The sequence below is a fragment of the Pseudomonas sp. RC2C2 genome (assembly GCF_018390435.1).
GTDB lineage: Bacteria > Pseudomonadota > Gammaproteobacteria > Pseudomonadales > Pseudomonadaceae > Aquipseudomonas > Aquipseudomonas donghuensis.
This window is the reverse complement of sequence record NZ_JAHBAX010000002.1, coordinates 1-57,671: the sequence shown is the minus strand read 5'-3', so window position 1 is coordinate 57,671 and position 57,671 is coordinate 1. Positions and strand designations below refer to the sequence as shown.

Genomic DNA, 57,671 nt, shown 5'->3' with positions numbered 1-57,671 from the left:
CCTGTACGACCGCGCCGATGTGCAAAAGCCCTTCGTGCGCCACAGTGGCGAGCTGGCCGAAACCACCCTGCTGATCGAAGGCATCAGCTGCGCGGCCTGTGGCTGGCTGATCGAGAAACACCTGCGCAACCTGCCGGCGGTGGCCGAGGCGCGGCTGAACCTGTCCAACCACCGCCTGCAGGTCAGCTGGGCCGACAGCCAGTTGCCGCTGTCCAAGCTGCTCGCCGAGTTACGCCATATCGGCTACGCCGCTCACCCCTACCAGGCCGATCGCGCCGCCGAACAACTGGCCAGTGAAAACCGCACCGCGCTGCGCCAGCTGGGCGTCGCCGGGTTGTTGTGGTTCCAGGCGATGATGGCGACCATGGCCACCTGGCCGGAATTCAACATCGACCTGAGCCCCGAGCTGCACACCATCCTGCGCTGGGTAGCGATGTTCCTCACCACGCCGATCGTGTTCTACAGCTGCGCGCCGTTCTTTCGGGGTGCCGCCCGCGACTTGCGCACCCGCCACCTGACCATGGACGTCTCGGTATCGCTGGCCATCGGCCTGGCCTACGGCGCCGGGATCTGGACCGCAATCACCGGCAGTGGCGAGCTGTACTTCGACGCCGTGGGCATGTTTGCCCTGTTCCTGCTGGCCGGGCGCTACCTTGAACGCCGCGCCCGCGAACGCACGGCCGCCGCCACCGCGCAACTGGTCAACCTGCTGCCGGCCTCGTGCCTGCGCCTGGGCGCGGCCGGGCAGAGCGAGCGGATCCTGCTCAGCGAGCTGCGCCTGAAGGACTGCGTGCTGATCCAGCCCGGTCATGTGATCCCCGCCGACGGGCGTATTGTCAGCGGCCAGTCGAGCATCGACGAATCGCTGCTGACCGGCGAATACCTGCCACAACCGCGCAGCGCCGGCGACGCGGTCACCGCCGGCACCCTGAACGTCGAAAGCGCGCTGACCGTCGAGGTCCAGGCCCTGGGCCAGGACACCCGCCTGTCGGCCATCGTCCGCCTGCTGGAGCGGGCGCAGTCGGAAAAACCGCGCCTGGCGGAAATCGCCGACCGCGCCTCGCAATGGTTTTTGCTGTTCACTCTGATCGCCTCGGCCGCCATCGGCCTGCTGTGGTGGCAGCTCGACCCATCGCGGGCGTTCTGGATCGTCCTGGCCATGCTGGTCGCCACCTGCCCCTGCGCCCTGTCGCTGGCCACCCCGACCGCGCTGACCGCCGCCACCGGCACCCTGCACAAGCTCGGCCTGCTGCTGACCCGCGGCCATGTGCTGGAAGGCCTGAACCAGATCGACACGGTGATCTTCGACAAGACCGGCACCCTCACCGAAGGCCGCCTGACCCTGCGGGCGATTCGCCCCTTGAGCGATACCGATGCCAACCGCTGCCTGATGCTCGCCGCGGCCCTCGAGAACCGCTCCGAGCACCCCATCGCCCGCGCGTTTGGCCGCGCCAGCCAGGCCGCCGACGAGGTCCAGGCAATGCCTGGCCTCGGCCTGGAAGGCAAGGTTGGCCAACAGCAACTGCGCATCGGCGAAGCGGGTTTCGTCTGCGCCCTCAGTGGCACCACCGCTCCGGCGATGCCGGACGAAGCCGGGCAATGGTTGCTGCTCGGTGACCAGCGAGGCCCGCTGGCCTGGTTCGTCCTCGACGACCGCCTGCGCAGCGACGCCGCCGACCTGCTGGCCGCCTGCCGTGCCCGTGGCTGGCACACCCTGCTGTTGTCCGGCGACAGCTCGCCGATGGTCCACAGCGTGGCCGCCGAACTGCAGATCGACCAGGCCATCGGCGGCCTGCGCCCGGACGACAAGCTGGACAAACTCAAAGCCCTGCAGCAGCAAGGGCGCAAGGTGCTGATGCTCGGCGACGGGGTCAACGATGTGCCCGTGCTGGCCGCCGCCGATATCAGTATCGCCATGGGCTCGGCCACCGACCTGGCGAAAACCAGCGCCGACGCCGTGCTGCTGTCCAACCGCCTGGACGCCCTGGTCCAGGCCTTCAGCCTGGCCCGCCGCACCCGGCGGATCATTATCGAGAACCTGCTGTGGGCCACGGCGTATAATGGCGTCATGCTGCCGTTTGCCGCGCTGGGCTGGATCACGCCAATCTGGGCGGCGGTCGGCATGTCGGTCAGTTCGCTGATCGTGGTCCTCAATGCCCTGCGCCTGACCCGCGCCAGCGGCTTGCCGGCCAGCCATGCGCCAGCCACTGCCACGCATCCCGCGACGGCCTGACCAGGAGCCTCCATGCCCGCGCTTTACATCATGATCCCGGCCGCCCTGCTGATCGTCGCCATCGCCATCTACATCTTCTTCTGGGCGGTGGACAGCGGCCAGTACGATGACCTCGACGGCCCGGCCCACAGCATCCTGTTCGACGACCAGGACCCGCAGCACCAGGCCGCGATGGACGAGGCCGACGGCAAGAAACCCGACGACGGTACGCCGCCTCGTGACTGAACTTCTACCCCTGCTCAGCTCGGCTCTGATCCTCGGCCTGCTCGGCGGCGGTCACTGCCTGGGCATGTGCGGCGGCCTGATGGGCGCGCTGACCCTGGCCATTCCCAAGGAACAACGCAGCCGTCGTTTTCGCCTGCTGCTGGCCTACAACCTGGGGCGCATCCTCAGTTACGCCCTGGCCGGCCTGTTGCTGGGCCTGGCTGGCTGGGCCGTGGCCAACAGCCCGGTGGCGACGGCCATGCGCGTCCTGGCCGCACTGTTGCTGATCAGCATGGGCCTGTACCTGGCCGGCTGGTGGAGCGGCTTGACCCGCATCGAAGGCCTGGGTCGGGGCTTGTGGCGGCATATCCAGCCCGTGGCCAACCGCCTGCTACCGGTCTCCAGCCTGCCACGCGCGCTACTGCTTGGCGCCCTGTGGGGCTGGCTGCCATGCGGGCTGGTATACAGCACCCTGCTCTGGGCGGCGAGCCAGGGCAATGCCGCCGACAGCGCGCTGCTGATGCTGGCCTTCGGCCTTGGCACCTGGCCAGTACTGCTTGCCACCGGTCTTGCCGCCGAACGCACCAGCGCCCTGCTGCGCCAGCGCGGTGTGCGCATCGCCGGCGGTGTGCTGGTGATGCTGTTTGGCCTGTGGACCCTGCCAGGGCCGCACCAGCACTGGCTGATGGGCCACTGAAGCGGCGTTGATACAAATCAACACGGGTTTGCCCCGCGCTCCCTAGACTCCGGACACTGCTGCTTTTTCTGGGGACTGCCCGCATGCTCGACGTTCTTCGTTGGGACTCCGACCTGATTCGCCGCTACGACCTGGCCGGCCCACGCTACACCTCCTACCCGACCGCGGTGCAATTGCACAGCGAAGTCGGCTCCTTCGACCTGCTGCACGCCCTGCGTGACAGCCGTCGCGCCGTACGCCCGCTGTCGATCTATGTGCATGTGCCGTTCTGCGCCAACATCTGCTACTACTGTGCCTGCAACAAGGTCATCACCAAGGACCGTGGCCGCGCCGCGCCCTACCTGCAACGCCTGGAACAAGAAATCCAGCTGATCGCCTGCCACCTGGACCCCAAGCAGACCGTCGAGCAACTGCACTTTGGCGGCGGTACCCCGACCTTCCTCAGCCACGTCGAGCTGCGCCAGTTGATGGCCCACCTGCGCCAGCATTTCAACCTGCTGGAGGACGACTCTGGCGACTACGGCATCGAGATCGACCCGCGCGAGGCCGACTGGTCGACCATGGGCCTGCTCCGCGAACTGGGTTTCAACCGCGTCAGCCTCGGCGTGCAAGACCTTGACCCGCTGGTGCAACGGGCGATCAACCGCCTGCAGAGCCTGGAGCAGACCCGGGCGATCATCGAAGCGGCGCGCACCCTGCAGTTTCGCTCGATCAACCTCGATCTGATCTACGGCCTGCCCAAGCAGACCCCGGAAGGTTTTGCCCGTACCGTCGAAGAAGTGATCAAGCTGCAACCGGACCGCCTTTCGGTGTTCAACTACGCCCACTTGCCGGAGCGCTTCATGCCCCAGCGGCGTATCGACAGCGCCGATTTGCCGGCCCCGGCGGCAAAGCTGGAAATGCTCCACAACACCATCGAGCAACTGACCGCCGCTGGTTACGTGTACATCGGCATGGACCACTTCGCCCTGCCCGATGACGAACTGGCGATTGCCCAGGAAGAGTCGACCCTGCAGCGCAACTTCCAGGGCTACACCACCCACGGGCATTGCGACCTGATTGGCCTGGGGGTCTCGGCCATCAGCCAGATCGGCGACTTGTACTGCCAGAACAGCAGCGACCTCAACACCTACCAGGACACTTTGTCCACCGCTCAACTGGCCACCAGCCGCGGCTTGATCTGCAGCGAAGATGACCGCCTGCGCCGGGCGGTGATCCAGCAATTGATCTGCCATTTCGAACTGGACTTCGCGACCATCGAGCGGGATTTCACCATCGACTTTCGCGGCTACTTCAACGACCAGTGGCCCGCCCTGCAGGCCATGCACGAGGATGGCCTGATCGAACTGGGCAACGACAGCATCAAGGTGCTGCCCGCCGGACGGCTGCTGGTGCGCTCGGTGTGCATGGTGTTCGATGCCTACCTGGACCTGCATAACCGCCAACGTTTCTCCCGGGTTATCTGAGGTTTTTTGTCGCACTCCTATCCTGCCTGGCCTCGGCACAATCGTCCAAGCTGGCCGAAACACCCTAGCCTGGGTTACCCTTACGGCTTATGTGTGCTTTCCCACAAGGATTGAAGAAATGTCCGAGCCAGTCAAACTGCGCCCCCACAACCAGGCCCATTGCAAGGATTGCAGCCTGGCGCCTCTGTGCCTGCCCTTGTCGCTGAACTTGGAAGACATGGATGCACTGGATGAAATCGTCAAACGCGGGCGTCCGCTGAAAAAAGGCGAGTTTCTGTTCCGCCAGGGCGACAATTTCGGCTCGGTCTACGCGGTGCGCTCCGGCGCCCTGAAAACCTTCAGCCTGAGCGACAGTGGCGAAGAGCAGATCACTGGCTTCCACCTGCCCAGCGAACTGGTCGGCCTGTCGGGCATGGACACCGAAGCCTACCCGGTCTCGGCCCAGGCCCAGGAAACCACGTCGGTCTGCGAAATCCCCTTCGAACGCCTGGATGAGCTGTCGGTGCAACTGCCACAGTTGCGCCGTCAGTTGATGCGGGTGATGAGCCGCGAAATCCGCGACGACCAGCAGATGATGCTGTTGCTGTCGAAAAAGACCGCCGACGAGCGCATCGCCACCTTCCTGGTCAACCTCTCGGCGCGCTTCCGTGCCCGTGGCTACTCGGCCAACCAGTTCCGCCTGAGCATGTCGCGCAACGAGATCGGCAACTACCTGGGCCTGGCGGTCGAGACCGTCTCGCGGGTGTTCACGCGCTTCCAGCAAAACGGCCTGATCCAGGCCGAAGGCAAGGAAATCCATATCCTCGACCCGATCCAGCTGTGCGCCCTGGCCGGTGGCTCGCTGGAAAGCTGACCCTGCGGATAACGGGTATACTGGCGGGCATTGTTTTTCAGGATACCCGCCTCATGCCCAGCGCCGCCTTCGACCTCAAAGCCCTGATCCGTCCGGTACCGGACTTCCCCAAGCCTGGCGTGATCTTTCGCGACATCACCCCGCTGTTCCAGTCGCCGCGGGGCCTGCGCCATGTCGCCGATGCCTTTATCGAACGCTACGTCGAAACCGACTTCAGCCATATCGGCGCCATGGATGCGCGGGGCTTTCTGATCGGCTCGATCATCGCCCACCAGTTGAACAAGCCACTGATCCTGTTTCGCAAGCAAGGCAAGCTGCCAGCCGATGTGCTCGCCGAGGGCTATCAGACCGAGTACGGTGAAGCCTTCCTCGAAGTGCACGCCGACAGCCTCTGTGAAGGCGATTCGGTACTGATTTTCGATGACCTGATCGCCACCGGCGGCACCTTGCTGGCCGCTACCAGCCTGGTACGGCGCATGGGGGCGCAGGTGTTCGAGGCAGCAGCAATCATCGACCTGCCGGAGCTGGGCGGCTCCCAGCGCCTGAACGACGCGGGTGTGCCGACCTTCTGCCTGACCGAGTTCTCGCTGAGCGAGTATTGACAGCATCGCGGGGCAAGCCCGCCCCCACAGGCTAAAGTTCTGTGGGAGCGCGCTTGCCCCGCGCGTAAAGACCCAGGGTTACAGCGAGATCGGTTTGCGCCCGGCGAACGAATGCGCCAGGGTGCCGCCATCGACCAGCTCCAGCTCACCGCCCAAGGGCACGCCGTGAGCAATGCGTGAAGCGACCAGGCCTTTGTCGGCCAGCAACTGGGCGATGTAATGCGCGGTCGCTTCGCCTTCCACCGTTGGGTTGGTGGCCAGGATCACCTCGGCAAAGGTGCCCTGCTCCTCGATCCGCGCCATCAGTTGTGGAATACCGATGGCTTCCGGGCCCAGGCCATCCAGCGGCGACAGATGCCCCTTGAGCACGAAGTAGCGGCCGCGATAGCCGGTTTGCTCAACGGCATAGACGTCCATCGGCCCTTCCACCACGCACAGCAGCGTGTCGTCCCGGCGCGTGTCGGAACACTGCGGGCACAGTTCCTGCTCGGTCAGGGTCCGGCACTGGCGGCAATGCCCCACCCCTTCCATGGCCTGGTTCAAGGCCTGGGCCAGCCGGGTACCCCCACTGCGATCACGCTCAAGTAGCTGCAAGGCCATGCGCTGGGCGGTTTTCTGGCCGACACCAGGCAAGATGCGCAATGCGTCGATCAGCTGTCGGATAAGTGGGCTGAAACTCATGGGAAAAGGCCTTGATGCAAGTGAAGGCGGTTTATACCTGCCAGACTGGCCAACGTCAAATCTTACAGACATTTAGATTAGCATCGTAAGAAGATAATATTTCTATTTCTTCAGCAGGAACATTCCCTACATAACATACAGCAATTGGCACACCCTCTAACACCTGCAGAAGCACACCCCATCTAAAGTCCCCCAATCGTACAGCATCCGGCTAAATCCCCCCATTGCCACCACCCTCCTTCCTACATCCAGCCAATCAAATAAACCGCATAATTTCCCGGCGTTCAAAAACAAGTAAATATGCCTCTACAACAACTCATTTACTTATTAACGCACAACCTTTATCAATCTAATTGGAAAACAAATGAACAAACGTACTTTGGGCTTTGCACTGTCTTTACCGCTGCTGGCCGGTATCAGTCTCCATGCCCAGGCAACTGATGGACAGATCGAATTCACCGGCAGTATCTCGGGCACCACCTGCACCATCAACGGCGGCCCTGGCGGCCAGAACTTCACCGTCCCCATGAGCCCGGCGCACACCAGCGAGTTCTCAGGGGCCGGCAGCATTGCCCAACCTCGCACCTTCGAGATCTCCCTGACCAACTGTGCCGCCGGTAGCAGCGGACAGGTAGACATCGAATTCCTGGGGGGCGCCCTGGTGCAGAACGGCCGCCTGAACATGGATGCCGGCCCTGCCAGCGCAACCAACGTGCAGTACCAACTGCTCAACCAACAAGGCGGACCGATCATTATCGGCGGGCCAACCGGTGCGCAGAACACCATCCCTGTGGCTCTGGAAGACGGCTCAGCAACCCTGCGCTACACCAGCCAGTACTACGCCACCGCTGCAACGGTCACACCGGGTGCCGCCAACTCCCGCGTTCAGTACCTGATCAATCTCCCGTAATGAACCGGCAGGCGCGCTCAGCGCGCCTGCTACCCCTAATCAGGCCGGATGTCGCTTTCATGACTCGCTTTTCCCCCTCCCTGCTGGCAGCCCTCGCGCTACTGGCGGCCAGCGTGCCCGCGCATGCCAGCGTTGTAATTACCGGTACCCGCATCATCTTTGCGGCTCAAGAGCGCGAAGCCACCGTCAACCTTGTCAACAATGGCAAAGACCCCAGCCTGGTCCAGGTCTGGGTAGACGATGGCGATACTCGTGCCGCGCCCGAGACCATCCAGGTGCCGTTTACCGTGACGCCAGTGCTGGCCCGTGTCGAACCTGCACAAGGGCAAAGTATTCGCCTGCTGCATACCGGCAGTCCAATGGCCAGTGATCGAGAGTCTCTGTTCTGGTTCAACATGCTTGAGGTCCCGCCAAAAACCAAGGACAGCAATGTCCTGCAACTGGCCTTCCGTACCCGTATCAAGCTGCTGTACCGCCCGCAGGGCCTGCCGGGCAAGGCCGAGGACGCACCGGCCCTGGTGACCTGGCACCGAGCGCCTGGACAAGACGGCAAGCCTGAGACGCTGGTTGGCCGCAACCCGTCGGCCTACTACGTCAATCTCGGTGAAATAAAAATTGAATATAACGGCAAGTCGACTTCACTGGGCACGGGCTACATTGCGCCTTATTCGCTGGGACATTTTATATCCTCGTCACCTGTCAACCCGCGCTCAACGGTCAACTTCACCAGTATCAATGACTACGGCGCCGGGAATAACCATAACCAACTATTGAGCTCTAGGCCTGCCAGTACTCCATCCCCTTAGCCCACTTTCCCTCCTCGACACTCCGGGCGTTCTCGAAGTTTTCGTGCGTGCCCAAGTTTAATATTGGCACCCCTGAAAATGACTTTAATATCATTACACTTTCGCTCGCCCCGAAAACAATCAGCCTCAACAATAAGCCGATTATCTGTTGGTCTGTCCGGTTTGTTGTCATGGCACGTTTCGGTCATGGCCGACACCGCCTTATCCGCGCAGGTTGAATTTGAACCGGCATTCCTGGGCAACGGCAGCAACCTGCCCGTGGACCTGTCGCGCTTCGAGCGGCGCAACGTCGCAAGCCCTGGAATCTACAATGTGGACGTTGTGGTCAACGACGAGTGGCACGGGCGCTTCAACCTCAGCTTCAGGGCCCGGCCCGGTAACGAAGAAGCCCTGGCCTGTTTCGACAATGCCCTGCTAGAGCGTCTCGGCCTGGATAGCAGCAAGTTTTACCCGCAAGCGCAACAGCAACTTTCTGCCGCCCAGGCCTGCATACCCATCGACGGAGCACTGGACGATGCCAGCAGCCGCCTGGACTTTGCCAACCAGCGCCTGTACTTGTCGGTGCCGCAAATCGCGGTCAAACGCAGCGCCCGCGAAACGGTTGACCCGTCACAATGGGACAGCGGCATAACAGCGGGTTTTCTCGACTACAACCTCAACACCTACAGCACCCAGCATCGCAGCCAGGGCAATTTTCGCCAGACCTACCTGGGGCTCGGTGCCGGGCTCAATATCGGGCCGTGGCGCCTGCGCCATGATGGTTCGCTGAACTGGAGCGACCAAGGCCAGCAGCGCTACCAGAGCATTGCCAGCTATGCCCAGCGTGATATCACCCCCTGGCGCTCGCAACTGACACTTGGTGAAAGCTACACCTCGGGCGGGCTGTTCGATTCATTGAGCTACACCGGCATACGCCTGGCCAGCGACGACCGCATGCTGCCCGCCTCGCTGCGCGGCTATGCACCAGTGGCGCGCGGTATCGCCAGCAGTAACGCACGAGTACTGATCCGCCAACGCGGTGTAACCCTGCACGAAACCACCGTCGCACCGGGCGCATTCGAAATCGATGACTTGTATGCAACCGGCTACGGCGGCGACCTGGAGGTCACAGTGACCGAGGCGGACGGCCGCGAACATAGTTTCTCCGTGCCTTACGCCGCCGTTCCGTTGTCCTTGCGCGCCGGTGCCAGCCGCTACAGTGCAACGCTGGGCACCTTGCGCAACCAGCAACTGAACAGCAACCCGGTGTTCGTCGAAGGCACCTGGCAATATGGCCTGAACAACCTGGTCAGCACCTACAGCGGTATGACCCTGGCATCCGGGTATGGCTCAGCCTTGCTCGGTGGTAGCCTGAACACTGAGCTGGGTGCGTTCGGCGCCGACCTTACCCAGGCCCGTACCCACCTGCCCGGGCTCGGCAGTCAGCAAGGCCAGAGCCTGCGCCTGAGCTACGCAAAGACCCTGAGCGAAACCGACACGCAGATCGCCCTGGCCACCTACCGCTACTCCACCCGCGGCTTCTATGGCCTGGAAGACGCCCAGCTCAGCCGCCAGTTCCTGCGCGATGCCGGCGATCAGCGCTACCAGCGCCATCGCAGCCGCACCACCCTGTCACTAGCCCAACCGTTGGCACTAAATTACGGCCAACTGCACCTGAGCGCCTCGGCGTCGAGCTACTGGGACCATGCCGGCAGTGATCTGAGCTACTCGATCGGCTATAGCAATCACTACAAGACCCTGGGCTACACCCTCAGCAGTACTCGGGAACGTGACCGCTTCGGGCGCGCCGGCAACACCCTCTATTTGAGCCTGTCCCTACCTCTGGGCAGCGAGCGTGTGCGCAGCCTCAGCAGCAGTATTTCCAGGGACAGCAACGGCAACAGCCGGGCCCAGGCCACCCTTACGGGCGCCACCAGTGACGATCAGCACCTGAGCTACGGCATCACCGCCAGCCAGGACCGCCATCATGGCCAGAACAACCATACACTCAGCAGCAACCTACTCTACCGCGGCTCGGCCGCCGAGCTCAGCGGTTCACTCAGCCAGGGACGGCACACTTCGCAAGCCTCGCTTGGCCTGCGCGGCGCCATCGTCGCCCATGCTGACGGTTTAACCTTGTCGCAACCCTTGAGTGAAACCTTCGGCCTGATTCACGCCAAAGACGCCGATGGCGCACGAGTCACCTCCGGCACCGCGCTGAAAGTCGACAGCAGTGGCTATGCCGTAGTACCAAACCTTACGCCTTACCGGCGCAACACGGTTGCCATCGACCCCAAGGGGCTGTCGACCGACGTCGAGCTGCAATCGAGCAGCCAGCAGACCGTGCCACGGGCCGGCGCCATTCCACTGCTGGTATTCCAGACCCGCTCCGGGCGTTCGGCCGTTATTCACGCCCGCCAGGTCGATGGCCAGCCATTGCCGTTTGGCGCAGCGGTGCTGGATACCGACGGCAATGAATTGGGTGCCGTCGGACAAGGCAGCCAACTGTTCGCCCGCGGCCTTCAGGATGAAGGTGAAATCATCGTGCGCTGGGACAACGGCTCGACAGGCAATTGCCGGATTACCTATGCCCTGCCCGCCGCCGCGAAAAAAACTGCGGGCGCCGCGCCGCAAAACATTCAGTCCGTTTGCCTTGCAACGCCAGCCCACCCTTGAACCGTCGAGACCTGCCCATGCTTTGTTCTTTACCCGCGCGCATCGCCGGCGCGACAGGATTGCTGCTGCTGGCCCATAGCGGCATCAGTACCGCCAGTTGTGTACATATCGGCTCCAGCCCTTCCCAAGCCTACATCACCATAAACTCGCAGCTGACGGTGTCTGCAATAGATCCGGTAGGCAAGGTGATTTATGACAGCGGCACCCGATACGCGACACGCATGGCCTACCGTTGCTCTGCCGCCCATGGGCAGCGAGCCGGTTTTACCGAGGTTTTCACCCACATCGGCGAAGGCATTCATCGAACCAATCTGGAGGGTATCGGTATCAAGATCACGGGCTCCGAAGCCGGCGCCAGTCGTTTTTATAGCTGGCCGGTCCCCACTATCACGCATCCGGCCGGCACTACCGATGTCACCCCTTGGTACAGACTGCAGTTGATCAAGACCGGACCGGTGAACAGCGGGCTCCTGTTTTTCCCGCAGACAATCATTAGCCACACCTTTGAGCCGCATACCCCGGCCAACACCGCCAGGCTGACGATGGTGCAAACCAGAGTCGAGGTTGTCTCAGCCGACCCCACCTGCGCCGTCGACCCGGGTTCGAAAACGATCCCCGTCAACCTGCTGGATCATCCATCAAGATTCTTTGACGCCGTGGGCAAGGTCACCGCACCCCAGCCGCTCGAGATCCGTCTCAACTGTGTCGGCGGCAGCAGTGGCAGCCGCCTCAACGTCAGCTATACCATCACCGACGCCAGCAACCCGGGCAACCAGTCCTCAACCATCAGCCTGGCCAGTCACGCTACTGCGCGTGGTATCGGTATTCGCCTGCTGCGTAACGACAACACCCCAATCGTGCTGGGCACCCGGCAACCAGGCGGTACCGTGGGTTCAGGCCCGGTGACGCACCGGATCCCCTTGCGCGCACAGTACGTACAGACCACCGCCCAGGTAACCCCCGGCTCTGCTCCAGGCCGGGCGACGTTCCTGATGAGTTACGACTGAGCACAAAAAAGCCAGGCAATAGCCTGGCTTTTTTAACCGTGCAACGACTTCAGAACGGCATCTTGAAACCTGGCGGCAACTGCATGCCGGCGGTCATGCCGCCCATTTTTTCCTGGCTGTTGGCTTCGACCTTGCGCACGGCGTCGTTGACGGCGGCGGCGATCAGGTCTTCAAGCACTTCCTTGTCTTCCTGCATCAGGCTGTCGTCCAGGCTGATGCGCTTGACGTCGTGACGACCGGTCATCACCACGCTGACCAGGCCGGCACCGGATTGGCCGGTCACTTCGGCGTTGGCCAGTTCTTCCTGCATCTTGGCCATTTTTTCCTGCATCTGCTGAGCCTGCTTCATCAGGCCGGCCATGCCACCTTTCATCATGGGGATCACCTCAAGTATTACGTTACGGGGTGCGGCGAGGGCCTGGCCCGGGCCGCTGGTGTTATTGCGTTACTCGCCCTGGGCAACCGGAGCGTCGACAGGTTCAATAGTATCGTGCCTGACCATGGCGCCGAACTGCTGGATCATCTGCTGGATCAGCGGATCATCCTGGATCGAGGCCTCTGCCTGGCCCTGGCGTTCGGCGCGCTTGCGGGCTGCGGCCTGGGCCGGGGTTTCCTGCTCAGGGCGAATCAGCTCGATGGTCAGTTTGAGCGTACGGCCCAGGTGCTGGTTCAACGCATCGTTCAGGCGCCGCTGTTGCGTGCTGTTGAACAGGGCGCTGTGGGCCGGGTCCAGGTGCAGCAGCCAATCGTCGCCTTCGGCACTGATCAGCGTACAGTTGGCGGCGATATTGCCGGTCATCCCGGAAATCGGCAACTGCGGGAACAATTCCAGCCATTTCAGCGCCAGGCCCGTGGCCGGCTGCGCGGCGGGCAATGGCTCGGCAGGCGGCGCATCAACTTCGTGAGCATGCTCGATGGCCAGCTCGTCCAGGTAACTGTAGCTGGCCGGGTCCATTTCCGGCTCGTAATAGTCTTCGTCCAGCGGCGGCTCGTCGTCGCGGTCCATGCCGGCCGGGCTGTAGCCGATGCCATCGTCGGGCGGCGGCACGTGCTGCGGCGCGACCTGCTGAGCCGGCGCAGGCGCGGGCGGCGGCTCTACGGCAACCGGCGCGGGCTCGACCTCAGGCTCAGAAGCGACGGGATCGTTCCAGGGCAGGTCGACAACCGGCTCAGGTAGCTGGGCCTCGACCGGCTCGGGTACAGGCTCTGGCTCTGGCTCCGCAACAGGCTCAGGCTCAGTAACCACGGGCGCAGCTGCCACGGCCGGCGCAGCCTGGGGGGCTGCTGCCACCGCGCTTGCAGAATCAGCTGTGGCCTGGCTGATCCCCACCGGCTTTAGCACCGGCTTCGGCGCATCGTCGGTATCGGCGGGACGGAACGCCAGCATGCGCAGCAGGACCATCTCGAAACCACCACGCGGATCCGGTGCCAATGGCAGATCGCGTCGACCGATCAGCCCCATCTGGTAATAGAACTGCACGTCTTCGGCCGGCAATGCCCGAGCCAGGGCCAGGACCCGGTCGCGATCGCCCTGGCCATTATCGACCGCCTCCGGCAACGCTTGGGCAATGGCCACGCGGTGCAGCACGTTGAGCATCTCGGCCAGCACGCCATTCCAGTCCGGCCCCTGTTCCGCCAGGTGCCGAACGGCTTCGAGCAAGGCCCGCGCGTCGCCTTCCAGCAAGGCCTGAAGCACGCCGTACACCTGACCGTGGTCGAGGGTGCCGAGCATTGCCCGCACATCGGCTGCCAGGACCTTGCCTTCGCCAAAGGCGATGGCCTGGTCGGTCAGGCTCATGGCGTCGCGCATCGAGCCGTCGGCCGCGCGGCCGAGCAGCCACAGGGCATCGTCTTCAAAGGGTACGTTTTCGGCGCCGAGCACATGGCTCAAGTGCTCGACCACCCGCTCGGGGGTCATGTTCTTCAGCGAGAACTGCAGGCAGCGCGACAGGATGGTCGCCGGCAGCTTCTGCGGGTCGGTGGTGGCAAGGATGAACTTGACGTAGGGTGGTGGCTCTTCCAACGTTTTCAGCAAGGCGTTGAACGAGTGGCTGGAGAGCATGTGCACTTCGTCGATCAGGTAAACCTTGAAGCGTCCGCGGCTTGGCGCGTACTGCACATTGTCGAGCAGTTCGCGGGTGTCTTCGACCTTGGTGCGGCTGGCGGCGTCGATCTCGATCAGGTCGACAAAGCGCCCTTCGTCGATTTCCCGGCACACCGAACAGGTACCACAGGGCGTGGAGGTGATACCGGTTTCGCAGTTAAGGCACTTGGCGATGATCCGCGCGATGGTGGTCTTGCCCACGCCGCGGGTGCCGGTGAACAGGTAGGCATGGTGCAGGCGCTGGTTGTCCAGCGCATTGATCAAGGCCTTGAGCACATGGGTCTGGCCGACCATTTCGCGGAACGAGCGCGGACGCCATTTACGTGCAAGAACCTGATAACTCATCGAAAACCGTCGCGACTGCAAGCTGAAGACCGCTAATCGTAGCGGAGCGGGGGCAAAATTGCACCCCGCCGATCTCGGCTAAGCTGTCAGGCGGGCATCAGGGAGGATGCGGTGTGTGGAGAATACTGAGTGCGTTGCTGCTGGCAAGCACCGCCAGCCAGGCGGCCGACCCCGTACTGCGCTTTTCGGTGGCCGAAAGCTGGGCCATGCCACTGATACGCGTTGAACAGCAACAACCGGTCGAAGGTATTTTGCACGACCTGATGCTGGCCGTGGCCCGAGACGTCGGGCATCGCGCGCAGTTTCATGTATTACCGCGCCTGCGCTTGCAGCACGCCATGGAGAACGGCGATATCGATGTACGCTGCTATGTTGCCCAGTCCTGGCTCACTATCCCCGGGAATACCTACCTCTGGAGTTTGCCGCTGCTCCAGCAACGCGACTTGCTGGTCGGCCAGCCCGGCGAGATGCAGCCGCTGCTACCCAAGCAACTGGCACCGCAAGCCATTGGCACCGTGCTCGGCTACACCTACTCAACCATCGAGCCGCTGTTTGCCAGCGGCCAGTTGCAGCGTGAAGACAGCCGCAATCAATTGCTGGTACTGAACAAGCTGAACGCCAACCGCTACCGCTATGCAATCAGCAACCAGCTATCGCTGGACTGGTTCAACCGCGAGTTGCCTGCCGGGCAACGGCTGCGGCCTCTGGCCGTGGTCGAGGAGCAGAGCCTGGGGTGCGTTGTTCGCAATGCGCCGGACCTGCCGGTACAGGGTATTTTACGCGCGTTGCTGCACCTGAAGGCGTCCGGGGAACTCCAGCAGATCATCGAGCGTTACACTCAGCCAACCGTTGCAACGCCATAACCGCAAAAAACCGAGCGCGCGCCATCATTCGCTGGCCAATGGCAGCCAAGAGCATTCAAGGAGATGAGGGAAGGTGTACGACGCACAAGGCGAGATAGGTGGCGACCCCACCAGCCACACCCCGGCACACAATGTCACCGCTGCGGCTGCTCCCTTCCAGGCCTGACCGGGTTCACGGCTGATCGTTGCGGGGGGACCGATGGGGTCACCATAACGCATGCTCATCTAGCGACGAGCCGCGCCATTGTACCGGCATCAGGCCAAGTTACAACCTTTAATTGCTAAAAACTCATCGTTACTCAATGACTTGGCGTTCCTGGCCAGCATCTGCCGGCGCTGTGCTCTCTTCGCGGGTCAGGGTTTGCACCAACGCATCGAAGGCGTTCTGCCGTGCTTCGCCGATCATCGCCGCCTGCTGCCAATAGTTGTCGTCCTCTTCGGCGGCCGCCTCCAGCGCTTGGCGATAAGGCCTCTGCATGGCGGTGAAGCGGTCCGGGTACTTGCGCCGCAGAAAGTCCTGCCAGAAATCCCGCGAACAGACGAACTTCTGCAAGGCCTCACCCTGCTCATCGGCCAACACCTGGAGCCGGGCTTGTTCCAACTGCTGCGGCCCTACCCCGGCCCAATCGTCATGGAGCATGGTGCGCGGCTGCCCCGGTAACGCCAATGCATCGGCCAGACCCAGGCGATAAGCCAGGCGCACTTCGATCTGATCCCGTGCCCGATCCACCAGCAAAGGCCTGGCGGCCAGCTCCTGGTCGGCGAAACTGTCCAACTGCTCCAGGCGAAACAATCCGCGGGCCAGTTTGAGTAATGGAGCGCTGTCGTTGGCATCGAGCGCCAGGGCGCCAACCTGATGCGCCAACATGCGGACCTCCATGGCACTGAAGTTGAGGGCCACACTGTCGCCACAGGTAACATCACTGACCGCCAGATCGAATAACTCGCTACGCAAGCCTGCGCTTGCCCAGGCCGCATCGAACAAGGCCCAGACCCGACACTCGAGATCGCCCCGTTGCAAACGGTAATCAGCGGTCTCCCCGAGACGCGCCAGCAGATCGAAAAACGCCCCGGCGCCGCTTTCGTGCTCCACCAGGGCCCACTGCAGTTCACGCTGCGCTTTCAGGGGCGCCGACAACAGGTCCAGCCAGTAGTAGGAGGCATGCCAGGTGGCCTGCTGACGCGGGGCCAACCCGCCCAGGGTAACGTTGGTACGCTGGCGATACTCCAGCAACCCTTGACGGGCAGCGCTGTCGAACGGGTTGTCACCCAGCAGCACCCGCGGCGCCAGCCGTGAATCAATTGCCAACAGCTCGGCGGGGAGCGTCACGATCGCGTTGTTGCGCAAGTCAGCCAGCTCCAGAAAGGCTCTGCCCGCCAGGCCCTCGGGGCAGGTTTGCAGCCCACAGCTTTGCAGTTGCAAGCGCCGCAGGTAGGGCATCCGTTCCAAGTTCGGCGCGGTACTCAACGGGTTGTCGGCAAGCCTCAGCTCCTCCAGTTGGGTCAAGCCGGACAGCGCCTGCGCCTGCTCCGCCGTCAAGGACAATCGGTTGTGCGACAGGTTGAGATACTTGAGATTGGTGCAGGCGCTGATCTCGGCCGTAAGCCGCTGAAGGTCATTATGATCGAGGGAAAGCCGCTCCAGATCGGGGAATGCAGCGAGAAAACCCTGGGGGATTTCGCTCAACGCCATATCGGTCAAGGTCAGTTCGACCACCGCATCAAAGTTGCAGGCTTCAAGCTCCGGCAGCCGACCGATGCGCGCGCCATGCAAATCCAGGCGAAAGCCATAGGCCTTGCCCTGAGGGTCGTAGGCGCGCTCCGCCTGACGCCCCCAGGCCCGGCGCAACTGCCGGGAAACCCGGCGCCTGGCACTGGTCGACGCCTCGCCAATGGCCTCCCCTTCCCAGTAGCGCAGGTCACTTTCAAGTTGCCTGAGCTCGGCCTTGCGCTGCACCAGGTAGCTCGCCAGCGTGGTGCCGCGAGCCTCCAGATACGCCACCAGTTGATTGATTTCACCATCCGTCATGTTCGGATATAGAGCGCGCACCTGGCCCGACCTTGAAGGGTGAATGGCCCAAAGGCGCCCCCTGCCGCTCAACGGATAGCCGAGCCGCCCCGCATCCAGACGCTGCGGTGAACGCAACCAGGCTGTCTCGTTCTGCAAACCCAGCAGTTGCGCACACCGCCTGCGCTGCAGCAATGCCTCACTGGCCAGTTCTGTACCCAGTTCAGCGGGCTCGGCGAAAGACCCTTGCAACGACGCAGAAAGCCGCTGGAAAAGCGCCGCGATGACATCCGTGTGCGGGTCGATCTGCTCGACCAGCTCTTGCGCCGTGACGGCCAGGGACTCACCTGCTGGCCAGCCCGGCAACCGCGGCAGTAACCCCAGCGCCAGACGAGCGGTGTCGATGCCTGCCGATTGCCGGTGATAAAAGCCGATCAGCGCGCGATTGAGGCGCAGTTCACGCAAGGTTCGCACAGCCTTCTCGGCGAGTGCCGGCGCCACACGCTGGCGGCGGTTCATGACCTGCAGTTCAACGTCGGTTGCCGATGCGGCAATTTGTTCGGCGGCACGCACCGATAATCCGGGAAAGTCCCGCAGCAACCATTGACCGTGCACGGAGACCGGTTGCGGCCAGGGCAATCTGGCCCCACCCATCCGCTCGAAGGCATCGACAATCACCGCTGGCAGCGGCTGCTGCTCGATCAACAGCTGGCGAACGGACGCAAGATCATAGCCACAGACTCCCAGCGCCTGGTGAATCTGCGCATCGGCAAGGCCTTCGGCGCATGCCCCGAGGCGGCGTCCAAGCACGTGCAATTGCTGCCATTGCCAGGGTGACTCACCTGCGTGCAGCCAGCCGCCATCGCCGTTATGCCTAAGTGCCGGCGCAAAGGTGTGGCGCTCGTCCACTGGCTGGATATGCCAGGCATCCCCCTGATTGACCACGGCAAAATCGTGCTTCTGCATGCGCAAGTACTGGCCGCCTGAGGCCATGAACAACCCTGGGTGCTCGCCTGGCCCCTCGGCCAGGCGCAGCCCCGCCTGGCGGTATGGTGCAAGGTCGGGGTGCCATAGGCGCTGTTGGTTGCCAACAAGGCGTATTGACTGCAAGGCTTGCATAAAGCCCGAAGCCTCTGCCAGCTCTTGCAATACACGACCGCCCGCCGCCAGCGCGACAGCCCCGGCCACCTGTTCCACAGCGCGCTGCAGATGCTCGAGCGCCTCGTCCCGGTGATCATTGTGCCAAGCCTGGAAGCCTTCAAAGACTTCAGCGGCCAGTTGCACGGCCGCCACCCCCAGCATGACCTCGCCAAGCACCGGAATGAGCAAGCCGGCAACGCCCAGCAAGTCGAGGCCAGCCGTTTCGTACCATTCCCAGTTGCGTTGACGCACCCGCGCATCGACCTGGGCCGTGGGAACCGCCAGCCTGGCTGCATCTTCACGCAAGGCGGCAACTTGTGCGCGAACCATGTCGCGGAACAGGTTGGCTGCCAGCGGGGTGCCCTGGTAGCTGATGCTCAGCTCGACACTGCCAGCGGGTTGTAGACTTGCCAACTGCGCCTGCAACCTGCCGCGATCCTGCACACTGGCAAAGCGCAGCAATGAATCTGCATAGCCCGGCAGCCCGAGGCGCTGCTGCCATTCATCCCGCAGTTCGGCGACACTGGCAAACTCCTTGAGGCTGCCCTGAGCGTCGCCGGGAATGTAGAGGAACAGGCTGGCGGCCTGTTCGAGGGAGTTGCACCGCTGCGGATGCTGGCCGATAACCAGCACCTCTCGCAGGGCCACGCCCATCAGGCTGGGAACAAAGGCGCGGATGTCGATGTTCTTCAAACGCAACGGCCCGGCCTGCGCCGTGAGGTTCTGCATCAGACGGAACCCCCATTCGGTCAGGTCACCTTGAAACCAGGCCAGGTAAGCCGTTACCCGTAAGTCAAAACGGCGCTGCTCTTCGAGCATCTCGTGCACCTCACGGGCCGCTGCCCCCTGGGTTTGGCCGGGACCGTCCATAGGGGTAAAGAGCGCTTCCAGGTGCGCCTGAAAACGCCCGCCCAGGTCCAGCTCACGGCAGCGCCGGGCAAAATCCGCAGCCCCTGCCCGGGCCCGCTTGCCAACGATCAGGTAACTTTCGCCCAGCGTATCAGCCAGGGTTTCCTCTGCTTCGAAGTTGTCCATTGCAGCCTGCAGCATACTGCGGCGGGTTTCCACGCGCTTGTAGCTGACTCTTTGCGGTGGAATCTGCAGCGAGGATTGAGCGACCCTGGTGACTCGGCAAAACTGATCACGCTGCGGGTCGAAATCCTGCCCGAAGACCGGCACCAGCGCTTTTTTCAGTTCTGCATGGGCAAAGCCCGGCAGTGCCTGCAACGTGCTCAGTAACGACTGCACCCGGGCACGGTACAGGCGGCTCTGAGCCATGCTGTAGGCAAGTTCTGCAAGATGACTGGGCTGGGCCTGAAGCAGCCAGGCGGGCAAAGTACGCTGCAAGGCTTCATGGAAGCTCAGAGCGTCTGCGGGGTCGTGGGATTCAAGCATGGCGTCTTCTCTGTATGAACAGTGGGAAAGCGCCACGCTACCGGCCGCTCGGCGGCACCTGGCGGTAGATATCTACCCATGCAGGCGACGCAGCCTTGCAACATCCCCCAGACTCCATCGCACCGCCTCTTCGCTCAGGCTGTGGATCGGTTCGGCGGTTTTTTCCTGGAACACTTTGTAGAGGCTCGAGTACCCGGCGTAGTACTCGGCACCGCTGATCGAGGCCCGACGCTCTTCCAACGCCTGCTCCTGTTGCTCCAGCGAGTTGCGCAGGGCAAGGAATGCCTGGGTGTCGCGCTGGCGCAACCAGTCGCACCAGAACCAGGTCCGGGAACAACATTGCCGATGGCTGCCCCGGCAGGTCCAGCACTTCGGCCAGCCTGACCCGATAACCCAGGCTGACTTCCACTTCCTCGACATCGCGCCAGCGCCCCTGGGTGCTTTCCCGCCGCAGCCTGATACCGTCCAGCACCACCTTGTCGAGCTTGTCCAGGCGGAACAGGCCCTGGCCCAGACGCAGCAGCCGGGCGGTAACCTGGGAGCTCTCGCTTACCGACAGGGCCTGAAAGACCTGGACCTGGATTTCCAGGTAGCTGAAGTTCAGCGCAATACTGTTGCCGCAGGTACGCGGATGGCCCGCCAGCCTGAACAACTTGGCACGCAACTGACTGTCGGCGCTGGCAGCATCGACCATGCGCCAGACCCTGTCGAACAACTCGGTGCGCACCGCATCGTACTCGGCGACGTGCCCAAGGGGTTGTTACTCAGGTCAAGCACCTCCAGCCCGCTGCGCGCCACTGGACTGCGGCGCAGCATCATCCTGCACCCATTGACTCAAAGACTCGCGCAAACTGACCAGTTCCTCGGCTTTTTCCCTGAGCAGCCTGGGCACATCGACACTGGCCATCGACAGCATCCGTGAGCCGCGGAAACAACTGCTTGGCCTGGTCGCGATAGAACTGCCAATGCTCGCCCGCCGCACCACGGCCACTCAAGGGATAGCCGATCCGCCCATCGGCCAGGCGTGCGGGTGGCCTGAACCGGTCCTCCAGCACTACCTGGCCACTCAGGCGCCGGGCGCGATTACGGTCGGTATCGCTACCCTCCTGCCCCCCGACGCTGAAATGCCCCTCGGCGCTTTTGACCAGAGTACGCACCTGGCCCCAGCGGTCTGTTCCGGCACTTGCCAGCAGCACGCCGGCAGACCAGCCCGGCAGATGTTCGAGCGGGTCATGTTGGGGCTTCACAAAAGACACGAGGCTATTGCATTGCCCGGCAGCAGTTGCACTACATAGCTATGCCACCGGCGCCAGTTGACAGTCGGCCATGCGCAGATGAATGAAGTGCAGCTTGGCCACCACCGCCGACGGCAGCACGAACGGATAGAAATCCACCTGGCCCATGCTGCGCGACAGCTCATTGAGCATCGCTGACAGCTCGACCCAGGCATTGATAAAAGCGAGAAAATCTTTTGCCCCGGGGTCATCCGGGCGATACAGGTCCTCACGGGTGAAGGGCGGGAAATCCAGCTCCAGGCTGCTGGCATTCATGCCCAAGGCCAGAGCGGTGTCGAGTGCATCGGTCATGTGCAGATAGTGCGCCCAGGTTTCGGCCCAGTCTTCCCAGGGGTGCATGGTGGCGTAGGCACTGACATGGGCGGCCGCCCAATCACTCGGCGCGCCCTGCTGATAGTGACGCTCCAGCGCCTGGCCGTAGCTTTCGCGCTCATCGCCGAACAGGTCGCGAAAGCCGTCGAGCCAATGGCTGCCAGCAATCAAACGGTCCCAATAGTAGTGGCCGACTTCGTGACGCAGGTGGCCCAGAAGGGTTCGATAAGGTTCGTGCAGTTGCACGCGTACCCGCTCGCGCCAGTCGTCATCGGCCTCGCGCACATCAAGGGTGATCAGGCCATTGGCATGACCGGTCACCGGGGCCTTGCCGTCAAGGTCGACGCCGATGAAATCGAAGGCCAGGCCCAGGCCACCCTCCTCGCCTTTCGGCTCCACCGGCAAGCCCAGGTGCAACAGCTGCGCGGTCAGCCGGCGCTTGGCGGTTTCCAGCTTGCGCCAGCGTAGGTGGTTGTCGATGATGGAAAGGTCCGGAATGGTCCGGTTCAGGCGACAGGCCAGGCACAGGCTATCCGGCTCGTGGTCGGCCAGCAGCCAGTTGCAGGCGGCCGGGGTATCGAGGTTGGCGCAGCGCCGCAGCGGGCCGGCCTCAGGCTCACCATCGAGCAGCCAGAGCCCCTCTGCAGGCCCGGGCAAGAGACTCGCCACCCGGTTGCTCGGCGGCCAATAGCCCAGCGCCGACTGGCAGGCCAGGCACTGGCTGTTGCGAAAGAACACCGACTGCCCGCATTGGCACTGCCAGACCCGATCCGGGCGTTGCGGCTGGCTGACGAAGCGCACGGCGATCCTGGCGCCCAGCTGTTCGAAAAAACGGTACATGGCGATCCCTCCCTGGCTGCCTGCCAAGACTAGACCATGGTTACCGTCGCCAGTGCCGTGTTTATACCGCGATGCCGTGACCGGCCAGGAAGCCGACGAAGGCATCTTCATCCAGCACCTTCAGGCCCAACTCGCTGGCCTTGGCCAGCTTGGAACCGGCGCCGGGGCCGGCGACCACGCAGTGGGTCTTGGCCGAGACGGAACCGGCGACCTTGGCCCCGAGGCTTTCCAGCTTGTCCTTGGCCACATCGCGGCTCATGCGTTCCAGCGAGCCGGTCAGCACCCAGGTCTGGCCGGCCAGGGGCAAGCCTTCGGCGACTTTCTTCTCGCTCGACCAGTGCATACCGAAGTCGCGCAGCTGCGCTTCGATGGCCAGGGCCAGGGTGGCGTTTTCCGCGACCTGGAAGAAGGCCCGTACCGCTTCGGCCGGCTTGGCCGCCAAGGCCTGGCGCAGGTCGATGCCGTCAGCGGCGATGATCTTCTCCAGGCTGTCGAGCTTGGCCACCAGTTTTTCCGCGCCGGTGGGCCCGACCGACGGAATATCCAGCTTGGCAATCAACCCGGCCAGGGTAGTGCTGGCGGCGAACTCGGCGCCCAGCTCCCCTTCGTCCTGCAACTGCAAGCCGCGTTCGAGCAACTGCGCGATCACTGTGCGGTTGTGCTCGTCTTCGAAGAAGCTGTGGATCTCGTGGGCGACCTCCAGGCCGATGTCCGGCAGGTAAGTCAGCACCTGCGGCAACGCCGCCATGACCCGCTGCAACGAACCCAGGGAGCGAGCCAGTACCTTGGCCGTCTCCTCGCCCACATCCGGAATGCCGAGGGCGTAGATGAAGCGCGCCAGGCCCGGTTTTTTGCTGGCTTCGATGGCCGCCAACAGGTTCTTGCTCGACAGCTCGGCAAAGCCTTCAAGGTCGACGATCTGCTCAAAGGTCAGCTGGTACAGATCAGCTGGCGAACGGATCAAGCCTTCGTCCACCAGTTGCTCGACACTCTTCTCGCCCAGGCCTTCGATATCCATGGCGCGGCGCGATACATAGTGAATGATCGCCTGCTTGAGCTGGGCGGCGCAGGCCAGACGGCCGACGCAGCGGTACACAGCGCCTTCGCTGACGGTCTCCTTGCCCTTGCTGCGCTTGACCAGCTGGGTGCGCTCGACCTGCGAGCCGCACACCGGGCAGTCGGTGGGGATGTGCACGGGGCGGGCACCTTCCGGGCGACGCTCGGTGACCACCTGCATGACTTGCGGGATGACGTCACCGGCGCGGCGAATGATCACCGTGTCGCCGATCATCAGGCCCAGGCGGGCGACTTCGTCCATGTTGTGCAGGGTGGCATTGGACACCGTCACACCCGCCACCTTGACCGGCTTGAGCCGGGCCACGGGGGTTACCGCGCCGGTGCGGCCGACCTGGAACTCGACGTCCAGCACTTCGGTCAGCTCCTCCATGGCCGGGAACTTGTGGGCAATCGCCCAACGCGGTTCACGGGCGCGGAAGCCCAACTCGCGCTGGGAAGCCAGGCTGTTGACCTTGAACACCACGCCGTCGATCTCGTAAGGCAGCTCGTTGCGCCGCGCGCCGATGTCGCGGTAGTACTCCAGGCACTCGGCCACGCCAGCGGCATGGCGCAGCTCGCGGCTGATCGGCATGCCCCAGGCCTTGAGCTGCTCCAGGGTGCCGATGTGGGTGTCGGCAACCGGCGCCGATACCTGGCCGACGCCATAGCAGCAGAATTCCAGCGGGCGGCTGGCGGTGATCTTCGAGTCAAGCTGGCGCAGGCTGCCGGCGGCGGCATTGCGCGGGTTGGCGAAGGTCTTGCCGCCCGCGTCGATCTGCGCCTGGTTCAGGCGCTCGAACCCGGCCTTGGACATGTACACTTCACCACGCACTTCCAGCACTGCCGGCCAGCCTTCGCCCTGCAGCTTGAGCGGGATGTTGCGCACAGTGCGCACATTGACGCTGATGTCTTCCCCCGTGGTGCCGTCGCCACGGGTTGCGCCCTGCACCAGTTGCCCATCACGGTACAGCAGGCTGACCGCCAGGCCATCGAGCTTGGGCTCGCAGCTGTAGTCGACTGCGGCGCCGTCACCCAGCAGGTCGCCAGCCGGCAGGTCCAGGCCTTCAACCACACGACGGTCAAACTCGCGCAGGTCATTTTCTTCAAAGGCATTGCCCAGGCTGAGCATCGGCACTTCGTGGCGCACCTGGCTAAATGCCGACAACGCCGAGCCGCCAACACGCTGGGTCGGCGAGTCAGCGGTCACCAGCCCTGGATGTTCGGCTTCCAGGGCTTTGAGTTCATTGAACAGGCGATCGTACTCAGCGTCGGGCACACTCGGCTCATCGAGCACGTAGTAGCGGTAGTTGTGCTGGTCGAGCTCGGCGCGCAGTTCAAGGATTCGGGATTCGGCGGTCATGATGTGTCGTCTCTTGCAAAGCAAAAGAGCAGCCTTGGCTGCTCTTTGGGGCATGTCTCTACATATCGGTTGAGGCTTCATCGCCGGCAAGGCCGGCGATGCCGTTAGCGCTTCTGGGTCAGCGCCCGGCGCTCGAACTCGACGATGCGCTGGCGGTAGTGCTCGATGGTCTGCGCGGTCATCACGCTGCGCTGGTCATCCTTGAGCTCACCGTTGAGTTCGTGGGCCAGCTTGCGTGCCGCCGCCACCATCACGTCGAAGGCCTGCTTCGGATGACGCGGGCCCGGCAGGCCGAGGAAGAAGCTCACCGCACGGGTGCTGAAGTGGTCGATGTCATCGAGGTCGAACACGCCCGGCTTGACCGCGTTGGCCATCGAGAACAGCACTTCGCCATTACCGGCCATGCTTTCGTGCCGGTGGAAGATGTCCATTTCACCGAAACGCAGGCCGCTTTCCAGAATGTTCTGCAGCAACGCCGGGCCCTTGAAGCCGCCTTCGTCGCGGGAAATCACGCTGATCACCAGCACTTCTTCAACCGGCGGCAGGTCCTTGCCTTCGCTGGAACCGTAGCCAGTGGTTTTCGGGCTTTCGTCGGGGAAGTCATCGTCAGCATTGCCGAACAGGTCCGGCTCACGCGGTTCGGCGGCCAGGTTCAGGTCACCCTGTTGTGGCTCGTTGCCGCGCTTGTTGCGCTTGCCCTTGCCGACCTTGGGTTCACGCTCACGCCCCGCACTCATCGACGGCAAATCGTGTTCGTCCAGCGCTGGCTCTTTGTGGGTGTCGAGCACGCGCGGCTCGCCGATCACTTCGGTGCCACCGCTGCTGTCATCGTCCGGCAGGTTGGAAAAGCTGCGGTCCAGACGGAATTTCAACTTGCCCTTGCCGCCGCGCATGCGGCGCCAGCCGTCGAAAAGAATACCGGCAATGACAATAATGCCGATGACGATCAGCCACTCGCGCAGACCGATTTCCATGTAATCCCGTGCCTCTGTAAAAAATGCTGAAAAATAAAGGGTTTAAACCCCTTTAAAACGTGGCGCCAACTCTATGTTCTGACAGGCGTTTTACCCACGCAAAAAAATAAGTGACATTAAGCTAGCACGACCAAAGATAACTTTACACCGTCTGTCGCAACTGACAGGGCCATTTACCGCTGGTTCACACCTTATTGCTTCAAATCAGGCGTCGACCATGGCCATCGCCTCCTCCACATCCACCGCCACCAGCCGTGAACAACCCGGTTCATGCATGGTAACCCCCATCAGTTGATCGGCCATTTCCATGGCGATCTTGTTGTGGGTGATATAGATGAACTGCACTGTCTGGCTCATCTCTTTCACCAGCCGGGCGTAACGCCCGACGTTGGCATCGTCCAGCGGCGCATCGACTTCGTCGAGCATGCAGAACGGTGCCGGGTTCAACTTGAAAATGGCAAACACCAGGGCCAGGGCGGTCAACGCTTTCTCACCGCCCGAGAGCAGGTGGATGGTGCTGTTCTTCTTGCCCGGTGGCCGCGCCATGATCGTCACCCCTGTATCGAGTAGATCTTCGCCCGTCAGTTCCAGGTAAGCGCTGCCACCACCGAAAACTTTTGGGAAAAGTGCCTGTAATCCGGCATTTATCTGATCAAAGGTATCCTTGAAGCGGTTGCGGGTTTCCTTGTCGATCTTGCGAATGACGTTTTCGAGGGTGTCCAGGGCTTCGACCAGATCGGCGTCCTGGGCATCCAGGTAGCGCTTGCGCTCGGACTGCTGCTGGTACTCGTCGATCGCCGCCAGGTTGATCGCGCCCAGGCGCTGGATGCGCGCATCGATGCGCTCGAGCTCTTGCTCGGCTTCCTGCTCGCTGGCCTGCTCGCCCAGGGTTGCCAGTACCCCGTCGAGGTCGTAGCCGTCGGCGAGCAGTTGCTCCTGCAAGGTCTTGCGCCGCACACTCAGCCCTTGCCATTCCAGCCGGTGCTGCTCGAGCTGGCCACGCAGCAGTTGCGACTGCTGCTCGGCCTGGGTGCGGCGCTTCTCGGCATCACGCAGCTCACGGTCGGCTTCGTCCATGTGCAGCCGCGCCTGACGCATTTCGTCATCGACGCTCATGCGTTTTTCCAGCAGTTCTTCAAGCTTGAGGCGCAGCTCTTCCAGCGGCGCCTCGCCCTCCTCCAGGTTCAGGGTCAGCTGTTCGCGCTTCTCGCTCAGGCGCTCGGACTGCAGTTCCAGACGTTCCAGGGCCTGGCGGGTGGAATCGTGCTGGGCGCGCAATGACCCCAGGCGCACCGCTAATTGATGGGCATGATCCTTGTGCTGACGGGCTTCCTGACGCACCCGATCGAGACGTTCGCGCAAGCTGTCGCGCTGAGCCAGCAGCAGCTCGCGCTGCTCGGTGTCCTGAGCCATCAGGTCGAGGGCTTCCTGCAGTTGCAGGCGTGACTCACCGAGGTTTTCGTGCTCGATGCTGCGTTGTTCGAGCAGCTCGGCCAGCTCTTCTTCAAGGCGCCGGCGGCGCAGGCTCAACTGTTCGGCGCGGGCCTTGCCGGCCGAGAGCCGGGCGTTGAGCTCGCTTTGTTGGCGCGCTTCGTCCTGTGCGCGGCGGCGCAGTTGCTCGCGGCGCTCTTCAAGTTGTTGCTGCTGCTCGCGCTGCTCCTGCAGCCTGGCCTCCAGCAGTTCCAGCGTCGCTTCGTGCTCTTGCAGCTCTTGGCCCAGGCGCTCCAGCTCCTGACCTCGGGCCAGCACCCCGCCCTGGGCATCGCTGGCGCGGCTGACACGCAAAAAGTGCCGGCCCACCCAGTAACCGTCCCGGCTGATCAGGCTTTGCCCCTCGGCCAACTGAGTGCGCAGGGCCAAGGCCTGTTCGAGGCGCTCTACCGGTTTGACCTGGCCGAGCCAGGGCGCCAGATCGATGCGCCCTTCGACCTTGTCGAGCAGGCTGCCGGGCATGCGCACGCCTTGGCCGCGGCTGTCGAGCAGGCGCAGCTCGCCTTGATCAAAGGCGCTCAGGTCCAGCCCATTGAAGTCGTCAACCAGCACCGCCTGCAGATCGGCGCCCAGCACGGTTTCCACCGCCAGCTCCCAACCCGGCTCAACGCGCAAGCCTTCGGCCAGGCGCGGACGTTGCTCCAGGCCCTGCTCGCGCAGCCATTGTGCGGTGCCGGTGCCAGGATCGAGCGCTGCTTGCTGCAGGGCTTCCAGTGACGCCAGGCGACCGCCCAGGCGCTGCAATTCGCCCTGGGCTTGCTGCTGGGCCTGTACCGCCTGCTGCAGCTGTTCGCGCAGCGCTTCGAGCTGCTCGACCACCTGCAGCTCTTCTATCTGCAGTTCTTCAAGCAGCAGTTCGCTGGTCGCGACCTGCTCGCCCAGTTCGAGGATCGCGGCGTCTTCCGGGTCGGCACTGAGCTGATCGCGCTCTTCGCCAAGCTTGCGCTGGCGCTCGGCCAGGCGCTCGAGGCTGGTTTCCAGCTGCTGGATACGCGCCTGCTGCACCTCGGCCTGGCGCCGCGGCTCGGCCGAGCGGGTGTTGAAACTGTCCCACTGCTCCTGCCAGCCGTGCATGGTGGTTTCGGCGTCTTCCAGGGTGGCGGCGGCCTCTTCGGCAGCGGCCAGGGTCAGCTCCTGCTCGGGCTCAAGCATCTGCAGCTCTTCGCCCAGGGTGGCGAGCATCGTGCGGTCATGGCCCAGGTGCGACTCGGTTTCCAGGCGCGAGCGTTCGGCCTCCTTGAGGTCATCCTGCAACTGGCGCAGACGCTGCTGGCCGTGCTGAATGCTCTGCTCAACCCGGGCAATATCGCCGCCGACCGAATAGAAACGCCCCTGCACCAGGTTGAAGCGCTCGGACAGCTCATGGTGGCCATCACGCAGGCGCTCAATGCTGGCATCGGCATTGCGCTGTTCGGCCACCAGGGCCTCGAAGGCCACTTCCTGGTCGCCGATCACCGCTTCGCGCTGGCCCACCTGATCGTTCAGGGCCTGCCAGCGCAGGGCCGCCAGTTGTGCCTTGAGCTGACGCTCCTCGGCCTTGTATTCCTTGTATTTCTCGGCCGCCTGGGCCTGACGATGCAGGCGTTCGAGCTGGCGCTCGAGCTCTTCGCGCAGGTCGGTCAGGCGTTCGAGGTTCTCGTGGGTGCGGCGGATACGGTTCTCGGTCTCGCGCCGGCGTTCCTTGTACTTGGAAATGCCCGCCGCTTCTTCGATGAAGTTGCGCAGGTCCTCGGGCTTGGCCTCGATCAGCTTGGAGATCATCCCCTGCTCGATGATCGAGTAGCTGCGCGGGCCCAGGCCGGTACCGAGGAAGATATCGGTAATGTCACGGCGCCGGCATTTGGCGCCATTGAGGTAATAGGTATTCTGCCCGTCGCGGGTCACCTTGCGGCGGATGGAGATTTCCGCATAGGCCGCGTACTCGCCCACCAGGGTGCTGTCGGAGTTGTCGAACACCAGCTCGATACTGGCCTGGCTCACCGGTTTGCGGCTGGTCGAACCGTTGAAGATGACGTCGGTCATCGACTCGCCACGCAGGTTTTTGGCCGAGCTTTCGCCCATCACCCAGCGCACCGCATCGATGATGTTGGACTTGCCGCAGCCGTTGGGCCCGACCACGGCGGCCATGTTGCTGGGGAAGTTGACCGTGGTGGGGTCGACGAACGACTTGAACCCGGCCAGGCGAATGCACTTGAGGCGCATGCTCAGGCAGTCGCCAGCGCCGCCAGCACCAGCTCGCAGCTGCGCTGGCAGTACTCGGCCAGCACCGTGCGGATACGCTGCGGGTCACGGGCCACCACGGCCTCGAGCAGGTTGGCGAACAGCACCAGGAAGTCGTTCATGTTGGCCTTGCGCTGATCCAGCGCCAGGTAATAGGCACGACTCATGGCCGGCTGCAGGTTCTCGACGGTTTCCTGCAGGTAGGGGTTGTTGGCGAACGGATAGGCGGCGCGCATCACCGCGAAACTGTCTTCGACGAAGACGCGGATGTCCTGGCGTTCGAATGCACTGGTCAGGCGCTGCTGGATCTTGAGGAACGGCAGCAGGTCGCCCTCATTGCGCCAGTTCAGGGCCACGGCGTTGCCGAGCAAGGTATACAGCTCGCCCATCAGCGTACACAGGCTGCGCACGTTGTGTTCGTCGAGCTCGGTCACATGGGCGCCACGACGCGGCAGGATGGTCACCAGGTGCCGGCGCTCGAGGATCAGCAACGCCTCGCGCACTGAACCACGGCTGACATTCAATGCCTGGGTGACCTTCTGCTCCTGGATCCGCTCGGTGGGCTTGAGCTCACCGCGAATGATCCGCTCGGCCAGGTAATGGGCAATTTGCTCGGAGAGGCTGTCCGGCGCCTTGAACGTCATGGTTTTCCTTCAAAATCATTGAACTGTGCACAAGCACCGAATTGTAGCGCACTTGCCCCCACGCCGCGCAGTGGCCATTTGGCAGAAGTTGGCACGATTGGCGCAAAAGATTCGGATCACACAGGGCCAACTATGCTCATAACTGAGCACCTGTAAAAGGGCGGAAGCGCCACGAGAAATTTCCTGACCCAAAGGTCAGAAAATTGTTGACCTGAAAATCAAGTCTGCTTACAGTCCGCTCAACAACAATAAGTCGCTTGTGAGGCCTTCCCGTGATCCAGTTTCTACTTAACCAGGAGCTGCGCAGTGAGCATGCCCTGGACCCCAACCTGACAGTCCTCGAGTATCTTCGTGAACACCTGGGCAAGTCCGGTACCAAGGAAGGCTGCGCCAGCGGCGATTGCGGCGCCTGCACCGTGGTGGTCGGCGAGCTGGCGCAGAACGATGACGGCCGCGAGCACATCCGCTACCGCAGCCTCAACTCGTGCCTGACCTTCGTCTCCTCGCTGCACGGCAAACAGCTGATCAGCGTCGAAGGCCTCAAGCACCAGGGCAAGCTGCACAGCGTGCAGCAGGCCATGGCCGACTGCCATGGTTCGCAATGCGGCTTCTGCACCCCGGGCTTCGTCATGTCGCTGTTTGCCCTGCAAAAGAACAGCGACGCCCCCGACCTGCACAAGGCCCAGGAAGCCCTGGCCGGCAACCTCTGCCGCTGCACCGGCTACCGGCCGATCCTGGCCGCTGCCGAACAGTCCTGCTGCCAGGCCAAGCCTGATCAGTTCGATGCCAGCGAAGCCCAGACCATCGCCCGCCTCAAAGCTATCGCCCCAAGCGAAACCGGTGAGCTCAACAGTGGCGACAAGCGCTGCCTGGTGCCGCTGACCGTGGCCGACCTTGCCGACCTCTACAGCTCGCACCCCGAAGCCCGGTTGCTGGCTGGCGGTACCGACCTGGCGCTGGAAGTCACCCAGTTCCACAAGACCCTGCCGGTGATGATCTATGTCGGCAACGTCGCCGAACTCAAGCGCATCGAGACTCACGACCAGCACCTGGAAATCGGCGCAGCCACGCCATTGACCGACTGCTACGACGCCCTGAGCCGCGAGTACCCGGACTTCGGCGAGTTGCTGCACCGCTTTGCCTCACTGCAAATCCGTAACCAGGGCACCCTCGGCGGCAACATCGGCAACGCCTCGCCGATCGGTGACTCGCCGCCCCTGCTGATTGCCCTGGATGCGCAGATCGTTTTACGCAAGGGTGAAAACACCCGCACCCTGGCGCTGGAAGACTACTTCATCGACTACCGCATCACCGCGCGCCAGGATAGCGAGTTCATCGAGAAGATCGTCGTGCCACGGGCCCGTGCCGACTGGGCGTTCCGCGCCTACAAGGTGTCCAAGCGCCTGGACGATGACATCTCGGCAGTCTGCGCGGCGTTCAACCTGCGCATCAGCAACGGCGTGGTCGAGGCTGCACGCATTGCTTTCGGCGGTATGGCGGCGATCCCGAAACGGGCCCGCGCCTGCGAAACAGCGCTAGTCGGCAAGGCCTGGAACCAGGCCAGCATCGAGCGCGCCTGCCAGGCCCTGGCAGAGGACTTCACGCCGCTTTCGGATTTCCGTGCCAGCAAAGAATACCGCCTGCTCAGCGCGCAGAACCTGCTGCGCAAATACTTCATCGAACTGCAAACACCGCACATCGAAACTCGGGTGACCGCTTATGTCTAACCATCACGTCGCCAAAAGCCAGGCAGAGCTGGCCGAACTGTTCAGCCAGGACCTGACCACCGGGGTTGGCCGCAGCCTCAAGCACGATAGCGCCGACAAGCATGTGTCGGGCGAAGCGGTGTACATCGATGATCGCCTGGAGTTCCCCAATCAGCTGCATGTCTATGCGCGGCTGTCCGACCGCGCCCATGCACGGGTGCTGAGCATCGACACCAGCCCCTGCTACGCCTTCGAAGGCGTGCGCATCGCCATCACCCATGAAGACATACCGGGCCTCAAGGACATCGGCCCGCTGCTGCCCGGTGACCCGCTGCTGGCCATCGACACCGTCGAGTTCGTTGGCCAGCCGGTGGTCGCCGTCGCTGCCCGCGACCTGGATACCGCGCGCCGCGCGGCCATGGCCGCGATCATCGAATATGAAGACCTGGAGCCAGTGCTGGATGTGGTCGAGGCCCTGCGCAAGAAACACTTCGTGCTCGACAGCCACACCCACCAGCGCGGTGACTCGGTCAGCGCCCTGGCCAGCGCCCCGCATCGCCTGCAGGGCACCCTGCACATCGGCGGCCAGGAGCACTTCTACCTGGAAACCCAGATCTCCTCGGTGATGCCCACCGAAGACGGCGGAATGATCGTCTACTGCTCGACCCAGAACCCCACCGAAGTGCAGAAGCTGGTGGCGGAAGTCCTCGACGTGCCAATGAACAAGATCGTCGTTGACATGCGCCGCATGGGCGGTGGTTTCGGCGGCAAGGAAACCCAGGCGGCCAGCCCCGCCTGCCTGTGCGCAGTGATCGCGCACCTCACCGGCCAGCCGACCAAGATGCGCCTGCCGCGGGTCGAAGACATGCTCATGACCGGCAAGCGCCACCCGTTCTACATCGAATACGACGTCGGCTTCGATGACAACGGCCGCCTGCACGGTATCAATTTCGACCTGGCCGGCAACTGCGGCTGCTCGCCGGACCTCTCGGCGTCGATCGTCGACCGCGCCATGTTCCACGCCGACAACGCCTATTACCTGGGCGATGCCACCATCCATGGCCACCGCTGCAAGACCAACACCGCGTCGAACACCGCCTACCGCGGCTTCGGTGGCCCGCAAGGCATGGTCGCCATCGAAGAGGTCATGGACCACATCGCCCGCCACCTGGCCCTCGACCCGCTGGCGGTGCGCAAGGCCAACTACTATGGCAAGACCGAGCGCAACGTCACCCACTACTACCAGACCGTCGAGCACAACATGCTCGAAGAGATCACCGCCGAGCTCGAAACCAGCAGCGATTATGCCGAGCGCCGCGAGTCGATCCGCCGCTTCAACGCCAACAGCCCGATCCTCAAGAAAGGCCTGGCGCTGACCCCGGTGAAGTTCGGTATCTCGTTCACTGCCAGCTTCCTCAACCAGGCTGGCGCCCTGGTGCACATCTACACCGATGGCAGCATTCACCTGAACCACGGCGGCACCGAAATGGGCCAGGGCCTGAACACCAAGGTGGCGCAGGTGGTGGCCGAAGTGTTCCAGGTGGATTTCCAGCGCATCCAGATCACTGCGACCAACACCGACAAGGTGCCCAACACCTCGCCGACCGCCGCCTCCAGCGGCGCCGACCTGAACGGCAAGGCGGCGCAGAATGCCGCCGAGATCCTCAAGAAACGCCTGACCGAGTTCGCCGCCCGTCAATACAAGGTCAGCGAGGAAGACGTCGAGTTTCGCAACGGCCACGTGCGTGTGCGCGATGAAATCCTCAGTTTCGAAGCCCTGGTGCAACAGGCATATTTTGCTCAGGTGTCGCTGTCGAGCACCGGCTTCTACAAGACCCCGAAAATCTACTACGACCGCAGCCAGGCCCGCGGCCGGCCGTTCTACTACTTCGCCTTCGGCGCGGCCTGTGCCGAGGTGATCGTCGACACCCTGACCGGCGAATACAAGATGCTGCGCACCGACATCCTTCACGATGTGGGCGCCTCGCTGAACCCGGCCATCGACATCGGCCAGGTCGAGGGCGGGTTCATCCAGGGCATGGGCTGGCTGACCACCGAAGAGCTGGTATGGAACGCCAAGGGCAAGCTGATGACCAACGGCCCGGCCAGCTACAAGATCCCGGCGGTGGCCGACATGCCGGTGGATTTGCGCGTCAAGCTGGTGGAGAACCGCAAGAACCCGGAAGACACGGTATTCCACTCCAAGGCCGTGGGTGAGCCGCCGTTCATGCTCGGCATTGCCGCCTGGTGCGCGATCAAGGACGCCGTGGCGAGCCTGGGCGACTACCGCGTGCACCCGCTGATCGATGCGCCGGCGACGCCGGAGCGGGTGCTCTGGGGTTGCGAGCAGGTGCGCAAGGCGGTGGCGGCGCAACAGCCTGCTACCGAGGTTGAGACAGTGACACCGTGAGTCCGCTATCGCTGGCAAGCCAGCTCCCACAGGATCTGTGTACACCGGACCTGTGGGAGCTGGCTTGCCAGCGATGAGGCCAGAACAGGCACCGTAGAGGTAACTGAATAATGCACACCTGGATCAACGCCCTGTCCGACCTGCAATCTCGCGGCGAGCCCTGCGTACTGGTGACCATCATCGAAGAACGTGGCTCGACGCCACGCAACGCCGGCTCGAAAATGGTCGTCAGCGCCGAGCAGCTGTTCGACACCATCGGCGGCGGCCACCTGGAATACAAGGCCATGCACATCGCCCGGCAGATGCTTGCCGAGCGCCGTGAAGCGCCGCACCTGGAACGCTTCAGCCTCGGCGCCAGCCTCGGCCAGTGCTGCGGCGGCGCCACCGTGCTGCTGTTCGAACCGATGGGCCAGGTCCAGGCGCAGATCGCCGTGTTCGGCGCAGGCCATGTCGGCCGCGCTCTGGTACCCTTGCTCGCCGCCTTGCCCTGCAAGGTGCGCTGGATCGATTCGCGCGAGCAGGAATTCCCCGAGCACATGCCGGCCGGGGTCAGCAAGATCGTCAGCGAAGAGCCGGTGGATGAAGTCGATGACCTGCCCGCTGGCAGCTACTGCATCGTCATGACCCACAACCATCAGCTGGATCTGGAACTGACCGCAGCGATTCTCAAACGCAATGACTTCACCTGGTTCGGCCTGATCGGCTCGAGGACCAAGCGCGTCAAGTTCGAGCATCGCCTGCGTGAACGCGGCTTTGCCGAGGAGCGCCTGCAGCGCATGCGCTGCCCGATGGGCATCGCCGAGGTCAAGGGCAAGCTGCCGATCGAGATCGCCGTGTCGATCGCCGCCGAAATCATTGCCACCTACAACGCCAGCTTTGGCCAGCACAACAACGCTGCCAACGCCGGCCCCATTGCCCAATTGCTGCCGCCGTCACGGCGCAGCCAAGCCATATGACGAGAGCCCTATGAGCGCAACCCGCAAAGCCTACCGTGCCGCCATCCTGCACAGCATCGCCGACCCAGCCGAAGTAGGCGTCGAAGCCTCCTATCAGTATTTCGAAGACGGCCTGATGCTGATCGACAACGGCAAGATCAGCGCCCTGGGCCATGCCCGCGACCTGCTGCCGACCCTGGCGGCTGACATCGAGGTTGAGCATTACCAGGATGCCCTGATCACCCCGGGCTTCATCGACACGCATATCCACTTCCCGCAGACCGGCATGATCGGCTCCTACGGCGAGCAGTTGCTGGACTGGCTCAACACCTACACCTTCCCCTGCGAGAAGCAGTTTGCCGACAAGGCGCATGCCGACAAGGTCGCAAAGATCTTCATCGAAGAACTGCTGCGCAACGGCACCACCACCGCCCTGGTGTTCGGCAGCGTGCACCCCGAATCGGTCAATGCCTTCTTCGAACAAGCCGAGCGCCTGGACCTGCGGATGATTGCCGGCAAGGTGATGATGGACCGCAATGCCCCGGACTACCTGACCGACACCGCCGAATCCGGCTATATCCAGAGCAAGGCGCTGATCGAGCGCTGGCATGGCAAAGGCCGCCTGCACTACGCGGTGACCCCGCGCTTTGCGCCGACCAGCACCCCGGAGCAACTGACCCTGGCCGGCCAGTTGCTGGGCGAATACCCCGACCTGTACATGCACACCCACCTGAGCGAAAACCTCAAGGAAATCGACTGGGTCAAGGCGCTGTTCCCGGAGCGCAAGGGCTACCTGGACGTCTACGATCACTTCAAGCTGCTCGGCCAGCGCTCGGTGTTCGCCCACGGCGTGCACCTGTGCGACGACGAATGCCAGCGCCTGGCCGAAACCGGCTCGGCCGTGGCCTTCTGCCCGACCTCCAACCTGTTCCTCGGCAGCGGCCTGTTCAACCTGCCGCAGGCCGAGAAGTTCAAGGTCAAGGTCGGTTTGGGCACCGACGTCGGGGCCGGTACCAGCTTCTCGCTGCTCAACACCCTGAATGAGGCCTACAAGGTCATGCAACTGCAGGGTGCGCGGCTGAGCCCGTTCAAGTCACTGTACCTGGCAACCCTGGGCGGCGCCCGGGCGCTGAGCCTGGACGACCGTATCGGCAGCCTGCGGCCCGGCAACGATGCCGACTTCGTGGTACTCGATTACAAGGCCACGGCGCTGATGGACTACCGCCTCCAGCAGTCGAACAGCATCGACGAGACGCTGTTCGTGCTGATGACCCTGGGCGACGACCGTACCGTCAAGCAGACCTTCGCCGCCGGCCGCTGCGTGCACCAGCGCTAAGGCTCGCGCGCCAGCCCCCGGTACAAGGCGCCGCCGATCACTGCCCCGATCAGCGGCGCCACCCAGAACAACCACAGCTGCTGCAGCGCCCAGCCACCGACGAAAATCGCCGGCCCGGTGCTGCGCGCCGGGTTCACCGAGGTGTTGGTGACCGGAATCGAGATCAGGTGGATCAGCGTCAGTGCCAGGCCGATGGCAATCGGTGCAAAGCCCACCGGGGCACGGCTGTCGGTGGCGCCCATGATGATCAGGATGAACATCGCGGTCATCACCACCTCACTGGCAAAGCCTGCCGCCAACGAATAGCCGCTGGGGGAATGCTCGGCATAGCCATTGGACGCCAACCCTGCCGACAACTCAAAGCCCGCCTTGCCGCTGGCAATGAAGTAGATCAGCGCTGCGCCGAGAATCGCGCCAATCACCTGGGCGATGACGTAGGGCAGCAGGTCCTTGAGCGGAAAACGCCCGCCCACCACCAGCCCGAGCGACACCGCGGGGTTGAGGTGGCATCCGGAAATATGGCCGATGGCGAAAGCCATGGTCAGCACGGTCAGGCCAAAGGCCATGGCCACCCCGACCAGGCCGATACCGATGGGGAGCGACGCGGCGATCACCGCACTACCGCAGCCACCCAGCACCAGCCAGAACGTCCCGATCAGTTCAGCACCCATGCGTTTGCTCAGGGGCATCGACATATACCTGTCCTCAAGTAGTTGAAGTTCTACGCATAGCGCGCAAGCCCAACTGCTTGATGAAGGTTTGCGGTGGATCAGGTGAGAATCTAGCAGAGGCTGGATAACCTGCCAGTGGCCGGAAAGCATCGCGGGGCAAGTCGAATCGTCGCACCGCGATTGGGTGTTACTGGCCTTCAACCCTTGAGCGGTGCAACCCCACCACGCTTCTTGGTCTGCAGCAGGTGCGAGAACACCGCATGCAGGTCATCCGACGCGCTGTCTTCGTCGAGGTTGAGCTTGCTGTCGATGTGGTCCATGTGGTGCATCATCAGGCTCACCGCCTGGTTGACGTCACGGGCCTCGATGGCGTCGATCAGTTGCATGTGCTCGTCGTAGGAACAATGCGAGCGGTTGCCGCTTTCGTACTGGGCAATGATCAACGAAGTTTGCGACACCAGGCTGCGCTGAAAGCTGATCAGCGGCGCATTGCCTGCAGCCTCTGCCAGCTTGAGGTGAAACTCGCCGGACAAACGAATGCCGGCGCCGCGATCGCCACGGGAGAAGCTGTCACGCTCGTCGCGGACCATCTGGCGCAATTCGTTGAGTTGCTCGGCGGTGGCATGCTCGACCGCAAGCTCGGTGATGGCGCGCTCGACCATGCGCCGCGAGAAGAACACCTGGCGGGCTTCCTCGACCGTCGGGCTGGCCACTACCGCGCCGCGGTTGGGCCGCAGCAGCACCACGCTTTCGTGGGCCAGGCGCGACAGGGCGCGGCGGATGATGGTGCGGCTGACGCCGAAGATCTCGCCCAGGGCTTCCTCGCTCAACTTGGTACCCGGCGCCAGACGCTGCTCGAGGATGGCCTCGAAAATGTGCGCATAGACGATATCGTCCTGGGTTCCGCTACGACCGGCCTTGCCGGTACGCACTGGTTTCTTGAGAGGTTGCAGCTGTTCGTTCATGGGCACTCGAGCACGGAGATCCGCCAGTCGGACCCTGACTGTAATACCAGCCAGAGGGGCGATGGCAAGTCCTGGTAAGAAAATTAAACGATTAAGGTATTGGCACATTGTACACAGCCGCAGGGATTTCTGCAGGTGGCGATAGCCTTTATAGCTGCACAGGCAAATTATCTGAGCACAACAACGAAAACATTATTTGCATTCTTTGTATACAAACGCATAATCCATCCGTGCAACTTCCTGACCAAGAAGTCAACAAACGGTCCGGTGGCCTGCCATCCCATCCGCCTCACAGAGCCCCCCAGTGCGTGCGCAGGACTGGCTCTGGAAAACAAGAAAAGACTTGAGGAGTACACGCTGTGGAAAGCCGCAAATCCGACGCCCCTACGCTGGATCTTGCCCCACCGCTCGAAACGAGCTGGCTGGAGCGGATTTTCAAACTCAAGCTACATGGCACCACCGTCAAAACCGAAATGATCGCCGGGTTGACCACCTTCATCACCATGGCCTACATCATCTTCGTCAACCCCAACATCATGGCCGATGCTGGCATCGATCACGGCGCGGCGTTCGTCGCCACCTGTATCGCCGCCGCCCTCGGCTGCCTGTTGATGGGCCTGTACGCCAACTGGCCAGTAGGCTTGGCACCGGGCATGGGGCTCAACGCCTTCTTTACCTACACCGTGGTCGGGACCATGGGCTACACCTGGGAAGCTGCGCTGGGCGCAGTGTTCGTCTCCGGGGTGCTGTTCATGCTGCTGACCTTGTCGCGGGTGCGCGAATGGCTGCTCAACAGCATTCCAGTCAGCCTGCGTCATGCCATGGGTGCCGGCGTCGGATTGTTTCTCGGACTGATCGGTCTTAAAACCGCAGGGATTGTCGTCGACAGCCCGGCGACCCTGATCAAGCTCGGCTCGCTGCACGAGCCTGGCCCGCTGCTGGCGGCCATCTGCTTTTTGATGATCGCGGTGCTCAGCTACCACCGGGTGTTCGGCGCGATCCTGATCAGCATCATCAGCGTCACCCTCGCCGGCTGGGGCCTGGGCCTGGTGGAGTACGGCGGATTGTTCTCGCTGCCGCCGAGCCTGGCGCCGACCTGGATGGCCATGGATGTCGCCGGCGTGTTCAACGTCAGCATGATTGCCGTGGTCTTCGCCTTCCTCTTCGTGCACATGTTCGACACCGCCGGCACCCTGATGGGCGTGGCCCAGCGGGCCAACCTGGTGAATGCCGACGGGCGCATCGAAAACCTGTCGCGGGCGCTCAAGGCCGACAGTGCATCGAGTGTGTTCGGTGCCGTGGTCGGCGTACCACCGGTGACCAGTTATGTAGAGAGTGCTGCCGGGGTCGCCGCCGGTGGCCGTACCGGGCTGACTGCCGTGGTGGTCGGCCTGTTCTTCATCGCCGCGATGTTCTTCGCCCCGCTGGCCGGGATGATTCCGGCCTATGCGACTGCCGGTGCCTTGATCTACGTGGCGATGCTGATGATGGGCAGCATGGCCCATATCGATTGGGACGAAGCCACCGACAGCATTCCGGCAATCGTCACCGCGATCATGATGCCGCTGACCTTCTCGGTCGCCGACGGCATCGCCCTGGGCTTTATCACCTATGTGGTGCTCAAGGCCGGGACCGGGCGCTACAAGGAGATCTCGGCAAGCCTGTGGGTGCTGACGGCGATCTTCATTGCCAAGTTCGTGTTCCTCTAAACACGGCACACTGCTACAACAGAGCCTCACCTTCGGGTGGGGCTTTTTGTTGTCGGCTAAACAGTGCTGATGCCTGAGTGGTCCCTGTGGGATCTCGAATTACAGGCAAAAAAAAAGGTTCTTCACGGAATTTCGGGGACTATGAGCCTTGGGGTGGGGTTGGTTGCGAGCTTATCCATTCGGTGTGGCGCCGCTGCTGGCCCCTTCCGCCCTTACGGCGGCCTACTTTTCTCTTGGGAAAAGGTAGGCAAAACCGCTTGCTCCTGCATACGGCCCTACGCTGCGCTTCGGGTCCCCTCGCTACGGCGCCCTCCGGGGCATCGCGGCCTACGACTTGCTACGCCAAGTCTACGTCTCGCGTCTTCGGCTGACGCCGAAGGTGCTGCGCACTGCCCCTACAGGCACCTCCACTCAGCCTCCTGAAGTCGCTTTTGGCGGCGCCTGGAATTACGTGCATGAAGATCAAGATCAGCATCAAGATGAAGCAGGCCAGTCCTCGCTTTGGGGTCAGTTTGGCTACGCCATAATCTGCTTTCGCAGATACGCCAGTGCAGGCGCCGCCCGTAACTTCGCGACTTCAGGAGGCTGAGTGTAGGTGTCTGGAGGGGGCTGGTGCGCAGCACCCTTCGGCGTTAGCCGAAGACGCGAGACGTAGACTTGCGTAGCAAGTCGTAGGCCGCGATGCCCCTGGAGGACACCGAAGCGAAGGAACCCGAAGCGCAGCGTAGGGCCGTATGCGGGAGCGAGCGGTTTTGCCTACTTTTCCCAAGAGAAAAGTAGGACGCCGTAAAGGCGGAAGGGGCCGGCAGCGGCGCCACAGCAAATGGATAAGCTCGCAGCCGGAACAAGCCAAGCCAAGGATCCTAGCCCCCCAGGATTCCATGAAGAACCATAAAAAAAGCCCGCAGTGTGAGCGGGCAAGGACCTACGAAGATTCTTCTAGCGACCAACTAGCTTCCACGGTAGGTCGAGTAACTGTACGGCGAGATCAACAACGGTACGTGGTAGTGATCCTGCTCGGCACTGATGCCGAAACGCAGCACCACCACATCAAGGAAAGCAGGCTCGGGCAATTGCACGCCGCGGGCACGGTAGTAGTCGCCGGCGCTGAACTGCAACTGGTAGACGCCGCTGCGATAATCATCGCCTTGCAGCAGCGGCGCGTCGCAACGGCCATCGCTGTTGGTCAGGGTGGTGTTCACCAGTTCCAGCTGCTGGCCTTCGACCCGGTACAGCTCGACCTTGATCGAACTGCCAGGGCAGCCATGCGCGGCATCCAGTACATGCGTGGTCAAACGTCCCATTGCTTGCTCGCCTCTGTTCTATGTGTGGGCAAAAAATACCCGCACGCCAGGCTCAGAACGCCCGACAACGTGCGGCTGTCGGATTATTAAGACATTTTTCTTAAATATTGTACACAATAATTCAGTATTCTTTCCCGACACCCCGCCCCTCCCCTGTAAATACGCCATCAGTCGCAAAACCACGCCACTGGCCGACGTGCCCGTCATTAGCTGACCGATCAGGCAGGTTTCTTGCAGGGCTCCTTATAGAGGCTGGAGTGGGTAAAAAGGCAAAGAAAAGCGAAAAAACAGGCTTACAAATCGCAAACAAAGTTGTATACAATCATTCCATCGTCGTGGCCGATACCCTACCCGGGTGCCCACGCCCTCCGCATTCACGTACAAGAAGGAAGACTGCAGTGAGCGCTGATTACCCTCGCGACCTGATCGGTTACGGCAACACCCCACCCCATCCGCGCTGGCCGGGGAATGCCCGCATTGCTTTGTCTTTCGTGCTCAATTACGAGGAAGGTGGCGAACGCAACATCCTGCACGGGGATAAAGAGTCCGAAGCCTTCCTCTCGGAAATGGTCGCTGCCCAGCCACTGCAGGGCGCGCGCAACATGAGCATGGAATCGCTCTACGAGTATGGCAGCCGCGCTGGCGTCTGGCGCCTGCTCAAGCTGTTCAAGGACACTGGTGTGCCACTGACCATCTTCGCCGTGGCCATGGCCGCCCAGCGTCATCCGGACGTGATCCGCGCCATGGTCGAAGCCGGTCACGAGATCTGCAGCCACGGCTACCGCTGGATCGATTACCAATACATGGACGAGGCCCAGGAGCGCGAGCACATGCTCGAAGCCATCCGCATCCTCACCGAACTCACCGGCGAGCGTCCGCTGGGCTGGTACACCGGCCGCACCGGGCCGAATACCCGCCGCCTGGTGATGGAGGAAGGCGGCTTCCTCTACGACAGCGACACCTACGACGACGACCTGCCCTACTGGGAACAGAACAACCCGACCGGCAAGCCGCACCTGGTGATCCCCTACACCCTGGACACCAACGACATGCGCTTTACCCAGGTGCAGGGTTTCAACTGCGGCGAGCAGTTCTTCCAGTACCTCAAGGACGCTTTCGATGTGCTCTACGAAGAAGGCGCCGAGGCCCCGAAGATGCTCTCGATCGGCCTGCACTGCCGCTTGATCGGCCGCCCGGCGCGCCTGGCCGCGCTCAAGCGCTTCGTCGAGTACGCCAAGAGCCATGACCAGGTCTGGTTCGCCCGGCGCGTGGACATCGCCCGTCACTGGCATGCCACCCACCCTTTCCAAGCCGAGAAAGCACAATGACCGCATTCAAGACCCTGAAGCCTTCGAGCCTGGATCGCACAGCGTTCGTCGAAGCCTTCGCCGACATCTACGAACACTCGCCATGGGTTGCCGAGAAGGCCTACGACCTGGGTCAGTTGCAGGAAATCGAGCAGATCGAAGCCCTCCACCAGCGCATGAGCGACATCCTCCTGAGCGCCGACCACGCCGCTCAGCTGGCGCTGATCAACGCGCACCCGGACCTCGCCGGCAAGGCCGCGATCCAGGGTGAACTGACCGAATCGAGCACCCATGAACAGGCCGGCGCCGGTATCCACCAGTGCACCGCGCAAGAGTTCGAGCGCTTCACCGAACTCAACGATGCCTACAAAGAGAAATTCAAGTTCCCGTTCATCATGGCGGTCAAAGGCAGCAACCGGCACCAGATCCTCGCCGCCTTTGAGAAGCGCATCCACAACTCGGTCGAGGCCGAGTTCAAGGAAGCGCTGGCGCAGATCAACCTGATCGCCCTGTTCCGCCTGCTGCAGCTTTAAGGGCGTCGACCGCCGGGCTGGCCCGAGTGCGCTACGCGAGCGTACCCAGGGCCTGACCGGCGCAACAACGACACCCTCCACAACACAGAATAAAGAGAATCCGCATGCGCACTTTAGTGATTGAGCCCCTGAGCAAAGAAGCCTTCGCCCCTTTCGGTGACGTGATCGAAACCGACGGCAGCGACCACTTCATGATCAACAACGGCTCGACCATGCGCTTCCATCGTCTGGCCACGGTCGAAACCGCACAACCCGACGACAAGGCGATCATCAGCATTTTCCGCGCCGACGCGCTGGACATGCCCCTGACCGTACGCATGCTGGAGCGCCATCCGCAGGGCAGCCAGGCTTTCATTCCGCTGCTCGGCAACCCCTTTCTGATCGTGGTCGCGCCACTTGGCGATGTACCTGTATCGGGCCTGGTCCGTGCCTTCATCAGTAATGGAAGGCAGGGCATCAATTACCATCGCGGCGTCTGGCACCACCCGGTGCTGACGATCGAAAAGCGGGATGACTTCCTGGTGGTTGATCGCAGTGGCACTGGCAACAACTGCGATGAGCATTTTTTCAATGAGGATGAGCAATTGATCCTCGCCCCCCACCAATAAGAGAAGACCTGAGCACCCGGCTACAGGGTGCCAGGGTAGAGGTAAAGACTGTGGAAGCACATCTGTTGGAATGGCTGAACCTGAGCGTGCGTTGGGTTCACATGATCACTGGCGTGGCATGGATTGGCGCGTCGTTCTACTTTGTCTGGCTGGAAAACAACCTCAACCGGGCCAACCCGCGCGACGGTCTGTCCGGCGATCTCTGGGCCATTCACGGTGGCGGGATCTACCACCTGGAGAAGTACAAGCTGGCTCCGCCAAAAATGCCGGAGAACCTGCACTGGTTCAAATGGGAAGCCTACTTCACCTGGATGTCGGGTATCGCCCTGCTGTGCCTGGTGTTCTACTGGAACCCGACCCTCTACCTGCTGGCCCCTGGCAGCCCCCTGAGCGGCGGTGAAGGCATTGCCATCGGTGTCGGTTCGCTGATCGCCGGCTGGTTCATCTATGACTTCCTCTGCGACTCGCCGCTGGGCAAGCGCCCTGGCCTGCTCGGCCTGGTGCTGTTCGTGCTGGTCATCGCCGCCTGCTACGGTTTCAGCCAGGTGTTCAGCGGCCGTGGCGCGTACCTGCACACTGGCGCGATCATCGGCACCATCATGGTCGGCAACGTGTTCCGCATCATCATGCCGGCCCAACGTCAGCTGGTCGCCGCCATCGAAGCCAACCAGACGCCGGACCCGCTGCTGCCGGCCAAGGGCCTGCTGCGCTCGCGGCACAACAACTACTTCACCCTGCCGGTGCTGTTCATCATGATCAGCAACCACTTCCCGAGCACCTATGGCAGCCAGTACAACTGGTTGATCCTGGCCGGTATCGCGGTGGCTGCGGTGTTGGTGCGTCACTACTTCAACACCCGTCATGACAGCAACAAATACGCCTGGACCCTGCCGGTCGGCGCCCTGGCGATGATCTGCCTGGCGTACGTCACCGGCCCAGCGCCGATGCCAAGCGCCCCTGAGCAGGCCGCCGCCAAGGTCGAGTACCAGCCGTTGCCGGAAACCGCCCTGGGTGGCAAGACCGCTGCCGAGAAAGCGGCTGAACAGGCCGCCGCCCCAGCCCAGCCTGCGGCATCTGCGCAAGCGCCCGCCGGTGCCACCGCCAAGCTCGACGATGCCGGTTTCGACAAGATCCACAGCGTCATCCAGGAACGTTGCACCGTGTGCCACTCGGCCAAGCCGACCAGCCCGCTGTTCAGCGCCGCGCCTGCCGGGGTGATGCTCGATACCCCGCAGCAGATCCAGCAACAGGCCGCGCGCATCCAGGCGCAAGCCGTGGCGACGCAGATCATGCCGCTGGGCAACATCACCCAGATGACCCAGCAGGAACGTGACCTGATTGGCGCCTGGGTCGCCAAGGGAGCACCGACCCACTGAGGCAGCCACACGCTGCCAGCTGTAAGCGACAAGCAAAAAGCTGCAAGCCAAGCGCAACCTCCTGCTTCTCCTTGAAGCTTGGCGCTTGAAGCTTGCAGCTCCAAGAATAAAAACAAAACCGAGGTGTTGCATGTCCGAGTCACGCAAGGCGTACATCCCTGTTGCGCCCCCACGACAGCCACTGCCCCTGTTCCAACTGTTCCTGGTGGGTCTGCAGCATGTGTTGCTGATGTACGGAGGCGCGATTGCCGTGCCGCTGATCATCGGTCAAGCCGCCGGACTTTCTCGTGAAGAAGTCGCTTTCCTGATCAATGCTGACCTGCTGGTCGCTGGTGTCGCCACCATCGTCCAGTCGTTCGGCATTGGCGCAGTCGGCATCCGCATGCCGGTGATGATGGGTGCAAGCTTTGCCGCGGTCGGCAGTATGGTGGCCATGGCCGGCATGCCTGGCGTCGGCCTGCAGGGGATTTTCGGTGCGACCATCGCCGCCGGCTTCTTCGGCATGGTCATTGCGCCGTTCATGTCCAAGGTCGTGCGTTTCTTCCCGCCGCTGGTGACCGGCACGGTCATCACCTCGATCGGCCTGTCGCTGTTCCCGGTTGCGGTCAACTGGGCCGGCGGCGGTGCCGATGCCGCGCCCTTCGGCTCCCCCGTCTACCTGATCGTCGCCGGCCTGGTGCTGGCCACCATCCTGCTGATCAACCGTTTCATGCGTGGTTTCTGGGTCAATGTCTCGGTACTGATCGGCATGGGCCTGGGCTACATTCTTGCCGGTTCCATCGGCATGGTCGACCTCTCGGGCCTGAGTGAAGCGCCATGGGTGCAGGTGGTGACCCCGCTGCATTTCGGCATGCCGACCTTCAGCCTGGCGCCGATCCTGTCGATGTGCCTGGTGGTGGTGATCATCTTCGTCGAGTCCACCGGCATGTTCCTCGCCCTGGGCAAGGTCACCGACCGCGAAGTCACCCCCGGCATGCTGCGCCGCGGCCTGATGTGCGATGCCGGCGCATCGTTCGTGGCCGGCTTTTTCAACACCTTCACCCACTCATCCTTCGCCCAGAACATCGGCCTGGTGCAGATGACCGGCGTGCGCTGCCGCTACGTCACCGTGGTCGCCGGCGGCTTTCTGATCCTGCTCAGCCTGCTGCCCAAAGCGGCGTTCCTGATTGCCTCGATTCCGCCTGCGGTGCTGGGCGGTGCGTCGATCGCGATGTTCGGCATGGTCGCCGCCACCGGCATCAAGATCCTCCAGGAAGCCGACATCGCCGACCGCCGCAACCAGTTGCTGGTGGCCGTCAGCGTCGGCATGGGCCTGATCCCGGTAGTGCGTCCGGAGTTCTTCGCGCAGATGCCGCAGTGGATGGAACCGATCACCCACAGCGGCATTGCCATGGCCACGGTCAGCGCCTTGGTCCTCAACCTGCTGTTCAACATCCTCGGTGGCGCCGAACGCGCCGCCCACAACGATACCGTCCACCAGCACTGAGCCTTTGGGCGGCGCTTGCCGCCCGGCATCACCCAAGCAATACGCAAGACCGTCGACCCGTGGGAGCGGGTCGGCCGGGGCGCTTCGCGCCAAAAAAAACCGAAAACCAACAATAACAAAGCCGGGAATCACAACATGAAAGGCATCACCACTTCCCTCCTGTTGGGTAGCAGTCTGCTGGCCACCTTGCCAGCTGCCGCAGGGGACTTGCTGCTCTGGCACACCAACAGCCTCACCTACCTCTACGGCAAGGACTTCCAGGTCAACCCCGCGATCCAGCAGACGGTGACCTTCGAACATGCCAACAAGTGGAAGTACGGCGACACCTTCCTGTTCATCGACAAGATCTTCTACAACGGCGGCACCGACCGCAGCAAAGGCAACAACACCTACTACGGTGAGTTCAGCCCGCGCCTGTCGTTCGGCAAGATCTTCGATCGCAAATTCGAGTTCGGTCCGATCAAGGACGTGTTGCTGGCCATGACCTACGAGTCTGGCGAAGGCGACAACGAGGCCTACCTGATCGGCCCCGGCTTTGACCTGGCGATCCCCGGCTTCAACTACTTCACCCTCAACATCATGCAGCGCAACACCGAAGGCAGCCGCCCGGGTGATCGCGTCTGGCAGATTACCCCGACCTTTTCCTACACCATCCCTGTGGGCAAATCCGACGTCCTGATCGACGGCTACATGGACTGGGTGGTGGACAACGACCAAAGCCGGCGCGGCACCTATCACGCCAACCTGCAGTTCAACCCGCAGGTCAAATACGACCTGGGCAAGGCCCTGAACCTTGGGGCCAAGCAGTTGTACGTGGGTATCGAGTACAGCTACTGGAAAGACAAATACGGCATCGAGAACAGTGGCCGGCTGGACACCAATCAGAGTGTTACCAGCGCTCTGGTTAAGGTTCACTTCTAAAAGCTGACCAAACGCACAGTTTTTGCCTCACCCGCTCCAGGACGGAGCACTTGAGGACCGGCGCGCAAGCCAGTAATCTGCGCGCCCCCTCGATCAGGGCAGGACGGATCCTGCCTGCGTTTGCTGACCGCTCAGTCAATGAATTCGGGCGGTTGGCAAGCGTCACGCCAACCTGAAATACCCTTTTCAACTGTTCAGAAAGACGTCGAGCAGGATTGCTTGTGACTGACCCGGAAGGTTGGTCCAGCTCTTGCCAAACGTCTGTGGCCAATCGAAAAAAACTGACCCGAAAGACAAGTATTTACCCAAAAGGTGCCACACCAGAGCACCACGAAGAATCCATCAAGGGAGCAACTACGCGATGCGTATTACCAACAGCCTGATCCTTGCCAGCGGCCTGCTGGCGGCCAGCACCGCCGCCACTGCCGGTGATCTGCTGCAATGGCAGAACAACAGCCTGACTTACCTGTGGGGCAAGAACTTTGCCGTCAACCCGTCGATCCAGCAGACCGTGACCTTCGAGCACGCCGATGCCTGGAAGTACGGCGACAACTTCATCTTCGTCGACAAGATCTTCTACAACGGTGGCAAGGACTTCAACAACGGCCCCAACACCTACTACGGCGAGATCAGCCCACGCCTGTCGTTCGGCAAGATCTTCGACCAGAAGCTGGCCTTCGGCCCGGTCAAGGACGTGCTGCTGGCGATGACCTACGAGTTTGGCGAAGGCGACACCGAGTCCTACCTGATCGGCCCGGGTTTCGACCTGGACATCCCAGGCTTCGACTACTTCCAGCTGAACTTCTACCAGCGCAACACCGAGGGCAGCCGTGCCGGTGACAACGTCTGGCAGATCACCCCGGTCTGGTCCTACACCATTCCTGTGGGCAAGTCCGACATCCTCATCGATGGCTTCATGGACTGGGTCGTGGACAACGACGCCACCAGCCGCCGTGGCACCTACCACGCCAACCTGCACTTCAACCCGCAGGTCAAGTACGACCTGGGCAAGGCGCTGAACTGGGGCGAGAAGCAGCTGTATGTCGGTTTCGAATACGACTACTGGAAGAACAAGTACGGCATCAAGGACAGCGACGCCTTCGATACCGATCAGAACACTGCCAGCTTCCTGGTCAAAGCGCACTTCTGATCAAAGAGGCAAAGCCCTTCGGGCTTTGATCGCCGGCAAGGCCGGCTCCCACAGGAGCGGTTCAACACCTGACCCTGTGGGAGCTGGCGTTGCCAGCGATAAGGCCATCAGCTTCTGACAGCACGCCAGAGCTTGCCGATCAGCGCAACCACTGCCAACACTGCAGCACCGGCGACAATCCCCACCCCGGCATTGAGCAGCGTACTGGTCAGCACCCCGCCGCGCCCTTCGCTGAAGGCTTCAATGGCATGGTGCAGTGGCGCCACGCCGTGGACCAGAATCCCGCCGCCGACCAGAAACATCGCCGCAGTGCCAATCACCGACAGGCTTTTCATCATGTACGGCGCCGCGCGCAGGATGCCGTTGCCGATCGCCTTGGCCGCACTCGAGGCCTTCTGGGTCAGCCACAGGCCCAGGTCATCGAGCTTGACGATGCCGGCCACCAGGCCATAGACACCGATGGTCATGACAATGGCGATGCCCGAGAGCACGATGATTTGTTGAGTCAGCGGCGCATCGGCAACCGTGCCCAGGGTGATGGCGATGATCTCGGCCGACAGGATGAAGTCGGTGCGCACCGCGCCCTTGATCTTGTCTTGCTCGAAAGCCACCAGATCGACCGCAGGATCGGCCACCGCTTCCGTCAGCGCCACATGCTCGGCCTGGTCTTCTTCCTTGCTGTGGAGGAACTTGTGCGCGAGCTTCTCGAAGCCTTCAAAGCACAGGAATGCACCGCCGACCATCAGCAGCGGTGTCACCGCCCAGGGAATGAAGGCGCTGATCAGCAGCGCCGCCGGCACCAGGATCAGCTTGTTGAGGAACGAGCCCTTGGCCACCGCCCAGACCACCGGGATTTCCCGCTCGGCGCGCACGCCGGTAACCTGCTGGGCGTTGAGCGCCAGGTCGTCGCCCAGCACCCCCGCGGTCTTTTTTGCCGCGACCTTGGTCATTACCGAGACATCGTCGAGTACCGTGGCGATATCGTCGATCAATACCAGAAGACTGCTTCCTGCCATGTTTGCCTGATTCCAGCGGGTTGAGAGGGCCACAGTCTAGCTCAAAGTCGCCACCTTGAGCCGCTTGCGAACGCGGTGCTACCATGCGCAACCGCCCTCCCAGGCCCGGTGCCGCCAGCGGCCAGACACGAGGAACAGCGTCAACCATGAGCAGCATTCGCGAGCGCAACAAAGAACTGATCCTGCGCGCGGCCAGTGAAGAGTTTGCCGACAAGGGCTTCGCCGCCACCAAGACCAGCGACATCGCGGCCAAGGCCGGCCTGCCCAAGCCCAACGTCTATTACTACTTCAAGTCCAAGGAAAACCTCTACCGCGAGGTCCTGGAAAGCATCATCGAACCGATCATGCAGGCGTCGACGCCGTTCAATGCCGACGGCGACCCCAAAGAGGTATTGAGCGCCTACATCCGCTCCAAGGTACGCATCTCCCGCGACCTGCCGTTTGCGTCCAAGGTGTTCGCCAGCGAAATCATGCACGGCGCCCCGCACCTGAGCCCGAGCCAGGTCGAGCAGCTCAACGACCAGGCCCGGCACAACATCGAGTGCATCCAGGCCTGGATCGACCGCGGCCAGATCGCCCCGCTCGACCCGCATCACCTGATGTTCAGCATCTGGGCGGCGACCCAGACCTACGCTGACTTCGACTGGCAGATCTCGGTGGTCACCGGCAAGGCCAAGCTCGATGACAGCGATTATGAAGCGGCGGCGCAGACCATCATTCGCCTGGTGCTCAAGGGGTGTGAGCCGGACGCTTAGGCAAATTTGCCGAGATCCCTGTGGGAGCTGGCTTGCCAGCGATGAGGCCAGCGAGCGCTTTGCGCTCGATCGCTGGCAAGCCAGCTCCCACAGGTTCCGCGATAGGCCTTAAGCCGCTACACCGGCATCCGCCGTCAACCCCGCCTCCTCGATCGCACTGATCGCGCACTGCTCGTCGATATCCGAGGTATCGCCACTGATACCGATCGCCCCCAGCACCACGCCCTGCTGATTCCGAATCAGCACCCCACCCGGCGCCGGCACCACCGGGCTCTGGCCCAGGCCATTGAGCGCGGCAAAGAATGCCGGGCGCTGTTGCGCGTCCAGCGCCAGCAGGCGCGACCCCTTGCCCAGGGCAATCGCGCCCCAGGCCTTGCCCATCGCCACTTGCGGGCGCAACAGGCTGGCGCCGTCTTCACGCTGCAGGGCCAGCAGATGCCCACCGTTATCCAGCACCGCCACGGTCAACGGCGCGGAGGAGATCTTGCGCCCGGCCACCAGCGCAGCGTTCACCAGGCTGACAGCGACTTTCAAGGTCAAAGCGTTCATGAAAAGGTCCTCTTGTTGTTAGAAGCCCTGAGGGCAGGTGTAAAAATCAATAGAACAAATAGAACACAATGGCGAACTTATTTGTATACAATATTTTCGTAGCGATGAACCAATTCTGACGAAATGCCATTTTTAAAGGCTTCCCGACGAAAGCACCGATCGCCGATGAAAATGGATTGACCAGAGTCGCTTGGCGTGAATACACTCTGGTGAAAAGCCATTTGTATACAATTACAAAATCAAAGAGGCACAAAACCATGAGCAAAATGAGAGCAATCGATGCAGCCGTTCTGGTGATGCGCCGCGAAGGTGTGGAAACCGCGTTTGGCATCCCGGGTGCAGCCATCAACCCCCTGTACTCGGCCCTGAAGAAAGTCGGCGGTATCGATCACGTCCTCGCTCGTCACGTTGAAGGCGCCTCGCACATGGCCGAGGGCTACACCCGCACCAAGGCCGGCAACATCGGCGTGTGCATCGGCACTTCCGGCCCTGCCGGCACCGACATGGTCACCGGCCTGTACAGTGCCTCGGCCGACTCCATCCCGATCCTGTGCATCACAGGGCAAGCGCCACGTGCGCGTATGCACAAGGAAGATTTCCAGGCCGTCGACATCACCAGCATCGTCAAGCCGGTGACCAAGTGGGCGACCACCGTTCTGGAGCCCGGCCAGGTGCCGTATGCGTTCCAGAAGGCGTTCTATGAAATGCGCTCCGGCCGCCCAGGCCCGGTGCTGATCGACCTGCCGTTCGACGTGCAGATGGCGGAAATCGAATTCGACATCGACGCCTACCAGCCGCTGCCCGTACAAAAGCCTGCGGCCAACCGCGTCCAGGTCGAGAAAGCCCTGGCCATGCTCGACAGCGCCGAACGCCCATTGCTGGTTGCCGGTGGCGGCATCATCAATGCCGATGCCTGCGACAAGCTGGTGGAATTCGCCGAGCTGACCGGTATTCCAGTAATCCCGACCCTGATGGGCTGGGGCATCATCCCCGACGATCACCCGCTGATGGTGGGCATGGTCGGCCTGCAGACGTCGCACCGCTACGGCAACGCCACCATGCTCAAGTCCGACGTGGTACTGGGTATCGGCAACCGTTGGGCCAACCGTCACACCGGCTCCGTTGACGTCTACACCGAAGGCCGTCGCTTCATCCACGTCGATATCGAACCGACCCAGATCGGCCGCGTCTTCACCCCGGACCTGGGTATCGTTTCCGACGCCGGCGCCGCCCTGGATGTATTCCTCGAAGTGGCCCGCGAGTGGAAAGCCGCCGGCAAACTCAAGGACCGCAGCGCCTGGCTGGAAGATTGCCAACAGCGCAAATCGAGCCTGCAACGCAAGACCCATTTCGACAACGTGCCGGTCAAGCCACAGCGCGTTTACCAGGAAATGAACCAGGTATTCGGCAAGGACACCTGCTACGTCAGCACCATCGGTCTGTCGCAGATCGCCGGCGCGCAGTTCCTCCACGTCTACAAGCCGCGTCACTGGATCAACTGCGGCCAGGCCGGCCCGCTGGGCTGGACCATCCCTGCTGCGCTGGGCGTGGTCAAGGCTGACCCGACTCGCAAGGTCGTGGCGCTGTCCGGCGACTATGACTTCCAGTTCATGATCGAAGAGCTGGCGGTGGGCGCGCAGTTCAACCTGCCCTACGTCCACGTGCTGGTGAACAACTCCTACCTGGGCCTGATCCGCCAGGCCCAGCGCGGCTTCGAGATGGACTACTGCGTGCAACTGGCGTTCGAGAACGTCAACGCACCGGAACTCAATGGTTATGGTGTCGATCACGTCGCCGTGGTCGAAGGCCTGGGCTGCAAGGCCCTGCGCGTGACCGAGCCTGGCGAGATCGCCCCGGCCCTGCTCAAGGCGCAGAAACTGGCCGAAGAGTTCCGGGTACCGGTGGTGGTCGAGGTTATCCTCGAGCGCGTGACCAACATTTCCATGGGCACCGAAATCAACGCGGTCAACGAATTCGAAGACCTGGCGCTGGTCGGCAACGACGCGCCAACCGCGATTTCCCTGCTCGACTGATCGCTGCGAAGGCCCTGATGCCGGGTGCACAGGGCCCCTTTTTGCAAGGAGACAACCATGCCACGTTTCGCCGCCAACCTGTCCATGCTGTTCACCGAGCAGGACTTCCTCGCCCGTTTCAAGGCCGCTGCCGACGCCGGCTTCAGCGGGGTCGAGTACCTGTTCCCATACGACTTCAGCTCGGCTGAAATCAAGCAGCAGCTCGATGCCCACGGCCTGACCCAGGTGCTGTTCAACCTGCCGGCCGGCGACTGGGCCAAGGGTGATCGCGGCATCGCCTGCGACCCGGCCCGCGTTGCAGAATTCCGCGCCGGTGTCGATCTTGCCATCGCCTATGCCCAGGTACTGGGCAACACCCAGGTCAACTGCCTGGCCGGCATCCGCCCGCAAGGCCCGGACTGCGCCACGGTGCGCACGACCTTCGTCGACAACCTCAAGTTTGCCGCCGACAAGCTGCAGGCCGCCGGGATCAAGCTGGTCATGGAAATGATCAACACCCGCGACATCCCCGGCTTCTACCTGAACACCACCCAACAGGCGCTGGAGATCCAGGCGCAAGTTGCCAGCAGCAACCTGTACCTGCAATACGACATCTATCACATGCAGATCATGGAAGGGGATCTTGCCCGTACCGTGGAAAGCAACCTGGCCAAGATCAACCACATCCAGCTGGCCGACAACCCGGGCCGCCACGAGCCAGGCACCGGCGAGATCAACTATCGCTTCCTCTTCGAACACCTGGACCGCATCGGCTACCAGGGCTGGGTGGGCTGTGAATACAAGCCGCTGACCACCACCGAAGCGGGCCTTGGCTGGCTGAAGACCCATAACGCGATCTGACGCACTGACGGGCCTCGACAATCCCTGTGGGAGCTGGCTTGCCAGCGATGAGGCCCTCACAGCTACACCGCATTGTTCCCATCGCTGGCAAGCCAGCTCCCACAGGGGCCCGGCCCGCCAGCCGAGATTGAATAATTACAAGAGGCATTTCTCATGGCTAAAATCGGATTTATCGGCACCGGCATCATGGGCCGGCCAATGGCGCAGAACCTGCAAAAAGCCGGGCACAGCCTGTTCATCTCCACCCACCACGATGCCGCGCCTGCCGACCTGGTCGCCGCTGGCGCCGTGGCCCTGGCCAACCCGAAAGAAGTGGCCCAGGAAGCTGAATTCATCATCGTCATGGTGCCCGATACCCCGCAGGTTGAAGCGGTGCTGTTCGGCGACAACGGCGTGGCTCAGGGCGTGGGCCCGAACAAGGTGGTGATCGACATGAGCTCGATCTCGCCGACCGCCACCAAAGCCTTCGCCGAGAAGATCAAGGCCACCGGCGCGACCTACCTCGACGCCCCGGTTTCCGGCGGTGAAGTCGGTGCCAAGGCCGCGACCCTGAGCATCATGGTCGGCGGTTGCCCGAATGCCTTCGAACGCGCCCTGCCGCTGTTCCAGGTCATGGGCAAGAACATCACCCGCGTCGGCGGCAGCGGCGACGGCCAGACCGCCAAGGTCGCCAACCAGATCATCGTTGCCCTGAACATCCAGGCGGTGGCCGAAGCCCTGCTGTTCGCCGCCAAGAACGGTGCGGACCCGGCCAAGGTGCGTGAAGCACTGATGGGCGGTTTCGCCTCCTCGAAAATCCTCGAAGTACACGGCGAGCGCATGATCAAGGGCACCTTCGATCCGGGCTTCCGTATCAGCCTGCACCAGAAGGACCTGAACCTGGCCCTGCAAGGCGCCAAGGAACTGAACATCAACCTGCCCAACACCGCCAACGCCCAGCAAGTGTTCAGCACCTGCGCCGCGATCGGCGGCGCCAACTGGGACCACTCGGCGCTGATCAAAGGCCTGGAACACATGGCTAACTTCTCGATCCGGGACGAAAAATAAGCTGCAAGCCCCAAGCTTCAAGCGGCAAGAAAAAGCAGGCCGCGCATCGATCTGCTTTCTCTTGCAGCTTGTAGCTTGAAGCTTGTCGCTACCAGCGCCCCTGGATATGCCTGCACGGAGGCGGATCCCGGGGCGCTGTCGATTCTGAAAAACAATAAGATTGGAGCCTGCCATGTCGGTCGATCCGCAACACTTTCTGCGCGAGCTGTTCGCCACGGCCATCGATGCCGCGCATCCCCGCCAGGTCCTTGAAGCCCACCTGCCCAGCGACCGCAGCGGTCGCGTTATCGTCATCGGTGCCGGCAAGGCTGCCGCCGCCATGGCCGAAGTCGTCGAGCGTGCCTGGAAGGGCCCGGTGTCCGGCCTGGTGGTCACCCGCTACGGCCACGGCGCCAGCTGCTCGAAGATCGAAGTGGTCGAAGCCGCCCACCCGGTCCCGGATGCCGCCGGCCTGGCCGTGGCCAAACGGGTGCTGGAAATGGTCAGCAACCTCACGGCTGACGACCGGGTGATCTTCCTCCTCTCCGGTGGCGGTTCGGCGCTACTGGCACTGCCCGCCGAAGGCCTGACCCTGGCCGACAAGCAACAGATCAACAAGGCCCTGCTCAAATCCGGCGCGACCATCGGCGAGATGAACTGCGTGCGCAAGCACCTCTCGGCGATCAAGGGCGGGCGCCTGGCCAAGGCCTGCTGGCCGGCCACCGTTTACACCTATGCGATTTCCGATGTACCCGGGGACCTGGCCACGGTGATTGCCTCCGGCCCGACCGTGGTCGACCCGAGCACCTCGGCCGAGGCCCTGGCGATCCTCAAGCGCTACAACATCGAAGCGCCCGCAGCGGTCACCGCCTGGCTGAACAACCCGGCGTCCGAGACAGTCAAGGCCGATGACCCGGCCCTGGCCCGCAGCCACTTCCAGCTCATCGCCCGCCCCCAGCAGTCGCTCGAAGCCGCCGCGGTCAAAGCCCGCCAGGCCGGTTTCAGCCCGCTGATCCTTGGCGACCTGGAAGGCGAATCGCGCGAAGTGGCCAAGGTCCATGCCGGCATCGCCCGGCAGATCGTCCTGCACGGCCAGCCGCTGTCGCCGCCTTGCGTGATCCTCTCCGGTGGCGAAACCACCGTGACCGTACGCGGCAATGGCCGTGGCGGGCGCAATGCCGAGTTTCTGCTGAGCCTGACCGAAAGCCTCAAGGGCCTGCCCGGGGTCTATGCCCTGGCCGGTGACACCGACGGCATCGACGGCTCCGAAGACAACGCCGGCGCCCTGATGACCCCGGACAGCTACGCCCGCGCCGCGGCATTGGGCCTGTCGGCCAGCGATGAACTGGACAACAACAACGGCTACGGCTACTTCGCCGCGCTCGATGCCTTGATCGTCACCGAGCCGACGCGGACCAACGTCAACGATTTTCGCGCCATCCTGATTCTCGAGAGTGCCCGACATGACGCCTGATAAGAAAGTCAAAATCCTTGCCACCCTCGGCCCTGCGATCAAGGGCATCGATGACATCCGCCAGCTGGTCGAGGCCGGGGTGAACATCTTTCGCCTGAACTTCAGCCATGGCGAACATGAAGACCACGCCCTGCGCTACCAGTGGATCCGCGAGGTGGAGAGCCAGCTCAACTACCCGCTGGGCATCCTCATGGACCTGCAAGGGCCCAAGCTGCGCGTTGGCCGCTTTGCCGAGGGCAAGGTCCAGTTGCAACGCGGCCAGGCCCTGCGTCTGGACCTGGACAGCACCCCAGGCACTGCCTCGCGGGTCAACCTGCCGCACCCGGAAATCATCGCCGCGCTGGAGCCGGGCATGGACCTGCTGCTCGATGACGGCAAGCTGCGCCTGCGGGTGACCGCCAAGCACAGCGACGCCATCGAGACCGAAGTGCTCAACGGCGGCGAGCTGTCCGACCGCAAGGGCGTCAACGTGCCGCAAGCGGTACTGGAGCTGAGCCCGCTGACCGCCAAGGACCGCCGCGACCTGAGCTTCGGTCTGGAGCTGGGCGTGGACTGGGTGGCGCTGTCGTTCGTCCAGCGCCCGGAAGACATCGTCGAAGCGCGCCAGCTGATCGGTGACCGCGCCTACCTGATGGCCAAGATCGAGAAACCTTCGGCGGTGACCCAGTTGCGTGCCATCGCCGAGCTCAGCGACGCGATCATGGTCGCCCGTGGCGACCTGGGCGTGGAAGTGCCGGCCGAAAGCGTGCCGCAGATCCAGAAAAGCATCATCAACACCTGCCGCGAACTAGGTAAACCGGTGGTGGTGGCTACGCAGATGCTCGAATCGATGCGCTTCTCCCCGGCCCCGACCCGCGCCGAAGTCACCGACGTGGCCAACGCCGTGGCCGAAGGCGCCGATGCGGTGATGCTCTCGGCCGAGACCGCCTCGGGTGACTACCCACTGGAAGCGGTACAGATGATGAGCAAGATCATCCGCCAGGTGGAGAATGGCCCGGACTACCAGGCGCAACTCGACGTCGGCCGGCCGAAAGCCGAAGCCACCGTGTCGGACGCCATCAGCTGCGCGATCCGCCGCATCAGCGGCATCCTGCCGGTGGCGGTGCTGGTCAACTACAGCGAGTCGGGGGCTTCGACCCTGCGCGCCGCCCGCGAGCGGCCACGGGCACCGATCCTCAACCTGACCCCCAACCTGTCCACCGCCCGGCGCCTGAGCGTTGCCTGGGGTGTGCACTCGGTGGTCAACGATCGCCTGCGCCAGGTCGACGAAATCTGCTCCACCGCGCTGGAAATCGCCCAGGCCCAAGGCATGGCCAGCCGTGGCGATACCCTGTTGATCACTGCCGGTGTGCCTTTTGGCAAGCCAGGGTCGACTAACACGCTGCGGATCGAGACCTTGA

45 protein-coding genes, 1 other RNA gene and 1 pseudogene (1 of these 47 running past the window's edge) are annotated in these 57,671 nt (G+C 62.8%); 29 read left to right on the top strand and 18 right to left on the bottom strand.

Annotated features, from left to right (window positions below; translation table 11 throughout):
• The 6 genes from KHO53_RS18735 to KHO53_RS18710 all read left to right on the top strand — a co-directional run.
• A protein-coding gene (locus tag KHO53_RS18735; protein ID WP_213570648.1) for a heavy metal translocating P-type ATPase crosses the window boundary here: on the top strand, positions 1-2,233 show its 3' portion. The gene continues 221 nt to the left of window position 1, outside the view; 2,233 of the gene's 2,454 nt are visible here — the last part of the coding sequence; the start codon falls outside the window, past its left edge; its stop codon occupies positions 2,231-2,233.
• Between the two features lie 12 nt (positions 2,234-2,245).
• Positions 2,246-2,458, top strand: coding sequence for a cbb3-type cytochrome oxidase assembly protein CcoS (gene ccoS / locus KHO53_RS18730; protein WP_010225999.1), 213 nt, complete (start codon positions 2,246-2,248; stop codon positions 2,456-2,458).
• A complete protein-coding gene (locus KHO53_RS18725; RefSeq protein WP_010226000.1) occupies positions 2,451-3,134 on the top strand; it encodes a sulfite exporter TauE/SafE family protein in 684 nt (227 codons plus the stop codon). The genes ccoS and KHO53_RS18725 overlap by 8 nt, the downstream gene beginning before the upstream one ends.
• Positions 3,135-3,217: 83 nt before the next feature.
• Positions 3,218-4,600, top strand: coding sequence for an oxygen-independent coproporphyrinogen III oxidase (gene hemN / locus KHO53_RS18720; protein WP_010226002.1), 1,383 nt, complete (start codon positions 3,218-3,220; stop codon positions 4,598-4,600).
• A gap of 118 nt (positions 4,601-4,718) precedes the next feature.
• Positions 4,719-5,453 (top strand): Crp/Fnr family transcriptional regulator FnrA, encoded by a 735-nt coding sequence (gene fnrA, locus KHO53_RS18715; RefSeq protein ID WP_010226003.1) that lies wholly within the window; start codon positions 4,719-4,721, stop codon positions 5,451-5,453.
• Positions 5,454-5,506: 53 nt separating this feature from the next.
• On the top strand, positions 5,507-6,055 hold the full coding sequence (locus tag KHO53_RS18710; protein WP_213570647.1) for an adenine phosphoribosyltransferase: 549 nt from the start codon (positions 5,507-5,509) through the stop codon (positions 6,053-6,055).
• Positions 6,056-6,133: 78 nt separating this feature from the next.
• Here the strand turns inward: KHO53_RS18710 and recR are convergent, their stop codons facing one another.
• A complete protein-coding gene (gene recR, locus KHO53_RS18705; protein ID WP_036994380.1) occupies positions 6,134-6,736 on the bottom strand; it encodes a recombination mediator RecR in 603 nt (200 codons plus the stop codon).
• Positions 6,737-7,100: 364 nt separating this feature from the next.
• On the opposite strand from recR, the gene KHO53_RS18700 reads away from it, so the two are divergent.
• From KHO53_RS18700 to KHO53_RS18685, 4 genes are all read left to right on the top strand, one after another.
• On the top strand, positions 7,101-7,646 hold the full coding sequence (locus tag KHO53_RS18700; protein ID WP_010226007.1) for a fimbrial protein: 546 nt from the start codon (positions 7,101-7,103) through the stop codon (positions 7,644-7,646).
• 59 nt (positions 7,647-7,705) lie between these two features.
• Positions 7,706-8,452: a fimbria/pilus periplasmic chaperone gene (locus KHO53_RS18695; protein WP_100782943.1), complete on the top strand. Its 747-nt coding sequence runs from the start codon at positions 7,706-7,708 to the stop codon at positions 8,450-8,452.
• 186 nt (positions 8,453-8,638) lie between these two features.
• A complete protein-coding gene (locus tag KHO53_RS18690) occupies positions 8,639-11,107 on the top strand; it encodes a fimbria/pilus outer membrane usher protein (protein ID WP_213570646.1) in 2,469 nt (822 codons plus the stop codon).
• 17 nt (positions 11,108-11,124) lie between these two features.
• A complete protein-coding gene (locus KHO53_RS18685; protein WP_213570645.1) occupies positions 11,125-12,114 on the top strand; it encodes a fimbrial protein in 990 nt (329 codons plus the stop codon).
• Between the two features lie 49 nt (positions 12,115-12,163).
• Here KHO53_RS18685 and KHO53_RS18680 read toward each other — a convergent pair whose 3' ends face one another.
• Together KHO53_RS18680 and dnaX are read right to left on the bottom strand one after the other, a co-directional pair.
• Entirely contained in the window at positions 12,164-12,490 is a 327-nt protein-coding gene (locus tag KHO53_RS18680; protein ID WP_010226011.1) for a YbaB/EbfC family nucleoid-associated protein, read from the bottom strand.
• 69 nt (positions 12,491-12,559) lie between these two features.
• Positions 12,560-14,563 (bottom strand): DNA polymerase III subunit gamma/tau, encoded by a 2,004-nt coding sequence (dnaX, locus tag KHO53_RS18675; RefSeq protein ID WP_010226012.1) that lies wholly within the window; start codon positions 14,561-14,563, stop codon positions 12,560-12,562.
• Positions 14,564-14,676: 113 nt separating this feature from the next.
• Between dnaX and KHO53_RS18670 the strand changes: the two genes are divergently transcribed.
• Positions 14,677-15,426: a substrate-binding periplasmic protein gene (locus KHO53_RS18670; protein WP_026001477.1), complete on the top strand. Its 750-nt coding sequence runs from the start codon at positions 14,677-14,679 to the stop codon at positions 15,424-15,426.
• Positions 15,427-15,531: 105 nt separating this feature from the next.
• On the opposite strand, the gene ffs is transcribed toward KHO53_RS18670, so the two are convergent.
• The 10 genes and pseudogenes from ffs to KHO53_RS18625 all read right to left on the bottom strand — a co-directional run bounded on the left by ffs (position 15,532) and on the right by KHO53_RS18625 (position 30,161).
• Positions 15,532-15,628: signal recognition particle sRNA small type (gene ffs / locus KHO53_RS18665), an RNA gene on the bottom strand.
• A gap of 93 nt (positions 15,629-15,721) precedes the next feature.
• On the bottom strand, positions 15,722-19,969 hold the full coding sequence (locus tag KHO53_RS18660) for an NEL-type E3 ubiquitin ligase domain-containing protein (protein ID WP_213570644.1): 4,248 nt from the start codon (positions 19,967-19,969) through the stop codon (positions 15,722-15,724).
• 72 nt (positions 19,970-20,041) lie between these two features.
• Positions 20,042-20,275: a hypothetical protein gene (locus KHO53_RS25635; RefSeq protein WP_249684624.1), complete on the bottom strand. Its 234-nt coding sequence runs from the start codon at positions 20,273-20,275 to the stop codon at positions 20,042-20,044.
• A gap of 70 nt (positions 20,276-20,345) precedes the next feature.
• Positions 20,346-20,663 (bottom strand): annotated as a pseudogene (locus tag KHO53_RS26065) (NEL-type E3 ubiquitin ligase domain-containing protein); the annotation flags it as partial.
• 121 nt (positions 20,664-20,784) lie between these two features.
• Positions 20,785-21,225 (bottom strand): hypothetical protein, encoded by a 441-nt coding sequence (locus KHO53_RS26060; protein WP_213570642.1) that lies wholly within the window; start codon positions 21,223-21,225, stop codon positions 20,785-20,787.
• 39 nt (positions 21,226-21,264) lie between these two features.
• Positions 21,265-22,416, bottom strand: coding sequence for a zinc-binding metallopeptidase family protein (locus tag KHO53_RS18645; protein WP_213570641.1), 1,152 nt, complete (start codon positions 22,414-22,416; stop codon positions 21,265-21,267).
• A 61-nt stretch (positions 22,417-22,477) separates the two neighbouring features.
• A complete protein-coding gene (gene ligA / locus KHO53_RS18640) occupies positions 22,478-24,832 on the bottom strand; it encodes an NAD-dependent DNA ligase LigA (RefSeq protein ID WP_213570640.1) in 2,355 nt (784 codons plus the stop codon).
• 104 nt (positions 24,833-24,936) lie between these two features.
• On the bottom strand, positions 24,937-25,806 hold the full coding sequence (gene zipA / locus KHO53_RS18635) for a cell division protein ZipA (protein WP_010226021.1): 870 nt from the start codon (positions 25,804-25,806) through the stop codon (positions 24,937-24,939).
• Positions 25,807-26,010: 204 nt separating this feature from the next.
• On the bottom strand, positions 26,011-29,499 hold the full coding sequence (smc, locus tag KHO53_RS18630) for a chromosome segregation protein SMC (protein WP_036994368.1): 3,489 nt from the start codon (positions 29,497-29,499) through the stop codon (positions 26,011-26,013).
• A gap of 2 nt (positions 29,500-29,501) precedes the next feature.
• The gene (locus KHO53_RS18625; protein ID WP_010226026.1) at positions 29,502-30,161 is read right to left on the bottom strand and encodes a GntR family transcriptional regulator; all 660 of its coding nucleotides are present in this window, start codon (positions 30,159-30,161) and stop codon (positions 29,502-29,504) included.
• Between the two features lie 272 nt (positions 30,162-30,433).
• Between KHO53_RS18625 and xdhA the strand changes: the two genes are divergently transcribed.
• The 4 genes from xdhA (at position 30,434) to guaD (ending at position 36,548) form a co-directional block, all read left to right on the top strand.
• Positions 30,434-31,888, top strand: coding sequence for a xanthine dehydrogenase small subunit (gene xdhA / locus KHO53_RS18620; RefSeq protein ID WP_010226028.1), 1,455 nt, complete (start codon positions 30,434-30,436; stop codon positions 31,886-31,888).
• Complete coding sequence (gene xdhB / locus KHO53_RS18615) at positions 31,881-34,277, top strand: xanthine dehydrogenase molybdopterin binding subunit (RefSeq protein ID WP_036994366.1); 2,397 nt, start codon at positions 31,881-31,883, stop codon at positions 34,275-34,277. The genes xdhA and xdhB overlap by 8 nt, the downstream gene beginning before the upstream one ends.
• 110 nt (positions 34,278-34,387) lie before the next feature.
• The gene (xdhC, locus tag KHO53_RS18610) at positions 34,388-35,233 is read left to right on the top strand and encodes a xanthine dehydrogenase accessory protein XdhC (protein WP_010226032.1); all 846 of its coding nucleotides are present in this window, start codon (positions 34,388-34,390) and stop codon (positions 35,231-35,233) included.
• A gap of 10 nt (positions 35,234-35,243) precedes the next feature.
• The gene (gene guaD, locus KHO53_RS18605) at positions 35,244-36,548 is read left to right on the top strand and encodes a guanine deaminase (RefSeq protein ID WP_213570639.1); all 1,305 of its coding nucleotides are present in this window, start codon (positions 35,244-35,246) and stop codon (positions 36,546-36,548) included.
• Here the strand turns inward: guaD and aqpZ are convergent.
• Both aqpZ and KHO53_RS18595 read right to left on the bottom strand, forming a co-directional pair.
• Complete coding sequence (aqpZ, locus tag KHO53_RS18600; RefSeq protein WP_374045271.1) at positions 36,545-37,237, bottom strand: aquaporin Z; 693 nt, start codon at positions 37,235-37,237, stop codon at positions 36,545-36,547. The genes guaD and aqpZ overlap by 4 nt on opposite strands.
• Positions 37,238-37,416: 179 nt before the next feature.
• A complete protein-coding gene (locus KHO53_RS18595) occupies positions 37,417-38,184 on the bottom strand; it encodes a GntR family transcriptional regulator (protein WP_010226037.1) in 768 nt (255 codons plus the stop codon).
• A gap of 359 nt (positions 38,185-38,543) precedes the next feature.
• On the opposite strand from KHO53_RS18595, the gene KHO53_RS18590 reads away from it, so the two are divergent.
• Positions 38,544-39,893, top strand: coding sequence for an NCS2 family permease (locus KHO53_RS18590; protein ID WP_010226038.1), 1,350 nt, complete (start codon positions 38,544-38,546; stop codon positions 39,891-39,893).
• A 950-nt stretch (positions 39,894-40,843) separates the two neighbouring features.
• Here KHO53_RS18590 and uraH read toward each other — a convergent pair.
• Complete coding sequence (gene uraH, locus KHO53_RS18585) at positions 40,844-41,197, bottom strand: hydroxyisourate hydrolase (RefSeq protein ID WP_010225132.1); 354 nt, start codon at positions 41,195-41,197, stop codon at positions 40,844-40,846.
• A 398-nt stretch (positions 41,198-41,595) separates the two neighbouring features.
• Here uraH and puuE point away from each other — a divergent pair, with 398 nt between their 5' ends.
• From puuE to KHO53_RS18550, 7 genes are all read left to right on the top strand, one after another.
• The gene (gene puuE, locus KHO53_RS18580; protein WP_010225130.1) at positions 41,596-42,525 is read left to right on the top strand and encodes an allantoinase PuuE; all 930 of its coding nucleotides are present in this window, start codon (positions 41,596-41,598) and stop codon (positions 42,523-42,525) included.
• Positions 42,522-43,037, top strand: coding sequence for a 2-oxo-4-hydroxy-4-carboxy-5-ureidoimidazoline decarboxylase (gene uraD / locus KHO53_RS18575; RefSeq protein ID WP_010225129.1), 516 nt, complete (start codon positions 42,522-42,524; stop codon positions 43,035-43,037). Before puuE ends, uraD begins: the two co-directional genes overlap by 4 nt.
• Positions 43,038-43,141: 104 nt before the next feature.
• Entirely contained in the window at positions 43,142-43,645 is a 504-nt protein-coding gene (locus tag KHO53_RS18570) for an ureidoglycolate lyase (protein ID WP_010225127.1), read from the top strand.
• 50 nt (positions 43,646-43,695) lie between these two features.
• Positions 43,696-45,021, top strand: coding sequence for a urate hydroxylase PuuD (locus KHO53_RS18565; RefSeq protein ID WP_213570638.1), 1,326 nt, complete (start codon positions 43,696-43,698; stop codon positions 45,019-45,021).
• Positions 45,022-45,151: 130 nt separating this feature from the next.
• A complete protein-coding gene (locus tag KHO53_RS18560) occupies positions 45,152-46,507 on the top strand; it encodes a nucleobase:cation symporter-2 family protein (RefSeq protein ID WP_010225113.1) in 1,356 nt (451 codons plus the stop codon).
• A gap of 135 nt (positions 46,508-46,642) precedes the next feature.
• Positions 46,643-47,428, top strand: a complete 786-nt coding sequence (locus tag KHO53_RS18555; RefSeq protein WP_010225112.1) for an outer membrane protein OmpK — start codon at positions 46,643-46,645, stop codon at positions 47,426-47,428.
• Positions 47,429-47,789: 361 nt separating this feature from the next.
• Positions 47,790-48,578 carry an outer membrane protein OmpK gene (locus tag KHO53_RS18550; RefSeq protein WP_010225111.1) on the top strand — a complete coding sequence of 263 codons (789 nt, stop codon included), beginning with the start codon at positions 47,790-47,792 and terminating at the stop codon, positions 48,576-48,578.
• 107 nt (positions 48,579-48,685) lie between these two features.
• On the opposite strand, the gene KHO53_RS18545 is transcribed toward KHO53_RS18550, so the two are convergent.
• Positions 48,686-49,594 carry a DUF808 domain-containing protein gene (locus KHO53_RS18545; protein ID WP_100783427.1) on the bottom strand — a complete coding sequence of 303 codons (909 nt, stop codon included), beginning with the start codon at positions 49,592-49,594 and terminating at the stop codon, positions 48,686-48,688.
• A gap of 146 nt (positions 49,595-49,740) precedes the next feature.
• Between KHO53_RS18545 and KHO53_RS18540 the strand changes: the two genes are divergently transcribed.
• The gene (locus tag KHO53_RS18540) at positions 49,741-50,349 is read left to right on the top strand and encodes a TetR/AcrR family transcriptional regulator (RefSeq protein ID WP_010225109.1); all 609 of its coding nucleotides are present in this window, start codon (positions 49,741-49,743) and stop codon (positions 50,347-50,349) included.
• Between the two features lie 108 nt (positions 50,350-50,457).
• On the opposite strand, the gene KHO53_RS18535 is transcribed toward KHO53_RS18540, so the two are convergent.
• Entirely contained in the window at positions 50,458-50,898 is a 441-nt protein-coding gene (locus KHO53_RS18535) for a GlcG/HbpS family heme-binding protein (RefSeq protein WP_010225106.1), read from the bottom strand.
• Between the two features lie 257 nt (positions 50,899-51,155).
• Here KHO53_RS18535 and gcl point away from each other — a divergent pair, with 257 nt between their 5' ends.
• The 5 genes from gcl to pyk form a co-directional block, all read left to right on the top strand.
• Positions 51,156-52,931, top strand: a complete 1,776-nt coding sequence (gcl, locus tag KHO53_RS18530) for a glyoxylate carboligase (RefSeq protein WP_010225104.1) — start codon at positions 51,156-51,158, stop codon at positions 52,929-52,931.
• A 57-nt stretch (positions 52,932-52,988) separates the two neighbouring features.
• Complete coding sequence (gene hyi / locus KHO53_RS18525; RefSeq protein ID WP_010225103.1) at positions 52,989-53,771, top strand: hydroxypyruvate isomerase; 783 nt, start codon at positions 52,989-52,991, stop codon at positions 53,769-53,771.
• A gap of 153 nt (positions 53,772-53,924) precedes the next feature.
• A complete protein-coding gene (locus KHO53_RS18520; protein ID WP_010225102.1) occupies positions 53,925-54,818 on the top strand; it encodes a 2-hydroxy-3-oxopropionate reductase in 894 nt (297 codons plus the stop codon).
• Positions 54,819-54,990: 172 nt separating this feature from the next.
• Positions 54,991-56,271 (top strand): glycerate kinase type-2 family protein, encoded by a 1,281-nt coding sequence (locus tag KHO53_RS18515; RefSeq protein WP_213570637.1) that lies wholly within the window; start codon positions 54,991-54,993, stop codon positions 56,269-56,271.
• On the top strand, positions 56,261-57,671 hold a 1,411-nt coding region (gene pyk, locus KHO53_RS18510; RefSeq protein ID WP_213570636.1), incomplete at its 3' end, for a pyruvate kinase. The genes KHO53_RS18515 and pyk, both read left to right, overlap by 11 nt.

Coding starts and splice junctions, on each gene's coding strand:
- KHO53_RS18680 (WP_010226011.1), bottom strand. CDS start 12,490: ATGATGAAAGGTGGCATGGCCGGCCTGATGAAGCAGGCTCAGCAGATG.
- uraD (WP_010225129.1), top strand. CDS start 42,522: ATGACCGCATTCAAGACCCTGAAGCCTTCGAGCCTGGATCGCACAGCG.
- xdhB (WP_036994366.1), top strand. CDS start 31,881: ATGTCTAACCATCACGTCGCCAAAAGCCAGGCAGAGCTGGCCGAACTG.
- uraH (WP_010225132.1), bottom strand. CDS start 41,197: ATGGGACGTTTGACCACGCATGTACTGGATGCCGCGCATGGCTGCCCT.
- dnaX (WP_010226012.1), bottom strand. CDS start 14,563: ATGAGTTATCAGGTTCTTGCACGTAAATGGCGTCCGCGCTCGTTCCGC.
- KHO53_RS18545 (WP_100783427.1), bottom strand. CDS start 49,594: ATGGCAGGAAGCAGTCTTCTGGTATTGATCGACGATATCGCCACGGTA.
- KHO53_RS18570 (WP_010225127.1), top strand. CDS start 43,142: ATGCGCACTTTAGTGATTGAGCCCCTGAGCAAAGAAGCCTTCGCCCCT.
- KHO53_RS18560 (WP_010225113.1), top strand. CDS start 45,152: ATGTCCGAGTCACGCAAGGCGTACATCCCTGTTGCGCCCCCACGACAG.
- xdhC (WP_010226032.1), top strand. CDS start 34,388: ATGCACACCTGGATCAACGCCCTGTCCGACCTGCAATCTCGCGGCGAG.
- KHO53_RS18555 (WP_010225112.1), top strand. CDS start 46,643: ATGAAAGGCATCACCACTTCCCTCCTGTTGGGTAGCAGTCTGCTGGCC.
- hemN (WP_010226002.1), top strand. CDS start 3,218: ATGCTCGACGTTCTTCGTTGGGACTCCGACCTGATTCGCCGCTACGAC.
- smc (WP_036994368.1), bottom strand. CDS start 29,499: ATGCGCCTCAAGTGCATTCGCCTGGCCGGGTTCAAGTCGTTCGTCGAC.
- zipA (WP_010226021.1), bottom strand. CDS start 25,806: ATGGAAATCGGTCTGCGCGAGTGGCTGATCGTCATCGGCATTATTGTC.
- KHO53_RS18660 (WP_213570644.1), bottom strand. CDS start 19,969: ATGCTTGAATCCCACGACCCCGCAGACGCTCTGAGCTTCCATGAAGCC.
- KHO53_RS18625 (WP_010226026.1), bottom strand. CDS start 30,161: ATGACGTTCAAGGCGCCGGACAGCCTCTCCGAGCAAATTGCCCATTAC.
- KHO53_RS18710 (WP_213570647.1), top strand. CDS start 5,507: ATGCCCAGCGCCGCCTTCGACCTCAAAGCCCTGATCCGTCCGGTACCG.
- KHO53_RS18595 (WP_010226037.1), bottom strand. CDS start 38,184: ATGAACGAACAGCTGCAACCTCTCAAGAAACCAGTGCGTACCGGCAAG.
- KHO53_RS18700 (WP_010226007.1), top strand. CDS start 7,101: ATGAACAAACGTACTTTGGGCTTTGCACTGTCTTTACCGCTGCTGGCC.
- KHO53_RS18550 (WP_010225111.1), top strand. CDS start 47,790: ATGCGTATTACCAACAGCCTGATCCTTGCCAGCGGCCTGCTGGCGGCC.
- guaD (WP_213570639.1), top strand. CDS start 35,244: ATGAGCGCAACCCGCAAAGCCTACCGTGCCGCCATCCTGCACAGCATC.
- gcl (WP_010225104.1), top strand. CDS start 51,156: ATGAGCAAAATGAGAGCAATCGATGCAGCCGTTCTGGTGATGCGCCGC.
- KHO53_RS18535 (WP_010225106.1), bottom strand. CDS start 50,898: ATGAACGCTTTGACCTTGAAAGTCGCTGTCAGCCTGGTGAACGCTGCG.
- ccoS (WP_010225999.1), top strand. CDS start 2,246: ATGCCCGCGCTTTACATCATGATCCCGGCCGCCCTGCTGATCGTCGCC.
- recR (WP_036994380.1), bottom strand. CDS start 6,736: ATGAGTTTCAGCCCACTTATCCGACAGCTGATCGACGCATTGCGCATC.
- KHO53_RS18540 (WP_010225109.1), top strand. CDS start 49,741: ATGAGCAGCATTCGCGAGCGCAACAAAGAACTGATCCTGCGCGCGGCC.
- KHO53_RS18685 (WP_213570645.1), top strand. CDS start 11,125: ATGCTTTGTTCTTTACCCGCGCGCATCGCCGGCGCGACAGGATTGCTG.
- KHO53_RS18520 (WP_010225102.1), top strand. CDS start 53,925: ATGGCTAAAATCGGATTTATCGGCACCGGCATCATGGGCCGGCCAATG.
- KHO53_RS18515 (WP_213570637.1), top strand. CDS start 54,991: ATGTCGGTCGATCCGCAACACTTTCTGCGCGAGCTGTTCGCCACGGCC.
- KHO53_RS18695 (WP_100782943.1), top strand. CDS start 7,706: ATGACTCGCTTTTCCCCCTCCCTGCTGGCAGCCCTCGCGCTACTGGCG.
- aqpZ (WP_374045271.1), bottom strand. CDS start 37,237: ATGCCCCTGAGCAAACGCATGGGTGCTGAACTGATCGGGACGTTCTGG.
- KHO53_RS18690 (WP_213570646.1), top strand. CDS start 8,639: ATGGCCGACACCGCCTTATCCGCGCAGGTTGAATTTGAACCGGCATTC.
- KHO53_RS18645 (WP_213570641.1), bottom strand. CDS start 22,416: ATGTACCGTTTTTTCGAACAGCTGGGCGCCAGGATCGCCGTGCGCTTC.
- ligA (WP_213570640.1), bottom strand. CDS start 24,832: ATGACCGCCGAATCCCGAATCCTTGAACTGCGCGCCGAGCTCGACCAG.
- fnrA (WP_010226003.1), top strand. CDS start 4,719: ATGTCCGAGCCAGTCAAACTGCGCCCCCACAACCAGGCCCATTGCAAG.
- hyi (WP_010225103.1), top strand. CDS start 52,989: ATGCCACGTTTCGCCGCCAACCTGTCCATGCTGTTCACCGAGCAGGAC.